53 protein-coding genes, 1 tRNA gene and 4 pseudogenes (2 of these 58 running past the window's edge) are annotated in these 57256 nt (G+C 63.3%); 37 read left to right on the plus strand and 21 right to left on the minus strand.

Going from position 1 to position 57256, the window contains the following annotated elements; genetic code table 11:
- The 3 genes from J4G43_RS47655 to J4G43_RS47665 all read right to left on the minus strand — a co-directional run.
- Nucleotides 1–551: the 5' portion of a helix-turn-helix transcriptional regulator gene (locus tag J4G43_RS47655; RefSeq protein ID WP_208088998.1), read on the minus strand. Its footprint begins 382 nt before the window's first position; 551 of the gene's 933 nt are visible here — the first part of the coding sequence; its start codon is at nt 549–551; the stop codon falls past the left edge of the window.
- Between the two features lie 340 nt (nt 552–891).
- On the minus strand, nt 892–1506 hold the full coding sequence (locus J4G43_RS47660) for a response regulator transcription factor (protein ID WP_208088999.1): 615 nt from the start codon (nt 1504–1506) through the stop codon (nt 892–894).
- Between the two features lie 2 nt (nt 1507–1508).
- Nucleotides 1509–2990 (minus strand): ATP-binding protein, encoded by a 1482-nt coding sequence (locus J4G43_RS47665; RefSeq protein WP_208089000.1) that lies wholly within the window; start codon nt 2988–2990, stop codon nt 1509–1511.
- Nucleotides 2991–3522: 532 nt separating this feature from the next.
- On the opposite strand from J4G43_RS47665, the pseudogene J4G43_RS47670 reads away from it, so the two are divergent.
- A pseudogene (locus tag J4G43_RS47670) lies at nt 3523–3744 on the plus strand (TMEM175 family protein); the annotation flags it as partial.
- Nucleotides 3745–4075: 331 nt separating this feature from the next.
- Here J4G43_RS47670 and J4G43_RS47675 read toward each other — a convergent pair.
- From J4G43_RS47675 to J4G43_RS47700, 6 genes are all read right to left on the minus strand, one after another.
- Nucleotides 4076–4588, minus strand: a complete 513-nt coding sequence (locus J4G43_RS47675) for a YkgB family protein (RefSeq protein ID WP_208089001.1) — start codon at nt 4586–4588, stop codon at nt 4076–4078.
- Nucleotides 4589–4607: 19 nt separating this feature from the next.
- Nucleotides 4608–5294, minus strand: coding sequence for a sensor histidine kinase (locus J4G43_RS47680; protein WP_208089002.1), 687 nt, complete (start codon nt 5292–5294; stop codon nt 4608–4610).
- 37 nt (nt 5295–5331) lie between these two features.
- Nucleotides 5332–5586 carry a hypothetical protein gene (locus J4G43_RS47685; RefSeq protein WP_063980878.1) on the minus strand — a complete coding sequence of 85 codons (255 nt, stop codon included), beginning with the start codon at nt 5584–5586 and terminating at the stop codon, nt 5332–5334.
- A 134-nt stretch (nt 5587–5720) separates the two neighbouring features.
- The gene (gene egtD, locus J4G43_RS47690; RefSeq protein ID WP_225005565.1) at nt 5721–6668 is read right to left on the minus strand and encodes an L-histidine N(alpha)-methyltransferase; all 948 of its coding nucleotides are present in this window, start codon (nt 6666–6668) and stop codon (nt 5721–5723) included.
- Nucleotides 6669–6757: 89 nt separating this feature from the next.
- Nucleotides 6758–7201, minus strand: coding sequence for a sigma-70 family RNA polymerase sigma factor (locus J4G43_RS47695; protein WP_223153778.1), 444 nt, complete (start codon nt 7199–7201; stop codon nt 6758–6760).
- A 212-nt stretch (nt 7202–7413) separates the two neighbouring features.
- Complete coding sequence (locus J4G43_RS47700) at nt 7414–7779, minus strand: response regulator transcription factor (protein WP_063980875.1); 366 nt, start codon at nt 7777–7779, stop codon at nt 7414–7416.
- Nucleotides 7780–8255: 476 nt separating this feature from the next.
- Here J4G43_RS47700 and J4G43_RS47705 point away from each other — a divergent pair, with 476 nt between their 5' ends.
- The 6 genes and pseudogenes from J4G43_RS47705 to J4G43_RS47720 all read left to right on the plus strand — a co-directional run bounded on the left by J4G43_RS47705 (nt 8256) and on the right by J4G43_RS47720 (nt 16330).
- Complete coding sequence (locus J4G43_RS47705; RefSeq protein WP_208089005.1) at nt 8256–8783, plus strand: YkgB family protein; 528 nt, start codon at nt 8256–8258, stop codon at nt 8781–8783.
- Nucleotides 8784–9295: 512 nt separating this feature from the next.
- Nucleotides 9296–10291 (plus strand): serine/threonine protein kinase, encoded by a 996-nt coding sequence (locus J4G43_RS55790; protein ID WP_321576305.1) that lies wholly within the window; start codon nt 9296–9298, stop codon nt 10289–10291.
- Nucleotides 10285–14003: pseudogene (locus J4G43_RS47710) on the plus strand (AAA family ATPase); the annotation flags it as partial. The gene J4G43_RS55790 and the pseudogene J4G43_RS47710, both read left to right, overlap by 7 nt.
- Before the next feature lie 129 nt (nt 14004–14132).
- The gene (locus J4G43_RS56275; RefSeq protein ID WP_408581452.1) at nt 14133–14819 is read left to right on the plus strand and encodes a sensor histidine kinase; all 687 of its coding nucleotides are present in this window, start codon (nt 14133–14135) and stop codon (nt 14817–14819) included.
- A gap of 161 nt (nt 14820–14980) precedes the next feature.
- Nucleotides 14981–15901, plus strand: a complete 921-nt coding sequence (locus tag J4G43_RS47715; RefSeq protein WP_208089006.1) for a DUF427 domain-containing protein — start codon at nt 14981–14983, stop codon at nt 15899–15901.
- Nucleotides 15902–16012: 111 nt separating this feature from the next.
- Nucleotides 16013–16330 (plus strand): hypothetical protein, encoded by a 318-nt coding sequence (locus tag J4G43_RS47720; protein ID WP_071916798.1) that lies wholly within the window; start codon nt 16013–16015, stop codon nt 16328–16330.
- Nucleotides 16331–16359: 29 nt separating this feature from the next.
- On the opposite strand, the gene J4G43_RS47725 is transcribed toward J4G43_RS47720, so the two are convergent.
- Nucleotides 16360–17355 (minus strand): AraC family transcriptional regulator, encoded by a 996-nt coding sequence (locus J4G43_RS47725; RefSeq protein ID WP_210387416.1) that lies wholly within the window; start codon nt 17353–17355, stop codon nt 16360–16362.
- Nucleotides 17356–17484: 129 nt separating this feature from the next.
- Here J4G43_RS47725 and J4G43_RS47730 point away from each other — a divergent pair, with 129 nt between their 5' ends.
- The gene (locus J4G43_RS47730; protein WP_208089008.1) at nt 17485–18021 is read left to right on the plus strand and encodes a carboxymuconolactone decarboxylase family protein; all 537 of its coding nucleotides are present in this window, start codon (nt 17485–17487) and stop codon (nt 18019–18021) included.
- A 45-nt stretch (nt 18022–18066) separates the two neighbouring features.
- Nucleotides 18067–18576, plus strand: coding sequence for a YkgB family protein (locus J4G43_RS47735; protein WP_208089009.1), 510 nt, complete (start codon nt 18067–18069; stop codon nt 18574–18576).
- Nucleotides 18577–18650: 74 nt separating this feature from the next.
- Here J4G43_RS47735 and J4G43_RS47740 read toward each other — a convergent pair whose 3' ends face one another.
- Nucleotides 18651–19784: a LysR family transcriptional regulator gene (locus J4G43_RS47740; protein ID WP_225005847.1), complete on the minus strand. Its 1134-nt coding sequence runs from the start codon at nt 19782–19784 to the stop codon at nt 18651–18653.
- Here J4G43_RS47740 and J4G43_RS47745 point away from each other — a divergent pair.
- The 5 genes from J4G43_RS47745 (at nt 19666) to J4G43_RS47765 (ending at nt 24169) form a co-directional block, all read left to right on the plus strand.
- The gene (locus tag J4G43_RS47745) at nt 19666–20769 is read left to right on the plus strand and encodes an NADH:flavin oxidoreductase (protein ID WP_225005567.1); all 1104 of its coding nucleotides are present in this window, start codon (nt 19666–19668) and stop codon (nt 20767–20769) included. The genes J4G43_RS47740 and J4G43_RS47745 overlap by 119 nt on opposite strands.
- 593 nt (nt 20770–21362) lie before the next feature.
- Entirely contained in the window at nt 21363–21659 is a 297-nt protein-coding gene (locus J4G43_RS47750; RefSeq protein WP_208089012.1) for a putative quinol monooxygenase, read from the plus strand.
- Nucleotides 21660–21771: 112 nt separating this feature from the next.
- Nucleotides 21772–22497: an alpha/beta fold hydrolase gene (locus J4G43_RS47755; protein WP_208089013.1), complete on the plus strand. Its 726-nt coding sequence runs from the start codon at nt 21772–21774 to the stop codon at nt 22495–22497.
- 55 nt (nt 22498–22552) lie between these two features.
- Complete coding sequence (locus J4G43_RS47760; RefSeq protein WP_208089014.1) at nt 22553–23479, plus strand: MBL fold metallo-hydrolase; 927 nt, start codon at nt 22553–22555, stop codon at nt 23477–23479.
- A 408-nt stretch (nt 23480–23887) separates the two neighbouring features.
- Entirely contained in the window at nt 23888–24169 is a 282-nt protein-coding gene (locus tag J4G43_RS47765) for a hypothetical protein (protein WP_208089015.1), read from the plus strand.
- 206 nt (nt 24170–24375) lie between these two features.
- On the opposite strand, the gene J4G43_RS47770 is transcribed toward J4G43_RS47765, so the two are convergent.
- Nucleotides 24376–25122, minus strand: a complete 747-nt coding sequence (locus J4G43_RS47770; protein ID WP_208089016.1) for an SDR family NAD(P)-dependent oxidoreductase — start codon at nt 25120–25122, stop codon at nt 24376–24378.
- A gap of 95 nt (nt 25123–25217) precedes the next feature.
- Here J4G43_RS47770 and J4G43_RS47775 point away from each other — a divergent pair, with 95 nt between their 5' ends.
- Nucleotides 25218–25529, plus strand: a complete 312-nt coding sequence (locus J4G43_RS47775) for an ArsR/SmtB family transcription factor (RefSeq protein ID WP_028148917.1) — start codon at nt 25218–25220, stop codon at nt 25527–25529.
- 192 nt (nt 25530–25721) lie between these two features.
- Here the strand turns inward: J4G43_RS47775 and J4G43_RS47780 are convergent, their stop codons facing one another.
- Nucleotides 25722–26603, minus strand: a complete 882-nt coding sequence (locus J4G43_RS47780) for a PhzF family phenazine biosynthesis protein (protein ID WP_208089017.1) — start codon at nt 26601–26603, stop codon at nt 25722–25724.
- A gap of 263 nt (nt 26604–26866) precedes the next feature.
- Between J4G43_RS47780 and J4G43_RS47785 the strand changes: the two genes are divergently transcribed.
- From J4G43_RS47785 to J4G43_RS47795, 3 genes are read left to right on the plus strand one after another with little or no spacing between them, the layout of a single operon-like run.
- Nucleotides 26867–27916, plus strand: coding sequence for a type III polyketide synthase (locus J4G43_RS47785; RefSeq protein ID WP_208089018.1), 1050 nt, complete (start codon nt 26867–26869; stop codon nt 27914–27916).
- Complete coding sequence (locus J4G43_RS47790) at nt 27913–28431, plus strand: isoprenylcysteine carboxyl methyltransferase family protein (RefSeq protein ID WP_208089019.1); 519 nt, start codon at nt 27913–27915, stop codon at nt 28429–28431. Before J4G43_RS47785 ends, J4G43_RS47790 begins: the two co-directional genes overlap by 4 nt.
- Nucleotides 28424–29986, plus strand: coding sequence for a DHA2 family efflux MFS transporter permease subunit (locus J4G43_RS47795; RefSeq protein WP_208089020.1), 1563 nt, complete (start codon nt 28424–28426; stop codon nt 29984–29986). The genes J4G43_RS47790 and J4G43_RS47795 overlap by 8 nt, the downstream gene beginning before the upstream one ends.
- A gap of 199 nt (nt 29987–30185) precedes the next feature.
- On the opposite strand, the gene J4G43_RS47800 is transcribed toward J4G43_RS47795, so the two are convergent.
- Nucleotides 30186–30262 (minus strand) — tRNA-Met (locus J4G43_RS47800).
- Nucleotides 30263–30577: 315 nt separating this feature from the next.
- Between J4G43_RS47800 and J4G43_RS47805 the strand changes: the two genes are divergently transcribed.
- Together J4G43_RS47805 and J4G43_RS47810 are read left to right on the plus strand one after the other, a co-directional pair.
- On the plus strand, nt 30578–32023 hold the full coding sequence (locus tag J4G43_RS47805) for a coniferyl aldehyde dehydrogenase (protein WP_208089021.1): 1446 nt from the start codon (nt 30578–30580) through the stop codon (nt 32021–32023).
- Nucleotides 32024–32173: 150 nt separating this feature from the next.
- Nucleotides 32174–33766: a GMC family oxidoreductase gene (locus J4G43_RS47810; protein ID WP_208089022.1), complete on the plus strand. Its 1593-nt coding sequence runs from the start codon at nt 32174–32176 to the stop codon at nt 33764–33766.
- Between the two features lie 167 nt (nt 33767–33933).
- On the opposite strand, the pseudogene J4G43_RS47815 reads toward J4G43_RS47810, so the two are convergent.
- A pseudogene (locus J4G43_RS47815) lies at nt 33934–34695 on the minus strand (SDR family oxidoreductase).
- A 138-nt stretch (nt 34696–34833) separates the two neighbouring features.
- Here J4G43_RS47815 and J4G43_RS47820 point away from each other — a divergent pair.
- The 3 genes from J4G43_RS47820 (at nt 34834) to J4G43_RS47830 (ending at nt 37299) form a co-directional block, all read left to right on the plus strand.
- A complete protein-coding gene (locus tag J4G43_RS47820; RefSeq protein WP_208089023.1) occupies nt 34834–35346 on the plus strand; it encodes a CvpA family protein in 513 nt (170 codons plus the stop codon).
- Between the two features lie 184 nt (nt 35347–35530).
- Nucleotides 35531–36313: an SDR family oxidoreductase gene (locus tag J4G43_RS47825; protein WP_208089024.1), complete on the plus strand. Its 783-nt coding sequence runs from the start codon at nt 35531–35533 to the stop codon at nt 36311–36313.
- Entirely contained in the window at nt 36310–37299 is a 990-nt protein-coding gene (locus J4G43_RS47830) for an NADPH:quinone reductase (RefSeq protein WP_208089025.1), read from the plus strand. Before J4G43_RS47825 ends, J4G43_RS47830 begins: the two co-directional genes overlap by 4 nt.
- Nucleotides 37300–37303: 4 nt before the next feature.
- Here the strand turns inward: J4G43_RS47830 and J4G43_RS47835 are convergent, their stop codons facing one another.
- The gene (locus tag J4G43_RS47835; protein ID WP_028149244.1) at nt 37304–37735 is read right to left on the minus strand and encodes a DUF3775 domain-containing protein; all 432 of its coding nucleotides are present in this window, start codon (nt 37733–37735) and stop codon (nt 37304–37306) included.
- A 121-nt stretch (nt 37736–37856) separates the two neighbouring features.
- On the opposite strand from J4G43_RS47835, the gene J4G43_RS47840 reads away from it, so the two are divergent.
- From J4G43_RS47840 to J4G43_RS47880, 9 genes and pseudogenes are all read left to right on the plus strand, one after another.
- Nucleotides 37857–38708 carry an MBL fold metallo-hydrolase gene (locus J4G43_RS47840; RefSeq protein ID WP_208089026.1) on the plus strand — a complete coding sequence of 284 codons (852 nt, stop codon included), beginning with the start codon at nt 37857–37859 and terminating at the stop codon, nt 38706–38708.
- 224 nt (nt 38709–38932) lie between these two features.
- Entirely contained in the window at nt 38933–39775 is an 843-nt protein-coding gene (locus tag J4G43_RS47845) for a fumarylacetoacetate hydrolase family protein (RefSeq protein WP_071916817.1), read from the plus strand.
- A gap of 140 nt (nt 39776–39915) precedes the next feature.
- On the plus strand, nt 39916–40527 hold the full coding sequence (locus J4G43_RS47850; RefSeq protein ID WP_208089027.1) for a glutathione S-transferase family protein: 612 nt from the start codon (nt 39916–39918) through the stop codon (nt 40525–40527).
- 23 nt (nt 40528–40550) lie between these two features.
- Nucleotides 40551–41741, plus strand: coding sequence for a serine hydrolase domain-containing protein (locus J4G43_RS47855; protein WP_208089028.1), 1191 nt, complete (start codon nt 40551–40553; stop codon nt 41739–41741).
- Nucleotides 41742–41758: 17 nt separating this feature from the next.
- Nucleotides 41759–42627: pseudogene (locus J4G43_RS47860) on the plus strand (MBL fold metallo-hydrolase).
- A gap of 123 nt (nt 42628–42750) precedes the next feature.
- Nucleotides 42751–43893 carry an alpha/beta fold hydrolase gene (locus J4G43_RS47865; RefSeq protein WP_208089029.1) on the plus strand — a complete coding sequence of 381 codons (1143 nt, stop codon included), beginning with the start codon at nt 42751–42753 and terminating at the stop codon, nt 43891–43893.
- Nucleotides 43894–43959: 66 nt separating this feature from the next.
- Nucleotides 43960–44931: an iron exporter MbfA gene (gene mbfA, locus J4G43_RS47870; protein ID WP_085403465.1), complete on the plus strand. Its 972-nt coding sequence runs from the start codon at nt 43960–43962 to the stop codon at nt 44929–44931.
- A 235-nt stretch (nt 44932–45166) separates the two neighbouring features.
- Entirely contained in the window at nt 45167–46639 is a 1473-nt protein-coding gene (locus J4G43_RS47875; RefSeq protein ID WP_208089030.1) for an amidase, read from the plus strand.
- A 126-nt stretch (nt 46640–46765) separates the two neighbouring features.
- Nucleotides 46766–47119 carry a nuclear transport factor 2 family protein gene (locus J4G43_RS47880; protein ID WP_085403464.1) on the plus strand — a complete coding sequence of 118 codons (354 nt, stop codon included), beginning with the start codon at nt 46766–46768 and terminating at the stop codon, nt 47117–47119.
- Nucleotides 47120–47269: 150 nt separating this feature from the next.
- On the opposite strand, the gene J4G43_RS47885 is transcribed toward J4G43_RS47880, so the two are convergent.
- Nucleotides 47270–48358 (minus strand): Zn-dependent alcohol dehydrogenase, encoded by a 1089-nt coding sequence (locus J4G43_RS47885; RefSeq protein ID WP_208089031.1) that lies wholly within the window; start codon nt 48356–48358, stop codon nt 47270–47272.
- 45 nt (nt 48359–48403) lie between these two features.
- Nucleotides 48404–50188 (minus strand): acyl-CoA dehydrogenase family protein, encoded by a 1785-nt coding sequence (locus tag J4G43_RS47890; protein WP_208089032.1) that lies wholly within the window; start codon nt 50186–50188, stop codon nt 48404–48406.
- 222 nt (nt 50189–50410) lie between these two features.
- On the opposite strand from J4G43_RS47890, the gene J4G43_RS47895 reads away from it, so the two are divergent.
- On the plus strand, nt 50411–51112 hold the full coding sequence (locus J4G43_RS47895) for an SDR family NAD(P)-dependent oxidoreductase (RefSeq protein WP_208089033.1): 702 nt from the start codon (nt 50411–50413) through the stop codon (nt 51110–51112).
- Between the two features lie 147 nt (nt 51113–51259).
- Nucleotides 51260–52090 carry an enoyl-CoA hydratase gene (locus J4G43_RS47900; protein ID WP_208089034.1) on the plus strand — a complete coding sequence of 277 codons (831 nt, stop codon included), beginning with the start codon at nt 51260–51262 and terminating at the stop codon, nt 52088–52090.
- Here the strand turns inward: J4G43_RS47900 and J4G43_RS47905 are convergent.
- Complete coding sequence (locus J4G43_RS47905) at nt 52077–52982, minus strand: LysR family transcriptional regulator (protein ID WP_208089035.1); 906 nt, start codon at nt 52980–52982, stop codon at nt 52077–52079. The two genes, J4G43_RS47900 and J4G43_RS47905, sit on opposite strands and share 14 nt — an antisense overlap.
- Before the next feature lie 120 nt (nt 52983–53102).
- On the opposite strand from J4G43_RS47905, the gene J4G43_RS47910 reads away from it, so the two are divergent.
- Complete coding sequence (locus J4G43_RS47910; RefSeq protein WP_208089589.1) at nt 53103–53942, plus strand: oxidoreductase; 840 nt, start codon at nt 53103–53105, stop codon at nt 53940–53942.
- Nucleotides 53943–53996: 54 nt separating this feature from the next.
- Here J4G43_RS47910 and J4G43_RS47915 read toward each other — a convergent pair whose 3' ends face one another.
- Both J4G43_RS47915 and J4G43_RS47920 read right to left on the minus strand, forming a co-directional pair.
- Nucleotides 53997–54620, minus strand: a complete 624-nt coding sequence (locus J4G43_RS47915; RefSeq protein ID WP_208089036.1) for a GNAT family N-acetyltransferase — start codon at nt 54618–54620, stop codon at nt 53997–53999.
- Nucleotides 54621–54689: 69 nt separating this feature from the next.
- Nucleotides 54690–54893, minus strand: coding sequence for a DUF1127 domain-containing protein (locus J4G43_RS47920; protein ID WP_063980835.1), 204 nt, complete (start codon nt 54891–54893; stop codon nt 54690–54692).
- Between the two features lie 110 nt (nt 54894–55003).
- Here J4G43_RS47920 and J4G43_RS47925 point away from each other — a divergent pair, with 110 nt between their 5' ends.
- Nucleotides 55004–55903 (plus strand): transcriptional regulator GcvA, encoded by a 900-nt coding sequence (locus J4G43_RS47925; RefSeq protein WP_063980834.1) that lies wholly within the window; start codon nt 55004–55006, stop codon nt 55901–55903.
- 143 nt (nt 55904–56046) lie between these two features.
- On the plus strand, nt 56047–57256 hold the 5' portion of the coding sequence (gene tcuC, locus J4G43_RS47930; protein WP_063980833.1) for an MFS transporter. 122 nt of this gene lie beyond the right edge of the window; the window shows 1210 of its 1332 coding nt (coding positions 1–1210); the start codon lies at nt 56047–56049; the stop codon falls past the right edge of the window.

Below are 57256 nucleotides of genomic sequence, written 5' to 3' on the forward strand. Positions count from 1 at the left end.
TCGTGGGCGAGCACGCCGCAGAGCGCCTCGAGGTAAGGCGCGCAATTCGTCTCCGCGCTCTCGATCGCCTTCTTCAACTTGGAGGCGGTCTCCCAGACCAGCGGATCCTCGAAGTATATTCTTGGCGCGAGCCCGGCCGCGCCGCCGTCGGACTTATAAAACGCGGCGGGATCGAAATAGAGGAAGGTCACCTGCGCCGACGAGGCAGTCTCATGCCATTCGCGATAGGCGCGTCCCGCCGGGACAAAGGTCAGCCTGTGCTCAGAACCGCGCAGCTTCGACGAGCAGAAGCCATCGATGGAGGTCTCACCGCTTTTCCGCGCTCCCTCGTTGTACAACGCCAGGAGATGTCTCGATCCCTGAAAGCGAAATTCGATCCTGTTGCCGACCGGGAGGTGAACGCTCTCCGAAAACCACCAACGCCAGCCTATCCCAAGGCGCTTCACCGGCTCGGAAGGCGTTATGCTGACCGTCGGATGAAGCGCCGCGTCGGACGACCTGGAAGACAGCGTCTCGTCCACCGGCCGGATTGGCGAAGCGGAGACGACCATCCTTGGCGTGCTCTCACTCGAATTTGATACGTACATCCCCATCGTCGTCGCCCTGTTCTGTGCTCCGGATGGCCGCGTCCAATCGTCAACGAATTTCTGCACGGAGGAGATGCCCTGATCGCCTGGATACGGGCGTTGAAGCCGCAAGCTGCACGTGGCGTTACCTCTCCGGTCAAGGCGCGCTGCCAACGCCGGCTGGCAGCACCGCACAGGGGCAACATGCTTTTCATCACGCTGGCGGGCAATCTCACGCTTGTGCTGTTCCGGCCCATACTTAGGTATGGGTCGCATGCAGGGACGGTGCTGAGATGATTCAGCACGAGATGCCAGTCCCGAAGCTTCAGCCCTGGAGTTGGAGCGCTTCTGCCATTCGAACGAGCATTGCCGCGGTCTTTGCCCCGAGCTTCCGCATCACGCTGCCACGATGCATCTTGACCGTCGCTTCGCTGATCGAGAGCTCGCTGGCGACCTGCTTGTTCATCAGACCGGATGCCACCAGCGTCATCACTTGCCGCTCGCGCGTGGTCAGGAGTGCAAACTTCTCCTGCAACTGCGCCAGGTGCGCGCTGTCGTCGCGCCGATCGATGTCCTTTCGGATCGCGGCGGTGATCGCATCGAGAAGATCCTGACCCCGTATCGGCTTGGTGAGAAAATCGACCGCCCCCAGCTTCATGCCTCTTACCGACATGGGAATGTCGCCAAAGGCGGTCATCAGGATCACCGGGATTCCGACATTGATTTTCGTCAGGTACTCCTGCAGCTCCAAGCCACTCGTGCCCGGCAATCTGACATCCAGCACCAGACACGCAGGGGCGTCCGACAGCTCAACCTTCAGGAAGTCCGAAGCAGATCCGTACAGGGCGACCTTGTAGTGCAGGGACTCGAGCAGGTCGCCAAGGGACTCGCGAACCGCGCGGTCATCGTCGACGATATGAACAACGCCGGAAGGAGGCATGTCTACCGGCTTTCCGACGTCTGAACCGCCTGGCGAAGCGGGAGAGCGAAGGTGAACTTCGCTCCGCACCTCCCGTTTTCTTCCACCCATAGCTGTCCTCCGTGGAGTTTCACTATCTTGCGGCAGATCGACAGTCCCAGACCGAGTCCCGCTCCCTTCGTCGTATAGAGCGTCTCGAAGACCCGCTCTCTATCAGCCGGGCTGATGCCGCCCCCAGTATCCGCGATTGCCACGGAAATCATACCATCGGCGACCCCCGAAGAGAGGGCCAAAATGCGGTTCCCGTCCTCGACCCCGGTCATGGCCTCGATCGCATTGCGCACGAGATTGAGCGCGACCTGCTGGACCTGAACACGGTCTGCTTCGACACGCGGCGATGATCGATCGAAGTCGGTACGGACGATGACCCCGGCCCGCTCGATTTCCCTGTTCGACAGAAGCAGAACCTCCGCAACCGCATCGTTGATATCGAACTCGGCAAAATGGACCTGCGTGCCCCTCACGAGAGAGCGGACCCCGGTCACAACCTCCGCAGCTCGACGTGCCTGCCTGATAATGCGTGCGACCGATTTCCGGGCCTCCGCGGCTTGAACGGGATCCCGGGCGAGCCACCGGAGGCAAGCTTCCGCACTCATGATCATCCCCGTCAGCGGCTGATCGATCTCGTGAATGATCGAGCCGGCGAGTTCGCCAAGGGACGTCAGACCCGTCGCCCGCGCAAGCTCGTTTCGCGCGTCGGCGAGAGCCTGCTCCGCCGCCTTCCGTTGCGAGACGTCCGTGATGATGCCTTCCAGCTCGAGGTCTCCCGTGGGGCCCTCATCGAATTGCCCAACGGCCACGACATGCAACGTCTTGCCGTCCCGGTGGACCACGCGGTACTCGTGGGTGAAGGGCGACTTCGTGCTGATCGCCTCGGTGAGGTCCTGCTCCAGCGCGGGATAATCCTCGGGATGGACCCGGCTCCTGAACACCTCGAATGGGACGGGGTTCACGTCCAGGTCGATATCCAGGATGCGGTAACATTCGCGCGATCCGCGCGAGAGCAGGGTGCGCGTGTTCCAGCGATAGCTGCCCATCCCGCCGATCTGCTGACCTCTGACCATCCACATATTGGTCTCGCGCAGCGCCTCGAACAGGCGGACGGATTCGAATGAGACGGCGGCCTGATTGGCCAGCATGGATGTCACCCAGACGCATCGCGGCGTGAAGATCTCCGCATCTCCATCCGCTTCGAGATAGAGAACGCCAATCGCCCAGTGCTGGTGAATCAACGGCAGGCACAGCTGCGCTATCTTTCCAGACGGCGGGTTTGCGGGATCGATCAGTGCCGAGCTCTCCGCGCCGGCTTGCCTCACGACCGTTTGCTTTCGATCGAGCACCTGTTCGGCAAGGTCGCTCGGCAAGCGGAATTCGGCGTGCGGCGGGAAGGAGGCAAGGAAGTTCGCCCTCTCGCGCGGGAAGCTCGCATCGGCCTTGGCAAGCAACTCTCTTTGTCCGCTGAGCAGGATCGCCCCCCCGACTGGCCCCGGAGTAACTCAGCGCCTCCATGAGAAGAGCCTTGGCCAATCCCTGACAGCTGATTTCTCTCGAGATAATCTGAAACGCCTTTGCGACCAGATCCAGTTCGTGCGTCTCGTTATCAAGCCTCATACCGAGATGTCTCGTCGTGAAAATCATTTCCAGACGTCTCGACGCATCACCCCGCCGCTTGCGTATCGAGGGGTGGGACGAGAGCGCGTCAGTACGCCGCAACATGTAACGGGACTTGCGAACGTTGCCAAGTTTGGTCGCGAGAGCCGCGGTTCACGAGCCCGCGCCATGCACGTCGTTGCGCATTCGCCCCGATTCTTTTCGAAGCAGGTGTAACCGATGCGACGTTTGCTCCGAATGTCCACGAAAGTGCGGAGCAACGGCATTGCGCCCCGCTCGCCGTCGGCATGACTCGCCTGCTGTTCAGGCCCGATCGGGGCGTCGAGACACTGCCGGGCAGGCCTGCATCGGCAAAGGACGAGAATGATGACCGCGGACTCTCCGAAGACAGAACGCCTGAATGCCCTCTCGGATGCGGTTTTTGCAGTCGTTATTACAATTCTCGCCCTGGACCTGCGCCCGCCACACGCTCCGAGCCTCGATGCTCTATTCGAACTCTGGCCGACCGTCATCGGCTACGCAGTCAGCTATCTCTTCATCGCCATCGTCTGGGTGAACCATCACCATCTTCTGCACTATGCCAGCGCGGCGACACCCCGACTGATCTGGGGAAACTTCGCTCATCTGTTTTCCGTATCGCTGCTGCCGTTCTCGACAGCCTGGATCGCGAGCTCAAAGCTGGCGCCGCTGCCCGTCACCGTCTATGCCGGCGTATTCGCCCTGGTGAACGCGACCTATCTGTTGCTGTGCTGGGAAGCCGTCGACCGGCCGGCGATCGAGGAGATCCCGAGCCAGGCGCGCATGGTGATGCGCATGCGATCCTTGACCACCCTGTTCGGCTTCCTCGCCGCGGCGGCCGTCTCGTTGCACTATCCCATGTTCGCGCTGGCCATGATCTGCATCTGCCTTGCCGTGTATCTCAAGCCTCAAGTCGCAGGACACGGGCCGCATCCTGCTTCAGCAGATACAACGATACCGCAAGCAGCACGACATCCTTCATCAGGAACGGAACGTTGCCAGTCATCGCCGGAAAGCCGCCTGCAGCAGCGTCCCAACCGTCCGGCATAAACGGAATGATCGTGACTGTTGCGATGAAGGTGCCGGTCGACCCTAGGGCGCCCAGAATCCCGAGGCGCTTGCTCCAGAAGCCCGCGAATATCAAAGCACCAAAGGTCCATTCGGCGACGCCGAGGAACCAACTGGCACCTTGATGGCCGAAAGCGGGATAGAGCCACCAGATCAGCGGACCGTTGCTGATGAAGGGGTCCAGGCGATCCGCCTCGTACGCCCACCATTTCTGGTAGCCGAAGAAGAAGAACAGGATCACCATCGACGCCCGGACAATGTGGTAATCCAGGTCTCCCGCAAGCAGCCCCGATATCGGCAGCCTGCTTGCGAACGATTTGCGCGGGGCACTCGCCAATGTACTCATGGTGTCGATCCTCCTGATCCTAACTGACAGGCCCTTGCGTGGTCAGCGTCTGACCGAGATCGATCAGAAGCCGGCAGACAAGACCGTCGGGTGCGAAGTCGAGATCGACCTGCGCGCCCGGCAGGGCCCTTGCGATCAGTTGCGTGCCAAAGCCTCTGCGTTCTGGCTTGGTCACAATCGGTCCGCCGCGCTCGCGCCACTGGATCGCAAGACCTTGTCCGCCGAGATAGGGCGGACTCTCCCAGATCACCTCGACGGCTCCTGCCGTCGATGTCAGCGCGCCGTACTTGCTCGCGTTGGTAGCCAGCTCGTGAATGATGACGTGCAGCGCCAAGGCGATGTGCGGCTCCAGCGTGAGGTCCGGCCCCGCGAGCAGAATGCGGCCTCTGTGAAACATCGCGTGCGGTTTGAGCGTTCGCTCCAGCATCGCCGCGAGAGACACGCGCTGCTCTCCCGCGGATTCGATCATCCTGTAGGCGTCGGACAGGGTCGCGATCCGTGCCGAGAGCGCCTCGCGAAAATCGGCGGTCGTATTCGCATCAGTGTTGTTCACGAAGCACAGAACGATGCTGAGGATATTGCGCATGCGATGCTGCAATTCCCTGACGACAAGCTCGAGCTCGTCATCCCGGATCGGAGCGATCCGCTCAAAGTGCGCGCACCCGCTTCCGCCGTCGTGGAACGAACCGGTGACAGTGTGCCTCATGTGCAGACCTATCGCTGTTTGCTGAACCGGATTTCGATCAACACCCGCGGCAGATTTTCAGCTTCTTGTCGAGATCTGCGTCCAGACCTTCCAGTTTCCGGTTGAAGTCGGTAATGCGCTTCTGCAACGCATCCTCGGCGACTGAATTCGGCATGAATTCATTTCCGCGCGGCTGCACCTGGACGGTCTCAGCCGGGCTCGGCGCTTTCGGCGACGGCGCCGGGAGTGGATCTGCCAGGGCGGTTAGAGGTATGGCGGCGAAGCTCAGGATGAGGGATGAACGGAGTTGCATGGTCGCGCCTCAACGCAGTTGATTGCCATGATGACGCGCACATTATGCAGCATGTGTACGAGCCTCGCTGTTCGTGGATTGCGCCGATTGAGGCGATATTGTTGGAAATGATTCCGTCTGCGCCCCGATTCATCCTAGGGCGCCGCCGGCGCGGGCCTTTGCTCCGCGAGAATGACCGAGAAGAGCCCGCTGTCGTCACTCCAATCGGCGACGGGATGCCATCCGCCGGCCTGCAGCAGGACGAAGGCATCCCTCCGCCCGTATTTGAGGCTGTTCTCCGTGTGGATGGTCTCGCCCTTCGACAACGAGAAGACGCGACCGTCGACCTCGAAGCGGACGTCGCGCGTGGCTTCCAGATGCATCTCGATACGCGCCTCCGCATCATTCCAGCGTGCCAAATGGCGAAAGGCGCCCAGGGGAATCGAGCCGCCCAGCTCGCGATTGATCCGATGCAAGAGGTTGAGATTGAATGCGGCCGTCAACCCTTGCGTGTCGTCATATGCCGGCAGCAGAACATCCTGATGCTTGATACGATCGATGCCGATCAGCAGCATCGATCCGGCACCCAGGGTCACCGCCATCGCCCGCAACAGATCGACCGCCGCAGGCACAGTGAGGTTTCCGATCGTCGACCCCGGAAAGAAGCCGAGGCGCGCGGTCGCCCCAATCTCTTCCGGCAAAGAAAAGGGATAAGTGAAGTCGGCCTCGGTTGGATAGATCGGCAGCCCCGGGAATGCATGGGTCAGGCCTGCCGCAACCTCCCGGAGGAATTCGCCCGAGATGTCGATCGGCACATAGGCAGAAGGCTCCGTCTCTGCCAGCAACAGTCGCGTCTTTGCCGACGAGCCTGAGCCGAATTCTATGACTGCGCGGCCCGGCCCCGCGAGCGCGGCGATTTCCGATGCTGCGGACGCAAGGATCGATCGCTCGGTTCGAGTCGGGTAGTATTCGGGCAGCAGCGTGATGGCTTCAAACAGAGCCGATCCGCGGCGGTCATAAAGCCATCTCGCCGGAATTGCCTTTGGCGCGAGGCTCAGCCCTTCCATGATGTCATAGCGGAACGCCGCCGTCAGGTCGGCCACCGTAGATCGCATTTCGTTCTGGAGTTGAAGCAATTTCGGCTTTCCTTCGCACGACGTCTCGGTCGGCCCGGCCCGCGGCCGCAATGACGTCAGGAGACCAATGTGGACAATTTCTTCAGGCCGCGATGGATATTGATCTTGACCAGGGCCGCCGACTGTCCGGTCGCACCGGCCGCTCGCGCGATACTCAGACCATTGAGCTTCACGAGGCGGATCACGCTCTCTTGCGCAGGCTTCAACCGCCCAAGCAGCTGGTCCAGCGCGGCAGCGCTGATCGCGGCACCTTCGTGATCCTCGATTGCGATGTCTTCGTCGAGCGCGAGCGCGCTGTAGCGAGACGCATCGCGCACACGATCGACCCATTTATAGCGGGCAATCGCCGTGACCCAGGCGCCGAAGGGCTTCGAGGCCGCAAACGTGTGGCGTTTCGCGTGAATGGCCAGGAGCACCTCCTGCCTCGCATCGTCGGCGGCGGGATAGGGAAGCCGGCGCGCGTAGTAGGCCCGAAGCCACAGATCCAGCTCCCGCAGCAATCGCTCATATGCGTCTCCATCCCCTGCTCGCGCCGCAAGCAAGAGCCGGCCCCATCGCTCCGAACAATCGTTCCATCTCTCCCAACGGGCCGCCTTCCGGCGATCATGACGCGGCGGATCCGTATCCCCCCGGGGTCGTGCACGCCCGGGATCGTCGCCGCAGGACGATGGCGTCGCCATAGAGGACGTGATGTCGTCACCCGAGAGCGCTTTCATCTTCGAAGGCTCCTGTCGAGACACTCAAGCAGCGCGCTCGTTTCGAACGGCTTTCTGAGAAGGCAGAATGCGCCGATCGAGGCCGCTTCGGCGTCCAGCTGCTTGTGAGGAAGCGCGGTAATGAGAATCACCGGCGCTCCGACCTTCTGCTGCTGGAGCTCGCGAACGAGGTTGAGCCCACCCATTCCAGGCATGTGAACGTCGGCAATGATGCAGTCGAAGCTGAACCGGCCGGCGTAGCTCAGCAGCGCTTCGGCCCTGTCAAACGGCTCGGAGCGGTAGCCGATCGATCGCATCAGATCCACCAAAGACAGGCACAGGGCCTCGTCGTCATCGACGACACCTACGTAAGGGACCTTCACCTGACTTACCCTCGCAAGACGCGATCATCATCGAAACGCGATCGCAACACGGGCGATTGAAGCGCAAGCCGCTCTCCAGTTGACCAGGCGGCTGCTGTCGTGGCGTTCGATGCTTGTTCGCGAGAGGCACATGTTCGGTCTCCCCAACAGAGGAAAATCCAGTAGCTGCGCCATGATCGGTTGCGCATGTCGGCCTCGAGCATGCGTTCGGTGGGTGCCTCCGACAATCTCGCGATTGTGATGCACAGACCCATACTTTGGTATGGGTTTGCGGCGCCAAGGGCGAGCCACCGAGGGCGACGCGATGTCAGGCCACGCCGATCCCGGCCGCCTGCGGCCGAACAGCGCAAGTTTGAAAAAAGCACGATAATCCGCGCACAGCGCGTCCTTCGAAGCTTGGCTACCGTTCGGATAACGACAGACGTCGACGCCGCCCTTGCCGCCAATCCGCGACCTCGAGGATGAGACGACATCAGATGGACCATCTCATAAAGAAACTGTCCGAGCTCGATCTGGTCAGAGGTGATTTTGACTACCATGCCACGCGTGTGGCGATGATCATCGTCTTCTTCGTCTTCAGCTGCCAGAAATGGTTCGACTACGAAGCGCACGCGTTGATTCCGTTCATCAGCAATGGTCCGCTGATCTTCTGGCTGTATCCGGTGTTTGGCGTGCGCGGCGCGGCCTACTTCCTGGGTTCAGCGGAATTGCTGTTTGGATTGCTTCTTCTGCTCGGCTTCTGGAACAGAAGACTGGCGGTCCTGGGGTCGCTGGGTTCATGCGCGACCTATGTCGCCACCGTCACGATCATTCCGTTTTTCCCCGACGCCTGGGCCGCGCCGGCCGGCGGCTTTCCTGCGGCCACGTTGCCGTTCCTCTTCCTCATGAAGGACGTCGTACTGCTTGCGGCTTCCGTCTATCTGCTCAAGCGGGACCTCCTCCGGGCAGCAGCCGACGTATCGCCGGCTCAGAACGGGATTGTTCGACAGGAAGCGATGCAATAGCGCCGGGCAGCACTGGAAGAGCAGGATCAGCGTGCCGGGCCGCCTGATGAACGCAGCTTCCCAGCCGGCCGCCACGGCGTTGCGCGTATCCCAGGCGTGGCAGGCGATCATGCAGAGCTGCGAGGGACGGACGCCAAGTTCATTCTCCATTCGAGCGTAGGTTTGCGGCGACGGCTTACAGATCTTGACACTGTCCTCGCTGAATGACCTTTCGAAGAATCCCGCAATTCCCCCACGCTCAAAGCTGGAGGGTCTGGAACTTCAGCCAGGTTGTTCGCAGAGTGAACAGCCTGAAGCCAGCAGCGCGGAGCCGTCTTCCAGTTCACTATTCCGATCGATGACGGCTTTGCAGTTGGTTGAGCCACGCCCCGAAATCGGAATGTGGCCCATACCGCGGCTCCGATCCCGGCTATTGTTGGGGATTGGCGTTGGGAGTACGTTCCCGAACGGGACAGGTGAACACCTTTCCCTCCTTTTCAATCGACTGGCCGGCTAGTTCCGGAGTCCGGCAGATGGACGTATCCTCGCGGGTATCCACGAATGGCAATGCCGGTCTCAAGGCGTCATGGGACGACGGCGAGCGCGTCTTTTGCCGTGAATGGCGCCGGGGCGCCGATGGAGACGTCAACAGCGTCCTGACCGTAAGGGCGGCGACGGAACATCCGCCGGCCGCGGTCCTCGACCGGCTCGCCCATGAATACGCCTTGCGCGACGAACTCGATGGGACCTGGGCCGTACGGCCGCTGGAGCTGATCCGCGACGGTGGTCGAATCTTGCTGATACTGGAAGATCCCGGCAGCGAGCCGCTCGAACAACTGCTCGGCGCGCCGATGAAGCTGACCCGGTTTCTGCGATTGGCTCTCGGCATCACCACCGCCGTCGATCAGCTGCATCGGCAGGGCCTGGTCCACAAGGATTTGAAGCCGGCCAATCTTCTGGTGACCGGGGCAGACGAGGTCAGGATCACCGGATTTGGCCTCGCATCTCGCTTGCCGCGCGAGCGACAGCAGCTCGAACCACCGGAGACCATGGCGGGCACGCTGGCCTACATGGCGCCCGAGCAGACCGGCCGCATGAACCGGTCCGTCGATTCCCGCAGCGATCTGTACGCAATCGGCGTGACGTACTACCGGATGCTGACGGGCGCACTGCCGTTCACCGCGGCCAGTCCGATGGAATGGGTGCACAGCCACATCGCGAGACGTGCCGTTCCGCCCGCCGAACGAGTCAATGGCGTGCCTTATGCCGTGTCGGCGATCATCATGAAGCTCCTCGCCAAGACGGCCGAGGACCGCTACCAGACCGCAGCCGGTCTCAAGAGCGACCTCGAACGGTCACTCGCCGAATGGGAAGCGCAGGGACGAATCGATGATTTCGTCCTGGCCCAAACCGATACACCGGACCGCCTGCTGATTCCCGAACGGCTCTACGGCAGGGAGCACGAGATCGAGGCGTTGCTCACCTCGTTCGATCGCGTCACCCGGAGCGGCACGCCCGAGTTGAGTTGATCCTGGTGTCCGGCCCCTCCGGTATCGGCAAGTCCGCTTTCGTCGACGAAATGCACAAGGCCTTGATCCCGTTAGGAGGGTTCTTCGCCTCCGGCAAGTTCGATCAGCACAAGCGCGATATGCCTTACGCGACGCTCGCGCATGCGCTTCAAGGCCTTATCCGAGGCCTCCTCGCCAAGAGCGATGCCGATCTGGCACCCTGGCGTAGCGCACTGCACGAAGCGCTGGGCAATCTCGGTCAACTGATGGTGGATCTCGTACCGGAGCTGCGGCTGGTGATCGGGGATCAGCCACCTGTCCCGGATGCCCCCCGCAAGACGCACAGCGACGCTTCCAACTCGTCGTTCGACGCTTCATTGGCATCTTCGCCAAGCCTCACCATCCACTCGTGCTTTTCTTCGACGACCTGCAGTGGCTCGACGTGGCCACACTGGATCTGATCGCGTTTCTTCTGAACAGATCCGACCTGCAAAATCTGCTTCTCATTGCCGCCTATCGACGCAAGGATGTCGACGTCAAACATCCGCTGGCACAACGGCTCGTCGAAATTCGGGCCTCCCGTAAACGGGTGCGGGAAATCGACCTGGCACCCCTCACCAGCGCTGCCGTCGAGGAATTCACCGCGGATGCACTTCACTGCGAGCCGGCATACGCCATGCCCCTGGCGCAGCTGATATACGAGAAGACGAACGGGAATCCGTTCTTTCTCACGCAGTTTCTGCGGGCACTGGCCGAAGAAGAACTACTGGCCTTCGATCATGACAGGCGACAGTGGCACTGGGATCTCGAACGCATCAAGGAAAAGAGCTACGCCGAAAACGTCGCGCGTCTCATGGTCGGCAAGCTGAGCGGTTTGCGCGACGAGACACGTCGGGCCCTGCTGGAGCTGGCCTGCCTGGGCAACAGCGCCGAGATCGCAATGCTCTGCCTCGTGCACGGAGCATCGGAGCAGACGCTGCACGCTGATTTGCGAGACGCGACGCGTCTCGAGCTGGTCCGACGCCTCAAGAGCTCTTACGCGTTCGTGCACGATCGCGTGCAAGAGGCCGCTTATGCGCTTCAACCGGACCAGGACAGGCGAACGACCCTGCACCTTCGGATCGGTCTGGTCCTGGCAGCGCAGCTGACGCCCGACGAAACCAACGAGCGCGTCTATATCGTCGCCAACCAGCTGAACCGCGGCATCGCCGCTTTGACGAACGGCGCTGAACGCGAACAGGTCATTGCCGTCAATCTCGCCGCGGGCCGGCGCGCCCGAAATGCAACGGCTTACCACGCGGCGGCAACCTACCTTGAAATCGCCCGCGAACTGCTCGGAGAGGAAGGGCATCCGCGGTGCAGCCGGGACGCCTTCGCGATCGGCCTGCTCCACGCCGAATGCAAATTCCTACTCGGCGAGCTGAACACGGCGGAAGCGGAATTGACGGTCCTGTCGCAGAGCTGTTCGGACATTCAGGCGAGCGCCGAGGTCGCCAGACTCCAGGCGCAGCTATACACCACCGCGGGACAGCTCGAGCGCGCGGTCGACGTTTGCCTCGCATTTTTGCGCAGAACCGGGATTGACTGGTCTCCTCATCCCAGCCGCAGCGAGGTGGACGAGGATCGGCGACGCCTGCGGAGCTTGACCGAAAAGCTGTCCGACGAGCAGCTTCATGCGCTACCGCCGATGACCGATCCGGATCATCGTGCGACCATGGGCGTCCTGGCCGACCTCCTCACGCCTGCGTTTCTCACCGATCGCAACCTCTCCGACACCATGCTCTTGGAGGCCACTCGACTGACGCTCCAGCACGGGACCAGCCCTGAAGCGTGCTACCCGCTGACCGCCATATTCGGCGTGCTCGCGAGCAATTCAACCGATGCTGAACTTGGATTCCGGCTATCACAATTTGGCGCAGCCCTTGCTGACAGGCAGCCGCAGACAGGGCTGAGCGGCCGGGCGCTTTTGGTATTCGGCCTTCACGTGACCCCATGGATTCTCCCGATCCGATCGGGACGGCCGTTCATTCGGCGCGCACTCGCAATCTGCTTGACGACCGGAGATCTGGCATTCGCGGCGTATTCGCATCGCGGACTGATATCGGTGGATCTCTTCTGCGGCGATCCGCTCATGGACGTCTGCTCGCGCGCCGAGCGGTCTCTGGCATTCGCCGAGGGTCTGGGCGTCCGATTGGCTGCGGAGGGCCTCATCAGGCAACGAGATCTGGCGCAGAGCCTTATGGGGCGCAATGGCCGGAATGACTTCGAGAGCCCCGCGGCGCTTCAGCCCTCGGATGCGAGCGAACCGATAAGCGCCTTCTTCTACTACGCGACGCAAATTCAGATCGAAGTCATTGCCGGACGTGACGATGTCGCGATTGCCCTCGCCGCACGCGCAGAAGCGCTCTCATGGTGCGCCCGCTCTTATTCGGATTTCACCGAATACCGGTTCTACACGGCGCTCGCTCATGCCGGGGCTTATCACGCATCGCGCCCCGAGGATCGCGAGCGACGCCTCAACGACCTCCGCGAACACCACCGCAAGCTGACAGTCTGGTCCAACCGTTGCCCCGCGAATTACGCTGCCCGGCAGAAGCTCGTCGCGGCGGAGCTTGCGCGCATCGAAGGTCGCGAACTCGAGGCGGAACAACTGTACGAGGAATCGATCCGATTGGCGCAAGAATCCGGCTGCGCCCAGATCGAAGCGATCGCTGCGGAACGCGCAGCAGGGTTCTACGAGGCGCGCGGCATTCGAACGGTAGTTCTGTCCTACCTGACAAAAGCGCGCGATTGTTACGCGCGCTGGGGCGCCGAGGCGAAGGTGAGCCAGCTCGAGAAACTCCATCCGGGCCTGCGGGAGCGAGGATCCGCGCTCAGCGCCGCAGGGACGATCGGTGCACCTGTCGAACAGCTGGACCTTGCGACGGTTCTCAAGGTGTCGGAGGCTGTTTCAGGCGAGATCGTGCTGGAGAAGCTCACGGAGACCCTGCTTCGTTCGGCCATTGAGCATGCGGGTGCGGAACGCGGAGTGCTGATTCTACCGAGGGGTTCCGAGCTGAGAATTCGGGCGGACGCGGTGACTGGCGGCGGTTCGATCACTCTCGATCTCGCCGATTCACCGATCTCCGCCGCCGAAGTCCCGATGTCGATCGTGCTTTACACGGCTCGCACCCAGGAAAGCGTCGTGCTCGACGATGCCTCGACGAGCAGCGCGTTCGGCGGCGACGAGTACATCCAGAAGAAGCACGTCCGATCAGCCTTGTGCGTGCCGCTCGTCAAGCAAGGCAGGGCGGTGGCATTTCTGTATCTCGAGAACAATCTCGCCTCGCGCGTCTTCACACCCGCCCGGATCGCGATTCTCAAGTTTCTCGCATCCGAGGCCGCGACCTCGCTCGACAATGCCCGTCTGTACCGGGAGCTTCAGGAGCGGGAGTCGCGGATCCGCCGGCTGGTCGAGGCCAACATCATCGGGATCTTCATCTTCGATCACACCCCCGACATTCTCGATGCCAACGACGCGTTCCTGAAGACCATGGGATATGATCGCGAGGATCTCGCCGCAGGCCGGTTGCGCTGGGCAGATCTGACGCCGCCCGAATGGCAGGAGCGCACCGACCGCGCCCGGGCCGAATTGAAGGCGACGCGGGTTGTCCACCCGTTCGAAAAGGCGTTCTTCCGCAAGGACGGCAGCCGGGTGCCGGTGCTGACCGGCGGAGCCTTGTTCGACGACGAGCAGGAGCAAGGCGTTGCCTTCGTGCTGGATCTCAGCGAGCGCAAGCGCGCCGAAACCGAGGCACGCGAGAACGAGCAGCGTTACCGCGAGGCTCAGATGGAGCTGGCCCACGCCAACCGCGTGGCGGTGATGGGACAGCTGACGGCGTCGATCGCCCACGAGGTCAATCAGCCGAACACCGCCGTCATCGCCAGCGCACAAGCGGCCTTGAGCTGGCTCGATCACCAACCACCGGCACTGGAGCAGACGCGCAGGGCGCTGACACGCGCCATCGAGAACGGCATTCGCTCCAGCGAGGTCATTGAGCGAATCCGGGATCTCGTCAAAAAATCACCGCCCAAACGGGATGCCCTGGCGATCAACAACGTCATCGGCCAAGTCATCGAACTCACGCAGGCCGAAGCAGCGCGGCACGATGTGTCGATCCAGACGGTATTCGCCGATCGTCTGCCCAAGGTCATCGGGGATCGCGTCGAGCTGCAGCAGGTCACGCTCAACCTGATCCTGAACGCCATCGAGGCCATGAGCGAGACAACGGGGGGCAAGCGCGAGCTGTTGATCCAGACCGCGAGAGCGGATGCCGAGAGCATACGCGTATCGATCACGGATTCGGGACCGGGCTTGTCGACGGAGGGCCTCGCGCGGCTGTTCGAACCCTTCTACACGACCAAGTCGGGCGGCCTCGGTGTCGGACTGTCGATATGCCGCTCGATCATCATTGCGCATGGCGGCAGGCTCTGGGCGACTGCAAACGAACCGCGCGGAGCCGTCTTCCAGTTCACTGTTCCGATCGATGACGGCTTTACGGTTGGTTGAATCATCTCGGCTGGCGTCATCACACCACAAAATTGGTGGGATGACCTGTAACCAAGGCCGGGCCGCGGACGAAATATAGCCATCGGATCGCGCCGGCGAAGCCAAGCACGGGCCGGAACAGGTCCGCCACCGACCGACGGTGCGCTGCAAGGAGAGATCAGTTGGGACTGTCCTGGCAACAAGGCCCGCTTTCAACGGGAGCAATCGGCCGCTTTCTCGTCCCCGAGCCGCTGCCCAAGCGAATCTTGTACGTCGAACCATTACGCCGCCGCCTCCGCGTGCGCTTTGGGGGAAGCTGGATCGCCGATAGCGAACGGGTGCTCCTGCTTTTCGAACCGGGCCGTTATCCCGTGGCCTATTTCGCGGAGGCCGATGTTTCCCCACATGTGCTGGAACGCACCGAGCACATCACTCAACACGCCGATCTTGGGCCGACGTCTTGGTACAGCGTTCGAGTCGACGAGCAACGCATCACGGCGCGCGGAGCATGGCGGCACACCAACCTGCCCGCCCATGCAGGCGATCTGCAGGGTCTGATCGCTTTTGCCTGGCGGGCCATGGATGCCTTCTACGAGGAAGACGAACGCATCGTGGGCCATGCCGCCGATCCCTATCACCGCATCGACATCCGCCAGACCTCTCGTAACCTCGTGGTCAACCACCAGGGCCGGGTCATCGCCGATACAAAGCAGCCGCTGGTCCTTTACGAGTCCGGCTTTGCACCCCGTTGGTATGTTCCACGTGCCGACATCGATGAGTCTGCCCTCACTCCGGTAAAGCTCCAGACCTTCTGCCCGTACAAGGGCCTCTGCAGCTATTATTCCATCGGAGACGCGCGCCAGGCGGCATGGTCGTATCCCGACGCCTATCCCGAAGTCCGCCGCATCTCCAATTTTGTATCGTTCGAGCCGGACATCGTGACGGTCCATCTCGATGGCACGCAGCTTCGTCTCGAACCCGGCCAATTGGTGGTTCCACACGGCCCCGATCGTAATCTTGACATCGCCGAGGTGGTCGCCGAGCCAACGCCTGGTGGCCGGCCCGCTGAAGCTGCAACCAGTCCCCTCCATCGACGCTCGTGAGACGAACGAGCATATCTTCGAGATCGCACAGCATTCAGCGTTTCGCGTCCACGATTATTGTGGCCCTCAACGGAGCCGCTCATCCCGAGCCTCCACTACGGGAGCGCCACAATGTCCCATCGTTCGAACCAGACACGCTCGATCCGCTCCGCTTTTGCGGGCCTTCTCCTGATCGGCTTGCTGTCGCCCGCACATGCCTCCGACCGGAACAGCTCTCTCGACGCCCTCCCCGATCTGCCGTCGCGGGCCGCCGCGCGTTTCGCCTCGGCCGAGCCGACGTCGCGCCTGCCCTGGCTCGCTCCGGTCGGCCACCGTCAGCCGAGCCGGGCCGATGCGCCTCAATCGGATGCTCTGTCGGCCTGGGAGCGCGAGCAGCAGCAGCGCGATCAGATGCTGGATCGCAAGCTCATCATCTGCCGCGGATGCTGAGCTAGCCCGGCCACCTTACGCTCGCCTGCCTAGGCATTCTCACCAGCCGATGCCGTCTCTGCGCTCTTCGCCAGCTCCAGCTCGTCAATCGTCGCAGGCGTCTGCGCAGCCTTTCGCCATTGCGCGGGCGTGATGCCCATGTGGCTCTTGAACGCCCGCTGGAACGCCGCCTCGGACAGATATCCGACCGCTTCAGCCACCGCTCCGGTCGAGAGCGAGGATTTCCTCAGTTCGTTCGTTGCCAGCGTCATGCGGATGTCGGTCAGCAGTTCGCTGGGCGAACGTCCGACCTTCTCCTGGAATTGACGAGCGAGTGTCGCACGCGACATGTTGGCGAGCTGCGCGAGCTCGGGCAGCGTCCATGCGCGCGCGGGCGCATTGAACATGGCCGCAACGACCGGCGCGAGGCGTGGGTGACCTGCGAGCGCAAGCAGCCCGCGTGGCGCGTCCCCGGTCTCGCTGGCGAGGCGCAGCACGAGCGCGAACATCGCCATCGACAACGCGTTCAGCATCGCGCGGCCACCCAGCTGATCGTCTGCGGTCTCGCCGCGCATCAAGGCAACGAGACCCGCGAGCTGCCCCGCCGTGTCCCGCTCTCCGGCCTGCGCGCCGGCCCTCACGATCAGCACCGGCGGCAGATAGTTGCGCAGCAGCCGGTCGTGCGGCGGGGCGATCGAAAAATGTCCGCACAGCAGATCGAGCCGGGCGTCCGAGCCGGGATTCTCGCTGATCGTGAAGTTGAGTGACGCGCGGTTGCGGGCCTTCAGCGGCGCGGCTCCGCTGCCGTCGTGCATGACGTGCCGGGGGTTGCGCGGCAGCAGCAGAATGTCGCCGGCCTCCAGTAGCAACGGCCGGCCTCCCGCCGGATCGTCCAGCACCGCCGAGCCTGCGAGCACCGCATGGTACGGGATCTCGTTGACCTCGCCCGGCCCCAGCTCGATCCGCCAGGGCGCGCCGTAGGAGCAGCGCAGGTCCAGACGGCCGCGCACCGGCATCATCTCAAACAGCCGGCTCAGCCAATCCATCGTATTCACCTCTCAGCACGTCATTTGAGACGATTGAGCATATATACAAGCCTATCAAGCATTCAACATCTCACGTCGCGACCCTACTGTCACTCCGCAATCGTTCACCACCCAACACGGAGTGCCACCATGTCCCGACTTTCCGTCCCGAACCTCGAAACTGACGCCGGCCCCTCCGGCCAGGTCTATGCCCAGATCAAGAAGGCCATCGGCAGCGTGCCGAACACCTTTGCGGCCATCGCCGCCCATGGCCCCGCTGCGCTCAAGGCCGTGCTCGCTGCCGACACTGTGCTCGCCTCCGGCGGACTGACCAAGTCCGACAAGGAGATCATCAAGCTCGTCATCAGCGAAGCCGCCGGCTGTGACTATTGTGTCGCCGCCCACAGCCATCTCGCAAAGCTCGTCGGGCTGGCGCCGGAGATCCTGAAGCAGATCCGCGATGGTCGGCCCACCGGTGATGCCCAGCGCGATGCGCTGGTCGCTTTTGTCGACAAGCTTGCGCGCACCAGCGGCACCGTCAGCCACAAGGATTTCGTCGCGATCAAGGCCGCCGGCTACAGCGACGCGCAGCTCGTCGACATCAGCCTCGCCTTTGCCACCACCGTGTTCACCAACGTCTTCAACCGCATCAACGACACCGAGATCGACTTCCCGGCGATCGCCTAACGCGACGGCCGCCACGTCGATCATCTCACATCAGGGATCACGACCATGACCATACTTGCCAACACCCACACCGCCCAAAATCCTCTCCTCAGCGCCCTGCAGGGATCCGGCCTGCTCGCGGAAGATCTCGACTACCATGTCGTCCGCGCCTCGATGGTGATCATGTTCTTCTTCTTCGGCTACCAGAAGTGGTTTCCGTACGAATTCGAACGGCTGGTCCCGTTCATCAGCAACGGCCCATTGATCTGGTGGCTCTATCCCGTGTTCGGCCATGCCGGCGCCAGCTATTTCCTCGGCGTCTCCGAATGGACCTTCGGCACGCTGCTGCTCGCGGGCTTCTGGAGCCACCGGCTTGGCGTGCTCGGCGCCCTCGGCTCGACCGGCACCTTCATCGCGACCGTCACCATCCTTCCCTTCATGCCGGAGGGTTGGGACCTCGCCGCGGGAGGCTTCCCCGCGATGACGGGCAACGTGCCCTTCCTGATGAAGGACGTCGTGCTGCTCGCAGTCTCCTTCTATCTGCTAAGGCAGGATCTGGTTCGTCTGACGCGGTAACAGCTTGCATTCTGCCCAAGACGACGCCTCGCCGGCGAGCTTTCCTGCTCGCCGGCGATGGCACGTCGCGACGATCACGGCAGTGTGCCCGCAAGCAGCCGTTTTCGCAGAGCATCAATGAACGCTCTTACACGGACAGGCATTTGCGCGCGAGTCAGGAAAACCGCCCATATCCCAAGCTCAACCGGCGCGGCATCCGCCAGAACGATGCGCTTCAACTCTCCGCGTTCAATCTGCTCGTACACATCCCAATAGGTCATCATGGCGACCCCCACGCCCGCAAGACAAGCCGCTCGAACAGCGTCGACTGTGCTGGCCGACAGCGGGCCGGCGATCCGGATCTGCTCCAATTCGCCTCCACGTACGAACGGCCAGGTCTCCATCGCATGAAGCTTGATGCAGGGGTGGCTCACCAGATCGCCCAGCGTTGCCGGTTCTCCGAAGCGAGCGGTATAGGCTGGTGATGCGCAGAGGATGTAGGGATTGTCGGCGAGCCTTGTCGCGATCATGTCGGAAGGCTTCATCGGCGCAACGCGGATCGCGACGTCGAGACCCATCGAAGCGATGTCGACGCGATCGTCGCTCAGGACAAGATTGACCCGAAGCGCCGGGTTGTCCGCGATCAGCCCGGCCACGACGGGTACGATGACCGCATGGCCGATGACGTTCGGTGCGGTGACCTTGAGCACACCTGAGAGGCCCGAGCCGGCGGACGACACGGACTCGAATGCTGAATCGCGGGCGGCTATCAGGGCGGCGGCGTGAGGCAAGAAGGCCTCGCCCTCAGGGGTGAGCGACAGTGAGCGCGTGGTCCGATGAAACAGGCGCGCGCCGAGCTCAGCTTCAAGCGCTGCGAGCCTTCGACTGACCAACATTGGCGTGGTGCCCATCTCTCGCGCCGCAGCGGACAGGCTGCCGGCGGTCACGATGCTGCGAAACAGGGCTACATCCGCGAAATCCATTTTATAACGATAATCGATAAAGTGCTTAGCTTCCAGCCGGACTTCTGTCGGGTCACGGCAAGCTCTAAATCGCTCTCCAGCAAGGGAGGCCACTCCCGAAGGTAAAGACTCTGGAGATTTAATAATGATGGACAGCGAAGCGAAGGCGCTTTTCACGCCAATCGATATAAACGGCCGTGCCGCGAAGAACCGTCTTGCTGTTGCGCCAATGACGCGCATCACGGCGACCCAGGACGGCCGGGCCACCGAAACCATGACGCGATACTACGAGCGGTTCGCGCGAGGCGGGTTTGGAACGGTCATCACCGAAGGCATCTACACAGACCAGGCGTTCTCGCAGGGCTACGTCCATCAACCCGGCATGACCGACGAAGTGCAGGCCATGGCCTGGAAGCCGGTCGTCAACGGCATCAAGTCGCACGGAGCGGTGGCCATCGCCCAGATGATGCATGCCGGAGCGATCAGTCAAGGCAATCGCTTTCGCGACAGCACGGTGGGGCCGTCTGCCATTCAGCCCAAGGGCGAGCAGATGACATTCTATCACGGAAAGGACCGCTACGTGCTGCCGGCAGCCATCACGGAAGAGCAGATCGCCGACGCCATCGCCGGCTTCGCGGGCTCGGCTGCGCGAGCGATCCAGGTCGCCGGGTTCGACGCCATCGAGATTCACGGCGCCAACGGCTACTTGCTCGACCAGTTCCTGACCGACTACGCCAACAGCAGAACCGATCGCTGGGGCGGCGCCACGGAGAACCGCGTGCGGCTAATCGTGGAAACCTTCAAGGCGGTGCGCGCGAAGGTCGGGAGCGCGGTGCCGGTCGGCGTCCGCATCTCGCAAGGCAAGGTGAACGACTATCATCACAAATGGGCGGGTGCGGAGCGTGACGCCGAAATCATCTTCGGCAGCCTCGGCGATGCCGGCGCCGACTTCGTCCATGTGACCGAGTTTGAGGCGTGGAAGCCCGCTTTCGCCAAGGACGGCCCGTCATTGATGCGCCTCGCCAAGCGCTACGCCCCCAAAGCGACGATTTTCGCCAATGGCAGCCTGCATAACATCGAGCAGGCGGTGGCTGCGCTCGACGATGGCGCCGATGTCGTCACGATAGGCCGTGGGGCCTTGGCGAACCCCGACCTGCCCAAGCGTCTGTTGGACCGCAGCTCTCTGGATGAATTTGACCCTGCGATCCTCGGCCCCATCGCCGACATCAAGGACACGGAACTGATGATGTGAGCGCGTCCCGCGACGTCGATGCCGAGGGCCGATGCACTGAAGATGGTGCACGCATCGAAAGGAACGATCATGACGGACGCGATCTCCGATGCCTCGGTGGCGTTGTCGCTCATGCTGGAAGCATTGCGCATGCTCGATGGGCCCGAGCATTCGAAGGCTGCGGCCCACCTTCGAGCGGCCATCGAGGAGCTATCGCCTCACACCGCGCAACAGTTGCTTCCACCTCTCGGTAAGGCTCCGAGCAGGTCCTAAGTCGTCGTCGGGGGTGTGACCGCAACGATCTCATCATCGTTTCGGCACCGCTCATCTCACCGCACGACCCGTGAAGACGGCAAGGCCGTGATGGTCGAGACCACCGGTGATTTCATAAAAAGACTTCTGATATAGTTCTAATGAATTTTAAAATTCGTTCTGGATGACGACTCGCTATCGAAGATATGACTTGCAACAAATATCTGCAATTACACAGTTATATTATTTTCTTCGATCACGACAAAGCGAACCAATCCCACGCGTTCTTTGATGTGTTTTTATAAAAACGCATTTTATATAGAGACGCACAATAGTCGGATGCAACCGAAAGGATCAATGGCATGGCCAAGTTCGCCTTCTTCGTCGAGTTGAAAGCCAATCGGGGCAAGGAAGCGGAAGTCGAAGCTTTCCTGAAGCAGGGCGCCGCGATGGCGAAGGCAGAGGCCGGAATAGCGGCGTGGTACGGGCTCAAGGAAGAGGAGCCGGGACGCTACGGAATCATCGACACGTTCAATGACGAAGTTGGACGAGACGCGCATTTGAACGGCGAACTTGCAAAGGTGCTGTTCGCGAAGGCAGACGAGCTGTTTTCCGAAGCTCCCAAGGTGCACCGGCTTCACGTCATCGCCCAGAAATAGAGCGCCTTACCGAGGCTCTTCGCTGCAAGGCAGATGATGAGCTTGGGCGGCGCGACTTAACGAACACTTCAGCGAAGCGACCTCCTCCGAATTCTCCCGAAAAGGACTCACGATGAACCAGGAATCGCCCAAGCCCACTGTCGTCCTTGTGCACGGGGCCTTCGAAGACGCGTCGATCTGGAATGGAGTGATTGAGAGGCTGCAGCGCGACGGCTACCCGGTCGTCGCCTTCGGCAATCCGCTGCTGGGCCCGGCAATCGACACCGCGTACCTGCGCAGCCTGTTGGACAAGATCCAGGGGCCCGTGATCCTGGCGGCCCACTCCTATGGCGGGGCCGTCATCACGCAGGCCGGGGACGACCCCAAGGTCAAGGGCCTTGTCTACGCGGCCTCCATCATGCCCGCGGTCGGAGAGGCCGCAACCCATTTGCTCGAACGGTACCCCGGCAGCACATTCCCCACGTCCGTCGAGCCGACCACTTACACCCTGCCCGACGGTACCAAAGGCACGTATCTCCTCTACCAGCCCGACAAGTTCCACAGCAACGTTGCCGCCGACGTGCCCGCGAGCGTGGCCGCCCTGATGCTCGCCGGCCAACGCCCCATGAACTTGGCGGCCCTGACCGAACCGCTGACATCCGCGGCATGGACGAGCAAGCCGAGCTGGCAAGTCAGGCCGCTGCAGGATCGCGCCATTCCGGTCGACGAATACAAGTTCGAAGCCGATCGCGCCCACGCTACCGTCATCGAGGTGAATGCTTCGCACGCCGTCCCCGTCTCCAACCCTGAAGTCGTGGCCGACGCAATCGAACAGGCCGCCCGCGCAGCAGCGAAGTAACGGCGTCCGCAAAGCGTGGTCGCTTGGCATCATTCAAACAGGGAGGACCCATCCGATGACGCAGGACGGTGAGCAAGAAGCAACGCCGCCCTGGGATGCGGCTCGGGTCAACCTCACATCGAACGAACTGGCTCCCGGCGTTTTCGCGGTCATGCCTGACGACGTGTTCGAGAAAGACCACGTCGCCACCACGGCCGGCTTCGTGATCGGCGAACGCAGCGTACTCGTCGTCGAGTCAATGCTGAATGGCGATCTCGCCGCGCAGCTTATCGGGCTCGTACGTCAAGTGACGTCGAAGCCGATCCGCTTCCTCGTCAACACCAGCTATCACGGCGACCATGCATACGGGAATTACCTGTTTCCCGACAGCACTGTCGTTATTCAGCATCCGGCGACCAAGCGCTACATGGAAGGAAGCTTCGAGGACGATCGCCGTTTCATGATCAGCCTCATGGGTAAGGGGAAGGGCATTGAACGCGTGCAGGCACGAGCCGCTGACATCACCGTCCCCGACATGATCAGCGTCGATCTTGGCAGCCGCATCGTCGAGGTCCGTCACTTTGGGTTCGCGCAGACGCCAGGCGATTTGGTCATATGGGCGCCGGACGCGAAGGTGCTTTGGGTCGGTAACATGATCCAAGCACCGTCTCCGGCGCTTCCATGGCTCCTCGAAGGGCGGCACAAGGAGACGATTACGACCCTTGCCCGCGTGCGCGACTTCCTGCCGGAAGACGCAACCATCATTCCAGGCCACGGCCGGCCGATGCGTCCCGCGGACATCGAATTCCCGCTTCGCTATCTTCGCGAGCTCGACAGCGCCGTGCGCACGGCGATCGCAGAAGGTCGATCGATCGAGGCCACGCTCGAGGCGGTCGCCATGGCGCACTACGGCGAGTACAGCCTGTTCGATTGGGCGCACAACTCCGTCAACGTGCCCGCCGCCTTCCGCCACCTGCAAGAGCCGGACGGCGGATTGGCCTAGGGGAACACGCATCGGAGTCGACCGCGAGCCTGGAGCATCTCGCCGTGTTCTCAACTCTATCGATGTAGCTGATATTACGTCGATTTTCCTTTGCATCGCCGGGAGAACGTCGATGCCGCCGACGTGTGAACGCAGCAGCGATCGAAGCGCTTGCTGTGTGCATCACCTCATTGTCGGCTCGCAAGGCAACCCCTTTCGCTGATAGACACAGGATCGGAGGCAGCTTTCGCCATGGAGCAGTTCGACTCGCTCCGAATCTTCCGGACCGCAGGTCAGAAAGCGACTGCGGATTGGTCGGCGCAAGGAAGTCTGCCCCCGTTGTGGTCTTCGCCCCTTGGGCGATCAATTTGCGGGAGCAACCCTTGGCGAAAGGGTTACAGGAAGGGGAAATCAAACAGGAGCTGCAAAATGGCGGGGCACCTGCGCAATGTCCTCATCATCACCAAGACCATTGAGGGTATGGCCGAACACCTGGCCTATGTTCGGCCGAGCTGGCGACGCGAATTCCTGCCGCTGCGAACCTGGGGCGACAAGGAAGATCGTACCTACAAGGATCTGGACCGGCTGCTCGTGCTTCTCCGCGACGACTTCGGCTATCGGGGCTTCATTGGGCTCTACATGGATGGTGATCCCGATCTCGTGCGCTATCGCGCGCTTTCGGAAAGCGAAGAGGCCGACGACAAGCCATAAAGTTCGGATCCGACGGTGCCGCTGCCTCACTGCGAGGCTCGCGGTGACATCAGGACTCTCACCCGCAGAATAAAAATGGCTCGCTTGATGCGAGCCATTTTCTCATCGGGACCGGTGAAGTCCGAACGTGGCGGCAGGATACACTACCGCGACCATGCTGGGACGACGCCGTTCAGCGATTTCGGGCCGCCAGGGCACGTCGCGCGTCAGCGAAGGCCGCCGGTGACGTGAAGTGTCTCGCCCGTGACGTAGGAGGCTTCGTCCGAAGCGAAGAAGGCCACCGCGGCAGCGATCTCCTCAACCTTGCCGATGCGGCCAAGCGGGGTGGTGGATTCGATCCAGTTGCGCATGTCGCCCTCATGCAGGCCGGCAGACACGACGCCTTCGGTGGCGATCATGCCCGGATTGACGGCGTTGACGCGGATCTTGCGCGGCGCGAGCTCCAGCACGGAGCAGATCGCATCCACCGATGCCTTCGTCGCAGTGTAAACGGCGGTGTTCGCCGGCGCGATGGTCGATACGCCGGAGCTGATGTTGATGATGCTGCCCCCATTGGGATTGAAGTGCTGCACCGCTTCCCCTGAGATCAAGAGAAGCCCGAGCACATTGAGGTCGAAATGCTTGTGGAAATGCTCAGGCGTGATGGCCTCAAGCGCCGCGAACTCGTAAATGCCGGCGTTGTTGACGAGGATGTCGATCGCACCGAACGCCTTCACGGTCTCCGCGACGACGCTTTTCACGTTTTTGGCATCGGCCAGGTTGCCGTGCACGGCGACGGCTTTGCCACCCTTGGCGATGATGGCGGCGACCACGCGGTCGGCGGCCTCTTTGCTGGCGCTGTAATTGACGGCAACCGCCGCACCCTCAGCCGCAAGCCGGGCTGAGATTTCGGCGCCAATGCCTTTGGATGCGCCGGTCACGAGCGCAACTTTGCCTTCGAGTCTCTTGGTCATCGCATGTCTTCCGTTGTTCGGCGGGATGCCGATATTCAATAGTTCAATACTAGTGAACTATTGAATGAGTTCAAGGGACGTGCTATATTTTGGGCATGGTGCAGTTCGTTCACCCATCGCGGGACGAGATTACACTCGCCGGGGTGCTTGGAGCTCTCGCGGATCCGATGCGGCTGCGCATCGTCAAAAGCCTGGCCGCGCAAAACGACTGCATGTCGTGCACCGAGGCGGCGCCTTGCCCTGACATGGCGAAGTCGACCCTGTCGAACCATTTTCGGATCCTGCGGGAGGCCGGCCTGATCCGGACGTCAAAGCAAGGCGTCCAGCACCGCAACGTTTTGCGCGAAGAGGACATCAACGCGCGGTTTCCGAAACTGCTCAAGATGATCCTGAGCTTTCCAGACTGAGGGCATTCGCGCACGACTGATTTGTGGAGTGCGCAAGGGATCGGCTGATGTTGCCACCGGGCGTATCCCAAAACAAAAATGGCTCGAGCTTCCGTCCCGGCGCAGGGCGTTGCCCGGCGTTCGCGCCATGATCGATTTTCCGGCCACAGCGCTGAAGGCCCAGGTCTAGCGCGCCGTCTCTAAGCCGACCTGCTAGGGCTGCAAGACATGTTGCTCCGCGCGCGTGACGGAGCCTCCAAGCAGGCAACCCACAGGCCGACTGTCGGCGAAGCCGAGCCGCACCCGGATCTCGGACAACGACCCCATCGCCCGGCCCTGCATGATGGTGATCCGCGCGCTGTTGCGCTCGACCAGGCCGTTCTTGAGCAGTCCGAACGCGAGCGCCGCGGCGGCAATGCCGGTGGCAGCATCTTCCGGGTAGCCTGATGACTTCGGAAACTGTCGCGCCTCGAAGCGCCGTTCGCCCTGATGTTCGACGGCGTAGGGGTAAAGTCCGGTGGACCCGATCCGCCCGCAGCACGCCTCGATCTGCGCTGGGTCCGGCACCAGCTCGTTGAGCTCGCGGACGCCCTTGATCGGGATGAGCGTCTTCACGCGCGACGTGACGGCGTTCTGCACTGGCATATCAAGCAGATCGCGGCGCGACAGCTTGAGCGTCGACAGAACGTCCTCCTCTTCGGCACGCGAGAGATCGACGACCTTGCCGACAGGCTGGCTGATCTCGACGGACGGTTCGCCCGAGTCCACACGATCGACATAGCCCGTCACCGATCCGCTGCGTGTCTCGATGCGGACCTGTTCGCCCGGCAAGCGCCCCTTGGTCGCGAGGACCCAGAGCGCGCCGATGGTTGCGTGACCGCACATCTCCATCTCGTGTCGCGGAACCCAGAACCGGAAGGCAAAGTCGGCGTCGCCGCTGGGAGCCGGAAGGACGAAGCCCGACTCATGCCCGAAGTGCCGGGCCACCGACTGCATCCCCTCAGCAGTCAGGTTCGATGCATCGATGACAATTGGACAGGGGTTGCCGCCGCGCCCCGTGTGGGTGAACACGTTGACAAGGTCGATCTCGGTCATTGGACAGCTCACTTCTTGGAGTGCGCGACGGCGTCAACGATCGCGTTGGCAACAGTTTGATGGACCATGGTCAGATTCTGATGGCGCTCGAATGCCTCGCTGGGCGGACGCGACAACCTCTGCATGTCGAATCCAAACCTGGGAAGTCGTAACGCTATTCAAGTTTTAGTGACATGTCCGGCTAGATCATTTCTTACAAGCGTCGAAATATTTGCACCGCGCCGATGTTTCTTATGCTGATGACAGCAACACCAGGATCCCCGATGCCCCCGGCTGCGCTGGTCTCCCTGGCGACGTCGGTGCCTCCCCACGTGTTTTTGCAAGAGGACGTGCTGACGGCAGCATGGGATGTCTTCGGCGCCCGCTTTCCCGAATTCGAACGGTTCTCAAGCATTTTCTCGAATACCGGCATAGTCAAGCGTCACGGCGTCAAGCCGTTCGACTGGTATCTCGAACGACGAGGCTGGCCCGAACGCACCGAGGCCTTTCTCGAGGGAGCTGAAGCGCTATTTGTCGATGTCGCCGAGAAGGCGCTGGCGAGCGCGCAACTTGCCGGCGGCGATGTCGACACTGTCGTGACCGTCTCTTCTACGGGAATCGCGACACCAAGTCTCGAGGCGCGCGTTGCTCGCCGGATGGGCTTCCGGTCCGACATGATGCGTGTGCCGGTGTTTGGTCTTGGCTGTGCGGGCGGGGTTTCGGGTCTATCGATTGCGTCGCGCCTCGCCCAAGCGCGCCCTGGCACCAACGTGCTGCTGGTCACGATCGAGCTCTGCTCACTCGCACTTCGCCTGGACGAACTTACCAAAGCCAACATCGTCGCCGTCAGCCTGTTTGGCGACGGCGCTGCTGCAATCGTGTTGCGCGCGGGCGATGGCGGTGCGACGCAGATCGAGGCTGCCGGCGAACACCTTTGGCCGGATACGCTTGGCATCATGGGATGGAGTGTCGATCCGGAAGGATTCGGCGTCATCTTTCGCCGCACCATACCTGACTTCGTCACGAGGCATTTCAACTCCGCCGTGACCGAAATTCTCTCCAGAATGCGTCTTTCGGTGGAAGACATTGACCGGTTCATCTGCCATCCCGGCGGCGCGAAGGTTATCTGTGCATTGGAAGGCGCCCTCGCGCTCGACCAAGGAACGCTTTCCCATGAACGACAGATTATCGCCGACTTTGGTAACATGTCGTCACCCACTGTATTGTTCGTGCTTGAGCAGGCTCGCGCGAAAGGGCTGCCGGCGCGCTCACTGTTGACGGCGCTCGGACCCGGCTTCACCGCGAGCTGTGTCACGCTACGGCACACTTCGTGACGTTTGCTGAACTCATTCTCGGCGCCATCACGCTGCAGCGCGTCGGCGAGCTCGTCATTTCGCGCGCGAACACTCGAAAGCTCCTGGCCCGCGGCGCCGTCGAGGTGGCACCCCGGCATTATCCGTTGATTATCACGGTTCATGCCGCCTGGCTGTTGTCGCTGTGGGTGTTCGGCCGCGACCAACCGGTGAATGTCGTTGCCCTGGCCGGCTATCTTATCCTTCAGTGCCTTCGCTTCTGGGTCATCCGGACGCTCGGCTCACGATGGACGACGCGGATTATTGTTCTGCCCGAACAGCCGCTCGTGTCGGCGGGACCCTATCGATTTCTGTCGCATCCCAACTATGCCGTGGTTGCCGGCGAGATCGCCGTGCTCCCTTTGGTTCTGGGTCTGCCGCTGCTGGCCATCGTCTTCACCATCCTCAACGCTGCGGTTCTCGCGATCCGCATACGGGCCGAAAACCTCGCCCTCGCCGCATCCCGTGAGACATTGTGCGTGGCGCAAAATGACTGAACGGGTTATCGAGCCGAGTGCAGCTACGTGGCTTGGCTTCGTCCTGATGTGCCTCGGCATGTTCATGGCGATCCTCGACATTCAGGTCGTCGCCACTTCGCTACCCACGATCCAGAGTACACTCGCCATATCGCGAGAGGCGATGAGCTGGATTCAAACCGCGTATCTGATCGCCGAGATCATCGCCATTCCACTGACCGGGTGGCTTACGCGCGTTCTGACGCTGCGATGGCTGTTCGTTATTGCGATCAGCGTCTTTACCCTTGCCTCCATCGGCTGCGCGTTCAGCAGCAGTTTTACGATGCTTGTCAGCTTCCGCGTGCTTCAGGGTTTCGCTGGCGGCGTGCTGATTCCGGCGGTTTTTTCCGCTGTCTTTCTGCTGTTTCCGATCCGTTTGCATCCCGTTGCCACCACCATGGCCGGCATTATGGCCGTGCTGGCGCCCACGGTCGGACCGGTGGTCGGTGGCTGGATCACCGACACCTGGTCCTGGCATTGGCTGTTTCTGATCAATGTCGCTCCCGGGGTGGTCGCCGCACTCGCCACGCCAATGCTGCTGCCGCGCGAACGACCCCGGCTTTCTGATCTGGCTACACTCGACGTGCCGTCTCTCGGACTTCTTGCGGTTTCGCTTGCATGCCTGGAGATCGGTCTGAAGGAAGGCCCGCAACGCGGGTGGCTTTCTCCATTCTGCTCCATCCTGATCGTCTTGAGTGCTGCCGCGGCAACCGTCTTCGCCATCCGAACACTCAGGGCTGCGCATCCGGTGGTCGAACTGTCGACATTTAGATCGCGCTCGTTTGCGATCGGTTGCGCATTGAGCTTCTTCCTCGGAGTTGGATTGTTCGGCTCAGTCTATCTCATGCCGGTCTTCCTCGCCTATGTTCGACATCATGACGCATTTGAAATCGGCACGATCATGCTCGTCACCGGCGTTGCGCAGCTTGCCACCGCGCCGATTGCGGGCCTGCTGGAAAGCAGGTTTGATCCCCGTTGGTTGTCGGCGGCGGGGTTTGGTCTGTTCGCGATCGGGCTGGGTTGCAGTGCATTCGAGAGCCGTGTCGCCGACTTCCAAGAAATGTTCTGGCCGCAAGTCTTGCGCGGCGTTGCGATCATGTTTTGCCTGCTGCCTCCGACCCGGCTGGCGTTGGGTTCGCTGACCGCATCACGGGTACCCGACGCAAGCGGCCTGTTTAACCTGATGCGAAACCTCGGGGGCGCAATCGGCATCGCGCTGATCGATACGATCCTTTACGGACGCACCGGCGGGCATGCCGACGCTTTGCGCGAGCGCCTGATTGCGGGCGATGTGACTGCGGCTCAGGCGATCGGGCTTGACCTGACGTTGTTTACCCACCGCCCTCCGCAGGTCTCCGATGCCGCGGTTGAAGCCTATCTGCGTCCCATGGTCGAAAAGGCCGCGTTCGCGCTCAGCGCCAACGAAGCCTGGGCCCTCCTCGCTTGCGTGGCGCTGCTCGGACTGTTGCTCATTCCGTTCGCGCCCGGTCCCCTGGAAGGCACTGATGAGAATTACGGTGATGGTGCATGTAATTGAGTGGTGAATAGAGATCGCAATTGCCGCAACGCCCCGCCCAACCAGCGAAGTTCGGCGTGGTTCGCTTACCTATCTGAGGAAGGCCGCACTGACCGCGGGACTCGTCGTGACCTGAGACGGTAGGTGCGTGGCTTCTCAAAACAAAAATGGCCCGCGTGATGCGGGCCATTTTCGTATCGGGACCGGTAAAGTCCGAACTTGGTTGCGGGGATAGGATTTGAACCTATGACCTTCAGGTTATGAGCCTGACGAGCTACCGGGCTGCTCCACCCCGCGTTAAACCGTCGCTATGCCTTGGCCAAGATGCCGGGGACGGTGGATGAAGTGGCCGGCGCTGTTCGCGTGGCTTGCTTCGTCCGTCCCAAAGGCTTCCTTGGAAGGCACCCCCGGGGCAAAGCCCCTCGGGTGCGAGGCGTATGTACCAACCCGGGCTGCCTTTGGAAAGGGCCGCGGGGACGTTTTTTTCGACTTTATGACAGTGAGTTGGGCCGATTTCGGGACCGTTTGGCGTACTCTTGCCAGAAGTTCCACAAAGGGCCAGCTTGCGGCAACAAAACCGGGGGCAAACGTCGTTTTCAGGGGAGACCACCCATGGACCATACCTTGGACCGCCCCTTGGCGAGCGCGCCACTCCCGGCGCTGAAGGATGCCTTCGAGGCCATGGTTGCGCGGGCGCGCGCCGAGCCTGCACCTGACCTGGCCGAGCGGCTCGACCGGCTGGCGCGGCTGCGCACTGTCGTCGCCGACAACGAGGAGCGTTTCCGGCAGGCGATCTCGGCCGATTTCGGCCACCGCTCGGCCGTCGAGACCACCATCGCCGAGACGATGCTGGTGTTCTCCGAGATCCGGCATGCGACCAAGCACCTGAAGAGCTGGATGGCGCCGCAGCGCGTGGCCACCGCGCTGCAATTCCTGCCGGCGCGCAACCGCCTAATCCCGCAGCCGCTCGGCGTGGTCGGCATCATCGCGCCCTGGAATTATCCGCTCCAGCTCACGCTTGCGCCCGCGATCGGCGCGATCGCCGCCGGCAACCGGGTCATCATCAAGCCAAGCGAACTCTCGCCGCACTTCTCAGTGCTGCTGAAGGAGACGGTGGCGCAAAAGTTCGATGCCACCGAGCTACTCGTCACCGGCATCGAGGACGAGATCGCAAAAGCCTTCGCGAGCCTGCCGTTCGACCATCTCGTCTTCACCGGCTCGACCCGGGTCGGTCGGCTGGTCGCGGAGGCCGCCGGGCGCAATCTCACGCCCGTAACGCTCGAGCTCGGCGGCAAGTCGCCGGCGATCATCGACGCCTCCGCCGATCTCGAGGAGGCGGCCGAGCGCATCGCCTACGGAAAGCTGCTCAATGCCGGGCAGACCTGCATCGCGCCGGACTATGTGCTGGTGCCTGAGCGCTCGTTGCAGGCCTTCGCCGAAAAAGTGCGCGCGCAGATGCGGCGCATGTTCGGCACCGATCCCGCCAACAAGGACTACACCTCCGTCATCTCCGACCGGCACTATGCGCGGCTTGAAGGACTCGTGGCAGATGCTGCGCAGCGCGGCGCAAAAATCCTGCAACCGGCGAAAGCGGACGATCCGAACTGGAAAGCACACCGCAAATTCCCGCCGACACTGATCGTCGGCGCGACCGAGGCGATGGCGGCGATGCAGGAGGAGATTTTCGGCCCCGTTTTGCCGGTGCTGGGCTATCGCGATCCGGCGGAGGCGATCGCTTTCGTCAACGCCCGCGACCGGCCGCTCGCGCTCTACTGGTTCGGCAAGGATCGCGCCGCCCGCGACGAGGTGCTGTCGCGCACGATCTCCGGCGGCGTCACCGTCAACGACTGCCTGTTCCACTTCGCGCAAGCCAACCAGCCGATGGGCGGCGTCGGCGCATCCGGCACCGGCGCCTATCACGGCGAATGGGGTTTTCGCACGTTCAGCAAACTGAAGCCGGTGTTTTATCGCTCCAAGTTCAACCGCCTCGCCGACCTCTATCCGCCCTATGGCGGCAAGATCGCGCGGCTGGAGAAGTTGATGCGGTTCATGTCGTAGCTTTCAATCATTGCGAGCCAACGGGTCCGCGCGAAGCGCGGCCCGATGACAGGCTCCGCGAAGCAATCCAGACTGTCTCCGCGGCGGGCTTCTGGATTGCTTCGCTACGCTCGCAATGACGAGAAGAAAATGCAGAGGGGGGACATATCAGTGACTGACACATTCGACTTCGTCGTCGTGGGCGCGGGCTCCGGCGGCTGCGCGGTAGCGGGGCGGCTGTCGGAGGATGCGGCGACGTCCGTGGCGCTGCTCGACGCCGGCGGGCGGAACGACAATTGGCGGATCACCACGCCATTCGGGCTCGCTTTGCCATACAGCGCGGCCAACTGGGCTTTCGATACCGTGCCGCAGAAGGGATTGAACGGCCGCATCGGCTATCAACCGCGCGGCAAGGGCCTCGGCGGCTCCTCGGCGATCAACGCGATGGTCTACATCCGCGGCCACAAATGGGACTACGACCACTGGGCCTCGCTCGGCAATGCCGGCTGGTTGTACGCCGACGGGCTGCCCTATTTCAAGCGCTCGGAGAACAATTCCGATTTCGACGGCGACTATCATGGCAAGGGCGGCCCGCTGCATGTCAACGGGCTGCGCTCGCACAATCCGATCCATGACGTCTTCCACCAGGCCGCGCGCGAGGCACAGTTCCGCATCCGCGAGGACTTCAACGGCGAGGACCATGAAGGGCTCGGCAGCTACCAGGTGACGCAGCACCATGGCGAGCGCTGGAGCGCGGCACGCGCTTATCTGCATCCCCACATGGACAAGCGCGCGAATCTGCGCGTCGAGACGGGGGCGCAGGCCACGAAAATCCTGTTCGATAGCGGGCGCGCGGTCGGCATCGAATATGTGCAGGGCAAGCAGACCAAGCAGCTGCGCGCCCGCCGCGAGGTGATCCTCGCCGGCGGCGCCTTCCAGTCGCCGCAGCTATTGATGCTGTCGGGCATCGGCGATGGCGATGCGCTTCGCGCGCACGGCATTGGCGTCGTGGATCATTTGCCGGGCGTCGGGCGCAATCTGCAGGACCATCCGGATTTCGTGTTCGTCTACGCCTCCGACTATCCGCACTTCGTTCATTCGTCGCTCGGCCGGTTGCCATCCCTGCTCCGCGCCATCCAGCAGTATCGCCGCGAGCGACGCGGCCTGATGACCACCAATTTCGCCGAATGTGGCGGCTTCCTGAAGACCAGGCCCGACCTCGCGGTGCCAGACATCCAGCTGCACTTCGTCATCGCGATGCTCGACGACCACGGCCGCAAGAAGCACAAGGAGGCGGGCTTCTCGTGCCATGTCTGCCTGCTCAGACCGAAGAGCCGCGGCAGCGTCTGGCTGAAGAGCGCCGATCCGCTCGCTGCACCCATGATCGATCCGAACTTTCTGGGCGAGGCGGAAGATCTCGAGTCGATGGTCGCGGGCTTCAAGACCACGCGGCGGCTGATGGAGACGCCCGCGCTGCGCGCGTTGCGGAAGAAGGACATGTTCACGTCGGATGTGAGAACGGACGACGACATCCGCGCCATCCTGCGCAATCGCGTCGACACCGTCTATCACCCCGTCGGCAGCTGCAAGATGGGCACCGATGCGATGTCGGTGGTCGATCCGAAGCTGAAGGTGCACGGCATCGAGGGCCTGCGCGTCGTCGACGCCTCGATCATGCCGACGCTGATCGGTGGCAACACCAACGCGCCGACCATCATGATCGGGGAGAAGGCGGCGGATATGATCAGGGTGGAGGCGAGGTAGCGCGAAGCCGCCGCCTTACATTCAGCTGTCGTCCCCGCGAACGCGGGGACCCATAACCGCAGGGAGATGTTGTGGGGCGAGATAGTAACTCCGAATCTTTGCCAAACCTCTCCCTGGGGTTATGGGTCCCGGATCTGCGCTTCGCTTGTCCGGGACGACAGCGGTGGTTAGTTCAACAAGAACCCGCCATCCACCGTCACCACACTCCCCGTCATGTACCGCGACGCCCGTGACGCCAGCAGCAGGATCGCGCCATCGAGATCGGACTCGGCGCCGACGCGGCGCTGCGGGATGCGCTTGGTCAGGCGTTCGCCCGGCGGGGTGGACCAGAAGGCGTGATTCATTTCCGTGTCGATATAGCCGGGCGCCAGCGCGTTGATGCGGATGTTCTGGCCCGCGAGCTCCAGCGCCATCGCCCTGGTCGCCTGGAGGATGCCGGCCTTGGAGATCGCATAGGGCGACACCGCCTTCAGCACGCCGGTGCCGAGCACGGAAGCGATGTTGACGATGTTGCCTTCCTGCTTGCGCGCGATCATGCGGCGCGCGACTTCGGTCGCGAGGAAATAGGCGCCTTTCAAATTGGCGCCGATCACGGCGTCCCAATCGGATTCGGTCTGTTCGGTCGCGAGCTTCTCGATGGCGATGCCGGCATTGTTGATCAGCACCGTGATCGGACCGAGCGCGGCTTCCGTGGCATCCACAGCCTTGGCGATCGATGGCATGTCAGTGACGTCGAGTGCGACCGCGGCAGCGCGGCCGCCCTTGCCGCGGATCTCCTCCTCCAGGCTCTTCAGCTAGTCGGTCTGCCGCGCCGCGAGCGCGACGGCCGCGCCATGGGCCGCGAGGACCCGGGCAAATTGCCGCCCCAGCCCCTGGCTCGCGCCCGTCACAAGGATGGTTTCTTGACTGACGTCGAATAAGTCTGACATGACGCTTGCCTTGAGTGTTTTCCCTGAGCTTTGGAGCCACCAATACAGACGATTTTAACGATCTGAAACCGGAATGATCGGTCCGGCGTTCATTCGTTCCATCGACGCAAGCGTTCCATCGAGGCAGGCCTGACGCTCATGAACAGTTTCGATCTCGCGGTCTATACGGCACTCGCCGTCGCGATCGGCTTCGGTTTCAGGACTGGCCTGCTCGGCAGCGCCATGACCATCCTCGCCTATCTCCTGGCCGCTCCCATCGCCGTCGCGCTGATGCCGCTGATCGTGCCGCAGGTCGCGACCAATCCGAACGCGCCGCTGCTGCAAAACTGGATCTGGTTCTTCGGCATCTTCGTGGTCGTCGGCATGCTCCTTGGTTATATCGGCCGCCTCGCACTGAACGACACGATACGCGAAGCCGGGATCGGCGACCGGCTCGCCGGCGCCGCACTCGGCGCCGTCAGGGTCGGCCTCGTCGCCACCACGCTGGTGCTGGTGTTCGACCAGATCGTGCCGGCCAACCGGCAGCCACCGTTCCTCGCCGGTTCGCATCTGCGGCCGTTGTTCTCGGCGGCCGGCAAGATGGGCTTCAAGACATTGCCGCCGGAGGCCGCGGCCGCGATCGACCGCCTCAAGCAGGAACGGCGTATCTAGCTTATTGTCTGGGCATGATCTTTTCGGAAGACCGCGGCACACTTTTCCGGATCATGCCCGCACATTTGCATCGCCGCGCGACCGCGCCATGCATTTTGACGCGGCCCCCTCCCTTATCAGCGGCGCCATGATTGGCTAGAGTGCGGCCCGTCCAAAACCTGCCTGACATTACGGGAGTGAAACAGTGGATCTTGGGATCAAAGGTCGCCGCGCCATCGTCTGCGCATCCAGCAAGGGCCTTGGCCGCGCCTGCGCCATCTCGCTGGCGGAAGCCGGCGTTGACGTCACGCTGACCGCGCGCGGCGCCGAAGCCCTGAAGAAGACGGCCGACGACATCCGCAAAGCCTATCCGGGCGTGAAGGTCACCGAGATCGTCGGCGACATCACGACGCCTGCGGGCCGCGAGGCCGTGCTGAAGGCCTGCCCCGAGCCGGATATCCTCATCAACAATGCCGGCGGCCCGCCGCCCGGCGATTTCCGCAACTGGACCCGCGACGACTGGATCAAGGCGATCGACGCCAACATGCTCACGCCCATCGAGCTGATCAAGTCGACCGTCGACGGCATGATGGCGCGCAAGTTCGGCCGCATCGTCAACATCACCTCGGCGGCGGTGAAGGCGCCGATCGACATCCTCGGTCTCTCCAACGGCGCGCGCGCCGGCCTCACCGGCTTCATCGCCGGCCTGTCGCGCAAGACCGTGATCAACAACGTCACCATCAACGGCCTGTTGCCGGGTCCGTTCGAGACCGACCGCCTGACCGGCACCGCGAAGGCCGAGGCCGACAAGCGCGGCACGAAGCCGGAGCAGATCCTGGCCGAGCGAGCAAAACTCAACCCGGCCGGCCGCTTCGGCCAGCCTGACGAGTTCGGCTATGCCTGCGCCTTCCTCTGCGGCGCCAAGGCCGGCTTCATCACGGGCCAGAATATCTTGCTCGACGGCGGCGCCTTCCCCGGAACGCTGTGAGAGCAGTCTGGTACGAGCAAACTGGACCGGCGGCGGATGTCCTCACCTATGGTGAGATGGCGACGCCGGTCGCTGGCCCAGGCGAAGTTCGCATTCGCCTGGAGGCCTCCGGCGTCAATCCGGCCGATGTCGGCCGGCGCGGCGGCAGCTATCGCGCGATTGAATTTTCGCGCGTCATTCCGAACAGCGACGGCGCGGGTTTCGTCGACCAGATCGGCGACGGCGTAACGCGCTTCAGGGTCGGCGACCGGGTCTGGCTGTTCAACGGCCAGCGCAACGGCCGCGCCTTCGGCACGGCGGCCGAATATATCGCGCTCGCCGAGCAGCTGGTGACGCCGCTGCCGGATCATCTTTCCTTTGCGGAGGGCGCAACGCTCGGCATCCCCGCGATGACCGCATGGTGCAGCCTGTTTGCGGATGGGCCGATCGTCGGCAAGACCGTGCTCGTCACCGGCGGCGCCGGCGCGGTTGGCCATTATGCCGTGCAGCTCGCCAAATGGGGCGGCGCGCAGGTGATCGCGACAGTCAGCTCGGCGATGAAGGGCGAGCAGGCCCGGCGCGCGGGCGCCGATCTCGTGGTCAATTACAGGGACGAGGACGTCGTCGCCAAGGCGATGGCGTTCACCGGCGGACGTGGTGTCGATCGCGTGGTCGATGTCGATTTCGGCGGCAACATCGCGACGACGTTGAAGCTGATGGCGCTCAATTCGACGATCGCCGTCTACGCCACCAACGGCAACCGCACACCCACGGTGCCGATGCGCGAACTGATGGAGAAGTGCATCACGCTCCGCTCGCTCGTCTTGTTCGCGCTACCGCCCGCGCTGCTTGCGGCGGCGCAGGCCGATATCACGAAATGGCTGGCGGCAGGGCCGCGCATTCACAACGTCGCGGCGCAGTTCGCGCTATCGGATACCGCGCAGGCGCATCTCGCCGTCGAGAAGGGTGACAAGCTCGGCACCGTGATCGTCGACTGCGCGCGGTGACGACTTACGAAACCGGCGTAGTCCGCTCGTCGGTCCAGTCGATGCCAAGCTCGTCCATGCCGTCGGCAAGCAGATCGCCCAGCATCGGCTCGCCCAGCAGATATTGCACCGTTTCGCGACGCGGGTTCTTGTATTCACCGCGCGCCTCGGCGGCGCGGGCACGCAGATCGTCCCACTCCTCCACTTCGCCATCGCCGCGGCCGAGCCACATCATCGTGACGAGATCGAGCTGCTCGTCCTCGTTCAGCGCGCGGATGAAACCGGAGAGCTCGGCTGCGACCGGGTCGGAATTCGTGTCCTCGAGCACGTCGATCTCGTCATCATCAGAGGGATTGGAGCCCGAGTCAGGGTCGGACGCTGCCTCCTTGACGTCGAATTCGCGGGCCTTCTCGATGATGAAGGCGACCTTCTCGGCGGAAATAGCAAGCTCTGGCATCGTCGCTCTCTCTGGCTGTCTCGGGGTTCCCCCGATAACGCAACATCGCGACAGATGATCCATTGCGTTCGACGGCGGAAGGCCGCATCTTTCGCGAAAGCAAGAAAATTGGGATCGCCGCATGCCGTGGACCGTGGGCAAGGTCAAAATCACCAAGATCGTGGAAATGGAGACGGTCGGCTCGACCCGCTTCATCCTGCCGGCCGCGACCAATGACGAGATCCAGAAGCTGCCTTGGCTGATCCCGCATTTCGCCACCGAGGAGGGCCGGCTGAAAATGTCGATCCACTCGCTGGTGGTGGAGACGCCGACGCGCCGCATCGTGGTCGACACTGGCCTTGGCAACGACAAGCAGGGCCGCGGTGTCCCGGTCTGGAATAACCGCAGCACGCCGTTTCTGGAGACCATGACGGAAGCGGGCTTTCCCCCTGACAGCATCGACACCGTGCTGTGCACGCATTTGCATGTCGACCATGTCGGCTGGAATACAAAGCTCGTCGATGGCAAGTGGGTGCCGACTTTCGCCAGGGCGCGCTACCTGTTCGGCAAGACCGAGTATGAATATTGGCGCGACTATACGGCCGAGCCGGACAAGGTCGCGGTGTTCAACGATTCCGTGAAGCCGGTCGTCGATGCGGGCCTGGCCGAGTTGATCCCGAGCGATCACCGGCTCTGCGAGGAGATCAGCGTGATCCCGACCCCCGGCCACAGCCCCGGGCATATGAGCGTCCTGATCGAGTCCGGCGGCGAACAAGGGCTGCTCAGCGGCGACGTCGCCCATCACCCCTGCCAGATGGCGCATCTCGACTGGTGCTCGGTCGTCGACACCGATACCGCCCAATCGGCCGCGTCGCGGCACAAGGTGTTCTCGCGCTTTGCCGATACCCCGACGCTGGTGATCGGCGGCCATTTCTCGGCCGGCCACATCAAGCGGGACGGGGATGCGTTCAAATTTGTGGCGCTGCAATCGTAGGGTGGGCAAAGCCACCGGGTCGCGCGAATGCGCGCCCGATGACAGGCTCCGCGTGCCCACCATACCGGGCCATCAAAAAGAATTGGTGGGCACGGCGCTCCGCGCCTTTGCCCACCCTACAAAGGAAGGGCTGCAATGCGCCCCACTTTGAGCGGTTGAATTTCCCGCCGCCCTGTTCCATGAAGCTATTTAACCGATCGGTCCATCTCCAGGGAGAAACGAGAATGAAGCTTGTTCGTTATGGCGAAAAGGGTGCGGAAAAGCCCGGCCTGATCGACAAATCCGGCCAATTGCGCGACCTGTCGGCGCATGTGAAGGACCTGACCGGCGAGGCCTATTCGCCGGAATCCCTGAAGAAGCTGGCGGGCCTTGACCCGGCCTCCCTGCCCGCCGTCTCCGGCAAGCCGCGCTTCGGCGCGCCCGTCACCGGCATCTCGAAATTCGTCGCCATCGGCCTCAACTACAGCGACCACGCCAAGGAAACCGGCGCCGCGATCCCGACCGAGCCGATCATCTTCATGAAGGCCAACACGTCGCTGTCCGGCCCGAACGACGCGGTCGAGAAGCCGCGCGGCTCGACCAAGCTCGACTGGGAAGTCGAGATCGCCGCCATCATCGGCACCCGCGCCAAGTATGTCTCGGAAGCCGATGCGCTGAACTACGTCGCCGGCTATTGCGTCTGCAACGACGTCTCCGAGCGCGCCTTCCAGACCGAGCGCCTGGGTCAGTGGACCAAGGGCAAGTCACACGACACCTTCGGCCCGGTCGGCCCGTGGCTCGCCACCAAGGACGAGATCAAGGACGTGCAGAACCTGTCGATGTGGCTCGACGTCAACGGCCAGCGTCGCCAGACCGGCTCGACCCAGACCATGATCTTCTCCATGGCCAAATGCGTTTCGTACGTGTCGCAGTTCATGACCCTGCTGCCTGGCGACATCATCACCACCGGCACCCCGCCCGGCGTCGGTCTCGGCATGAAGCCGCCGACCTTTCTCAATGTCGGCGATGTCGTCACGCTCGGCATCGAAGGCCTCGGCGAGCAGCGCCAGGAGATCGTGGCGGCGTAAGGCCTCCGCCCTCTCCCCGTCATTGCGAGGAGCGAAGCGACGAAGCAATCCAGACTATTTCCACGGAGACAGACTGGATTGCTTCGCTTCGCTCGCAATGACGATAACCAACTGCCGGTCACCGCGTAGGACATTTCCCCATGAAACTCTCCTTCTCCGCCGCCTCGCCCTTCGCCCGGAAGGTGCGCATCGCCGCGATCGAGCTTGGGCTGATCGACAAGATCGAGCTGACGCCGGCAACCGTCGCGCCGGGCACGGTCAATGAGGATTATTCGCGCATCACGCCGCTGAAGAAGCTGCCGGTGCTGATCACCAATGACGGCGACGTCATTCTGGATTCCTACGTGATCGTCGAATATCTCAACGAGATGGCCGGCGGCAGCCTGATCCCCGATTACGGCCCGCGGCGCTGGAAGGCCAAGACCAATCACTCCCTGATCAACGGCATGCTCGATTCCATGCTGCTGTGCCGCTACGAGAAGATGGTGCGGCCGCAGGGCCTGCAATGGCAGGCATGGTCGGACGACCACTGGAACCGGGCCTGGACCGGCATGGCGCGCTTCGAGAACATGCCCGAAGTTTTGAACGGCCCGTTCGACATCTCGCAGATCGGCCTCATCTGCGTGCTCGGCTATGCCGACTTCCGCTTCGCCGATTGCGGCTGGCGCAAGGCCTATCCGAAACTCGACGCCTTCCACCAGAAGATGCTGGAGCGCCCCTCGGTCAAGATCTCGGTGCCGCCGGCGGCGTAAACTGGGCTGCGGGGAGAAGGACGATGCGCGATCGCTTCCCCCGCCTCAGCATTCTCGGCGCGAGCCTCGTGCTCGCGTTGACCGTCTCAGCCACTTCCGTGCAGGCCGACGGCATGGCGACTGGACGACAAAACCTCGCCTGTGGATCGCCGTCGTCAATCGACGACGGGTGGACGACTGCGTCGCCCGACAGCGTTGGCATGGACGGCATGCGGCTCTGCAGCATCGCTGCACGGCTCGATCAACGCGCGACCTCGGTCCATTCGGTTGTCGTCGTGCGCCACGGCAAGCTCGTCTTCGAGCAGTATTTTCCCGGCTACGACCAACCCTGGGGACAACCGGACGGCCAGCACGAATTTACCGCGACGACGAAGCATGACATGCGTTCGGCATCGAAGAGTGTCGCTTCGCTGCTCGTCGGCATCGCGATCGATCGCAAGCTGATCGAAGGCGTCGACGAGCCCGCGCTCAAATTCTTCCCCGACCATCAGGCGGCGAAGCAGGCGGGCTGGGAGGCCATCACGCTGCGCCATCTGCTAACGATGTCCTCCGGCATTGAATGGGACGAGGCACGGTCCTGGACCGATCCGAAAAACGACGAGCCGCATCTCACCTTTGAGGCCGATCCGATCGGCTATGTGCTCGCAAAGCCAGTCGCTGCGCCGCCCGACGTGCTGTGGACTTATAATGGCGGCGGGACTGAACTGCTCGGCAACATCCTCGAACGCGTCTCGGGCAGGCCGCTGGAGGCATTTGCTCGCGAGGTGCTGTTCCAGCCGCTCGGGATCAGCGATTTCGAGTGGAAAGCCTATAAGAACGGCAAGATCGCAGCGGCCGCGGGCCTTCGCTTGCGGCCGCGCGATGCGGCGAAGATCGGCCAGCTCGTGCTCAATCGCGGCCAGTGGAACGGCCGGCAGATCGTCTCGGCCGACTGGATCGCACAATCGACCACGCCGCGCTTCCAGGCGATCGGCTATTTCGGCAGCACGATGTTCTACGGCTATCAATGGTGGATGGGCCGCTCGCTCGCCGGCGACAAGGAAATCAAATGGGTTGCTGCCTTCGGCTGGGGCGGCCAGCGCATCTTCATCGTGCCCGAGCTTGATCTCGTCATGATGACCACCGCTGCCCAATACGGCCAGCCGAAGGAAGGGCTGGCCGCGATCGACATCCTCTCCAACATCGTCATTCCATCCGTGCGCGATGCACGGTGAGTGCAAGGGAAGCGAGCATGAGCCTGAAATTCACCGTCGGCGATCTCACCATCCATCGCGTCATCGAGCAGGAAACCTCGTTCGTGCCGGCGCTGGAGATGCTGCCGGGACTGACGCCTGAGGTCCTAGCCGAGAACCGGGCATGGATGCGGCAGGCCAAGGCGCTGGACGAGCAGGACGTACTGCTCCTGTGCTTCCAGTCCTATGTGGTGAAGACGCCGCACCACACCATCCTGATCGACAGCTGCATCGGCAACGACAAGCCGCGCCCGCAGCGGCCGAAATGGAACATGAAGACCGACGACACGTACTTGCGCGGACTCAACGCAGCCGGGTTCGCGGTCGACGACATCGATTTCGTGATGTGCACGCATCTGCATGTCGACCACGTCGGCTGGAACACGCGGCTCGAGAACGGCTGCTGGGTGCCGACCTTCCCCAAGGCACGCTACGTCTTCGCCAAGCAGGAATACGACCACTGGTTCGCGGAGAATGCGAAGGCGGAGATCCCGCCTTTCGCCGACAGCGTGCTGCCGGTGGTCGAGGCCAGGCGCCACGAGCTGGTCGGCAACGATCATCAGATCGGCGATCACGTCCGCATCCTGCCGACGCCGGGACATACGCCCGGCCATATCGCCATCACGATGGGCCGCGGCAAGGACGACGCCGTGTTCTCCGGCGACCTCATGCATTCGCCGCTGCAGACGCTCTATCCGGAGCTGTCGATCAAGTTCGACGTCGACCGGCCGCGGCGGCGAAAACGCGCCGCAGCTTTCTGGAGCGCTATTGCGACACCGACACGCTGTGCTGCACCGCGCATTTCCCCTCGCCGTCGGTCGGGAAGATCAGGCGCAAGGGCAGCGCGTTCGTGTGTGCGGCGGTGTAGCGCGCGGCAATCGCCCGGCTTCCGTCATGCCCGGGCTTGTCCCGCGCATCCACGTTCTTACAATCAACGGCAACAAGAACGTGGATGGCCGGGACAAGCCCGGCCATGACGAGGAAACAAAAAATGGCCGACCTCCCCGACATCCCTCTCCCCGCCGGAATCCGCTCGCGTTACGTCGACGGCATCAACGGGTTGCGCATGCATGTGCTCGAAGCCGGCTTCGAGACCAAGGGGCGGCCCTGCATCCTGCTGCTGCACGGCTTTCCCGAGCTCGCCTTCTCCTGGCGCAACGTGATGCCGGCGCTGGCCGCGGCCGGCTATCACGTAATCGCGCCGGACCAGCGCGGCTATGGCCGCACCACGGGATGGACCGCCGACTACGACGGTGATCTCACGCCGTTCTCTCTGCTCAACCTCGTGCGTGACGCCCTCGCCCTGGTGTCGGCGTTCGGCTACCGGCAGGTCGATCTCGCTGGGCATGATTTCGGCAGCCCGGTCGCGGCCTGGTGCGCCATGATCCGGCCCGACGTGTTTCGCTCGGTGACGCTGATGAGCGCGCCCTTCGGCGGAGCGCCACCGATGCCGTTTGGCACGGTCGATGTGCCGGCAAAGCCTGCAGTCGAAGACCCCGTGCATCGCGAGCTCGCCGCGCTGCCGCGCCCGCGCAAACACTATCAATGGTATTACGCGACGCGCCCGGCCAACGCCGACATGCAGCACGCGCCGCAGGGCGTGCACGATTTCCTGCGCGCCTACTATCACCAGAAGAGTGCGGACTGGACCGACAACAAGCCATATCCGCTGAAGTCGTGGTCCGCGGGCGAACTCGCAAAACTGCCGACCTACTATGTGATGGACGCCGGCGAGACGATGGCGGAGACGGTAGCGAAGGAGATGCCCTCGCCGGCCGCGATCGCCGCCAACCAATGGCTGCCGGACAGCGACCTCGCCTATTACAGCGCCGAGTACGGCCGCACCGGATTCCAGGGGGGCTTGCAATGGTACCGCTACGGCACCTCGGGCATGCTCAACAGCGAGATGCAGCTGTTTGCGGGCCGCAGCATCGACGTGCCCTCGTGCTTCATCTCGGGCAAGCAGGATTGGGGCACCTATCAGCGCCCCGGCGTGTTCGAAGCGATGCAGGGGCGCGGCTGCACGAAGATGCTCGGCTGCGATCTCGTCGACAGCGCCGGCCATTGGGTGCAGCAGGAACAGCCGGCCGAGGTGAGCCGCTTGCTGCTCAAGTTCCTCGCAAAAGCCGCCTGATTTGACCCGGGAACCCCGGCGCCTTATATAGTTTAGAATAGTTCTAAACTATCAAACAGGGCCGCCGTGAAGACTTTTGCCGAACTGACCGAGCGCGAGGTGCTTGCGGTCGCGATCTCCTCCGAGGAGGAGGATAGCCGCATTTACATGACCTTCGCCGAGGACTTGCGCGAGCGTTACCCGGACACGTCGAAGATTTTCGAGGAGATGGCCGAGGAGGAACGCGGCCACCGGCATCGGCTGCTGAAACTCTATGAGGAACGCTTCGGCCAGCACCTGCCGCCGATCCGCCGCGAGAACGTCAAAGGCTTTCTGCGCCGGCGGCCGATCTGGCTGACGAAAAACCTGCCGCTCGACACCATCCGGAAAGAGGTCGAGACCATGGAGCTCGAGGCTGAGCGCTTCTACGCGCGGGCCGCCGAGCAGGCCGAGGATGTCGGCGTGCGCCGCCTGCTCGGCGATCTCGCCGAGGAGGAAAAGCATCACGAGAACCGCGCCGTCGCGCTGACCGACGAAATCCTGAAGCCGGACGTGCGCGCCGAGGAAGATCGCACGCGACGGCGGATGTTCGTGCTGCAATATGTGCAGCCGGGCCTCGCCGGCCTGATGGACGGATCGGTCTCGACACTGGCGCCGCTGTTCGCGGCAGCTTTCGCCACGCACCAAAATTGGCAGACCTTTCTGGTCGGGCTCGCCGCCTCGATCGGCGCCGGCATCAGCATGGGCTTTGCGGAGGCGCTGTCCGACGACGGATCGCTCACGGGGCGCGGCTCGCCCTGGCTGCGCGGCATCACCTGCGGCGCGATGACGACGCTCGGCGGGCTCGGCCACACCCTTCCTTATCTCGTCCCAGACAGCTGGCCGAACGCATTCTGGATCGCAACGGGAATCGCCGGCGTCGTCGTGTTCTTCGAATTGTGGGCGATCGCCTTCATCCGCGCGCGCTACATGGACACCCCGTTCCTCCAGGCCGTGTTCCAGATCGTGCTCGGCGGCGCCATCGTGCTGGCGGTCGGGATCTTGATCGGGGCGGCGTAGGGCCACATTCTCGGTGTCATGCCCCGGCTCGACCGGGGCATCCAGTACGCCGCGGCTTCTCGGTTCTAGTCTCGCGGCCTCGGAGTACTGGATCGCTCGGTCAAGCCGGGCGATGACACCGACTTTTTGGCGTCCGCCCGACGAGCCTCACCGGCATATCAATCGCGATCAAACGGCGGTTGCGGCTTTCGGCCAAACTGCGCATCATCCTTTCAGGGAAGCGCAGGAGCATGTCGTGGCGAAATCGGAATGGAGTTACAAGAGCGCGGTCGAGCTGTCGGCCGCGTTGACCGCAAAGAAGGTCTCCGCGGTCGAGCTCACGCAGGACGCGATCGATCGCATCGAACGTCACGACGGCAAGGTCAACGCGATCTGCGTCCGGGATTTCGACCGCGCGCTGAGCGCCGCGCGGGACGCGGACGCGGCCCGGGCGCGCGGCGAGCGGAAGCCGCTGCTCGGCCTCCCAATCACCGTGAAGGAATCCTATAACATTGCCGGCCTGCCCACGACCTGGGGCATTCCCGCGCAGAAGGATTTTGTCGCAAAGGAAGACGCGCTGCCCGTCACGCGGGTGAAGGACGCCGGCACCGTCATCGTCGGCAAGACCAACATGCCGCTGGGGCTCGGCGACTGGCAGAGCTACAACGACATCTACGGCACCACCAACAACCCCTACGATCTCGGCCGCACGCCGGGCGGCTCGTCCGGCGGCTCCTCGGCTGCGCTCGCCGCGGGCTATGGCCCGCTCTCGATCGGCTCGGACATCGGCGGCTCGCTGCGTGTGCCGGCGTTCCATTGCGGCATCTATGCGCACAAGCCGACCTTCAATCTCGTCGCGATGCGCGGCCACACGCCGCCGCCGTTGCCGCCCTTGCCGTTCGAGCGCGACCTCTCGGTGATCGGCCCGATGGCGCGCAGCGCCGCCGACCTTTCGCTGGTGCTCGACGTGATGGCCGGGCCCGATCCGATCGACGCCGGCCTGGCCTACCGGCTCGAGCTGCCGGCGGCGCGACACACGGCATTCAGGGATTTCCGCGTGCTGGTGATCGACACCGATCCGGTGCTGCCGACCGACACGGCGGTGCGCGGCACCATCAACCGGCTGGCCGACAATCTCGCCAAGGCTGGCGTCAAGATCGAGCGCAGCAGTCCGCTGCTGCCGGATTTCGCGGCCTCCTCGCGGCTCTATATGCGCATGCTGATGTCGTTCCTCGGCTCGACCTTCGCGCCGGATGTCTACGCCGGCGCCAAGGCAGCCGCAGCGGCGTTGCCAGAGGGCGACAACAGCTTGGCTGCCGAACGGCTGCGCGGTATCGCGCTCAACCATCGCGACTGGCAGGCGGCAAATGCCGGACGCACGCGGCTGCGGGCGCAATGGCGCGAGCTGTTCAAGACGTACGACGCCGTGATCTGCCCGGTGATGCCGACGGCAGCCTATCCGCACGATCATTCGCCGGAGCAGGAGCAGCGGCGGATCAAGATCGACGGCAAGGAGCACGTCTATCCGGACCAGCTCGCCTGGCCGGGCATCGCGACGCTCCCCGGCCTGCCCTCGACCGCGATTCCGACGGGCTTTGCGCCCGACGGACTGCCCATCGGCGTGCAGATCGTCGGCCCGTGGCTGGAAGACCGCACGCCGCTCAAGCTCGCCGAGCTGATCGAGCGCGAATTCGGCGGGTTCGTGCCGCCCCCTTTGTTCAATGACTAGTGCCTCCCGTCATTGCGAGGAGCCCTTGCGACGAAGCAATCCAGACTGCATCCGCGGAGACATTTCTGGATTGCTTCGCTACGCTCGCAATGACGGAGTAAAATAACATAGAGGGAGAGAAACGTCATGAGCCAAGACCTCGACCAGCTCACCACGCTCAACCACGACTATGTCGCCTCCGTGCAAAACTGCGACGTTAAGCGCTTCGACGAAATCCTCGCGCCGGAGTTTTTTTGCTCCAATCCCGACAAGACATTGGTCGACCGTGCAGCCTTCCTGGAGCAGACGGCACGGCCGATCGCAATCCGCAATCTGCATGCCCATGATGTCATCATCCGCATCATGGGCGATTTTGCTATCATCCACGCCGCAACCAGCTACACCACCGCCGACGGCCAGCAGGCGACGGGGCGGTACACCGATTGCTGGACGAAGAAGAACGGGACGTGGCTCGCGGTATCAGCGCACGTGTCGCGGTGAGGCGAGGTCAGCCATCCTCACACTCCGCTGTCATGCCCCGGCCTTGACCGGGGCATCCAGTACGCCGCGGCAATAGTCGGTTCACACAGCTTCCGCCGCGGAGTACTGGATCGCCCGCTTTCGCGGGCGATGACACCGTCATTGCGGTTGCTAGCTGTCAAACACAATCACGCTGCGCAGCGTCTTGCCGGCCTTCATGTTGGCAAAACCCTCGTTGATCTCCGACAGTTTCAGCTTGGCCGAGATCCAGTCTTCGAGGTGCAGCCGGCCGCGCAGGTAGAAATCAACCAGCCTCGGCATGTCCACGCGAAAATGGTTGGAGCCCATCGACGAGCCCTGGATCCTGCGCTCGCGCAGGAAGTCGAAGCCGTGCAGCTCGATCTTCTGACCGAACGGGATCATGCCGACGATGGTGGCCGTGCCGCCGGACGCCAGCATGCCAAAAGCCTGCTCCGCGGTCTCCTTGCGGCCGAGCACCTCGAAGGAATGATGCACGCCGCCATTGGTGAGGTCGCGCACCCGCTTCACGACGTCGCCGTCGGTGGGATTGATGATGTCGGTCGCGCCCAGCTTGGTCGCAAGCTGCAGCTTTGCCGGATTGGTGTCGATGGCGATGATGCGCCCGGCGCCGGCGATCTGCGCGCCGTTGATCGCGGCCATGCCGACACCGCCACAGCCGATCACGGCCACGGTCTCGCCGGCCGTCACCTTCGCCGTGTTCACGACCGCGCCGTAGCCGGTGATGACGCCGCAGCCGATCAGCGCGGCGAGATCGAGCGGCATCTCCTTGCGGATTTTGACGATGGCGTTCTCGTGCACCAGCATCTGCTCGGCGAAGGACGAGAGGTTGAGGAACTGGTGCAACTTCTCGGGCTTCGACCATTGCATCCGGTTGGAGGCGCCCGGCAACAGCTTTACGGTGGTGTCGGTGCAGAGCACGGTGCGGCCCGTGGTACAGTTGTCGCAGGTGCCGCAGAACACCGACAGGCACGTCACGACGTGATCGCCCGGCTTCACATAGGTGACGTCGGAGCCGACCTGCTCGACGATGCCGGCGGACTCGTGCCCGAGCACCGCGGGCAGCGGATGCGGATACAGGCCTTCCATGAAGTGCAGATCGGAGTGACAGAGGCCGGCGACCGCCGTGCGGATCAAAACCTCGCGTGGGCCCGGCTTCGGCAGGCTGACATCCTCGATGACCAGCGGCTGATTGACTTCATAAAGGACGGCGGCCTTCATCGAGCACTCCCTATCGTTTCTTTTGGTTTGAGCGTGGAGTGCAGCCTACGCTGCCAGAACCAGTTCGCCAACCTCGCTCATGCCGGCGTCGCGATCGCCGAGCAGCAGCGCTGCGATCTTCGCTTGCGCGGCATTTTCCGTCAGCCGGAACGGATCGCTCGGCGCAACGCGATGGTCGATCACCAGCCGCGACAGCAGGAGCCGGCGCGCATCGCCGCGCATTTCGTTGATGCGATGCGCTTCCCAGGCGAGCGCGACTGCGCTTGCGACGTGATAGAGCAGGCTGGTCGCGCGGCGCGCATCGGCCTCGTTCTCGGAATTGCCAGCGACCTCGCGCGCGAAGCCGACGGCGCGATCGACGAGACCGCGCAAATTGTCGCGCCAGGCCTGCGGGACCGACGCGCTATCATCGAGCCGCGCATGCAGATCGGCTGATAGCGCGGATTCAGCACCGTGGCGGCCGACCGCGCGCCGGAGCGCATCGATCGCGACGATGTTGCCGGTGCCCTCCCAGACCGAGCCGAGATGCGCATCGCGCAGCAGGCGGGGCGTGGCGAATTCCTCGATATAACCAATGCCGCCGCGCATCTCGAGCGCGTCGCCGCAAACCTTGCGCGCATCGCGCGTCGCACGGAATTTCAGCGTCGGCGTGAGGATGCGCAGCAGCGCCGCAGCATCCTGACTGCCAGCCTCGGCGCGGTCGAGCGCGTCGGCGGTCAGAAAACTCATCGACAGCGCCTGCTCGACCGGCAGCATGATCTTCAACATCTGCCGGCGCCCGAGCGGCAGATCGATGATGCGCTTGCCGAACACCACGCGGTTCTTGGCAACCGTCATCGCATCATGATAGGCGCGGCGCATCAGAGCGGTGGACTTGACGCCGTTGGAGAGCCGCGACGAATTGACCATCTCGGCCATCTGCACGAAGCCGCGGTCGAGCTTGCCGACCGCATAGGCGATCGCGCCTTCGAGCTTGATCTCGCCCGAGGCCATCGAGCGGGTGCCGAGCTTGTCCTTGAGGCGCACGATCCGGTAGTGGTTCTGCGAACCGTCGTCGAGGAAGCGCGGCATCAGGAACAGGCCGACGCCGCGCGTGCCGGGGCCGGCGCCTTCAGGACGCGCCAGCAGCATCACGACCTTGGCATCTGCATTCGAGCAGAACCATTTCTCGCCATGGAGGCGCCAATGGTCGCCCTCCTGCACGGCGCGCGTGGTCAGCGTACCGACATCGGAGCCACCCTCCTTCTCGGTCATGAACTGGCCGCCCTGGGTCAGCTTGCTCATGTCGGTCTGGGTCAGGCCGGCGAGATATTTCGCCTTCAGCGCCTCGCTGCCGAAATTCGCCAGGAGCTTGGCGCAGCCGTCGGTGACGTTGATCGGGCAGCCCATGCCGAATTCGGTCTGGTTGAACAGGAAGGTGAAGGCGTGCTTGGCCACGACGGGATATTTGTCCGGCCAGCCCATGATGCCCTTGCGGATCGAGAGCGCATGGATGCCGAACTCGCCGAACGCGGCGTTCTCCAGTTCGCGATAGGCCGGGTGATATTCGATCCACTGCACGTCGCGGCCGAACTTGTCGCGCTGGTGCAGCACCGGCGTGTGCCGGTCGGCGAGCCGCGCGCAATCGTCGAGATGGCCACCGGCGAGTTCGCCGAGGCGATCGAGATGCGGCTCGATGTGGCGGAACAGCGGGTCCGGCAGATGGATACGCAACAGATCCGTCAGCGCCGGATCGGCGCGATAGAAATTCATGCCTGATGTATCGGGCGCCAGCAGACCGGATGGTGCGGCCGCGACACTTTTTGGCTCACCTGTGACCGGCTTGTGCATGATCGTCCTCTTCGTTCCCGCCCGACGGCAATTCTTATCGCTTGCCGCTTGGGATGATGTCGATCATGCTCCAGTCGCAAAGGCGGATAAAGCCGCAAATTGTCAGGGAGGCATGATCGCCGTGAAGGAGCAATTCGCTCTGCGGAATTATGATCGACCTGGCTGGTCGTCCGCACGGCGGATGCATAGATCAGCGGCTTCCCGTCTCCGAGAGATCACGCTATGGAACATCCGAAATACAAGATCGCCCTCATCGTCGGCGCCGGCGAAGGCCTGAGCGCCTCGCTTGCTCGGCTGCTGTCTGCGCAAGGCATCCGCGTCGCGCTGGCCGCGCGCAAGATCGAGAAATTAGGCGCGCTCTGTCGCGAGACCGGCGCCAAGGCCTATGCCTGCAACGCCACCGAGCCTGAGGAGGTCGAGCGGCTGTTCGGCCTGGTCGAACGCGAGCTCGGCACGCCCGACCTCGTCGTCTACAACGCCAGCGGCCGCACGCGCGGGCCGTTCATCGATCTCGTCCCGGCCGATGTCGCGCAGGCGATCGCGATCAGCGCCTATGGCGGCTTCCTGGTGGCGCAGCAGGCGGCCAAGCGCATGCTGCCGAACAAGCACGGCGCGATCCTGTTCACCGGCGCGTCCGCCAGCGTCAAGGGCTATGCTCAGTCGGCCTCATTCGCGATGGGCAAGTTCGCGCTGCGAGGGCTGGCGCAGAGCCTGGCGCGCGAGCTCTCGCCGCAGGGCATCCACATCGCGCATTTCGTGATCGACGGCGGCATCCGCAGCGCGGCGCGCGCGGAGCCCGCCGACAAGCCGGATTCGATGCTCGATCCCGACGCGATCGCACAGAGCTACTGGAACGTGTTGCAGCAACCGCGCAGCGCCTGGAGCTGGGAGCTGGAGCTGCGGCCGTGGGTGGAGAAGTTTTAGACGCGCTGCCGTAGGGTGGGCAAAGGCGCGCAGCGCTGTGCCCACTATCACGACGAAACAACAAATGGTGGGCACGCTTCCGCCTTCGCTCTACGAGCTACGGCGGACAAGTCGCTCTGGCCCACCCCACGAAAGCAGGGAGAAACAATGACCACGGAAACCACTGTCGATACCGGCACCAACGAACTCCTCTGCGTCATCCGCGACCGCGTCGCGGTGATCACGCTGAACCGGCCGGAGGCGCGCAACGCGCTGTCGGACACCTTGACTCCGGCGCTGCGGACGATGATCCGCACCTGCGGCGAGAGCCCCGAAGTCGGCGCGCTTCTGATCACCGGCGCGGGCGCGGCCTTCTGTGCCGGCGGCAACGTCAAGGGCATGGGCGCGCATCGCGACCAAGCCAAGCTCGACATGTCCTTTGACGACAAGGTCGCCGATCTCCAGGAACGGCAGCGGCTGCTCACCGGCGCGCTGGTGTCGGTGCGCAAGCCGACCATCACCGCCCTGCCCGGTCCCGCGGTCGGCGCCGGGCTCGCCATCGCCATGGCCTGCGACATCCGCATCGCCGCGCAATCGGCCCTCGTCGCCACCGGCTACGCCCGCATCGCGCTCTCCGGCGACTACGGCATCGCCTGGCTGCTCACCCGGCTGGTCGGCACCGCGCGGGCCCGCGAGCTGCTGTTCACCGGCGATCGCGTCGACGCCGCGCGTGCAGAGGCCATCGGCCTCGTCAACTGCGTCGTACCCGACGAAGAATTGCAGGCTGAAGCCTTTGCACTGGCCAAGTCGCTCGCCGAAGGCCCGCGTCAGGCGCTGCGCTACATGAAGGACAGTCTCGACGAGGCCCTGCTGTTCGATTTCGAGACCGCCCGCGACCACGAAGCTGGACGGCTGATCCGCCTGACCACGACCGCTGATCACAAGGAAGCCGTGCTGGCCTTCATCGAGAAGCGGAAAGCGGTGTTCACGGGGAAGTAGGGGCCGCGGCGGGCGCCCTCGCAAAATCCACGAACGCGCGCAGCGCTGCGGGCAATTGGCGGCGGCTTGGATAGTACAGGAAGAAGCCGGGGTAAGCCGGGCACCAGTCGGCGAGCACGCGCACCAGCTTGCGCCTGGCGAGCAGCGCTTCCACCTGGGCTTCGAACACATAGGCGAGGCCAGCACCATCCAGCGCGGCATCGACCATCAGATCCTGGTCGTTCATCGTCAGCGGTCCCGCGACGTCGATCGCGAGCTCGACGCCGCCGCGCTCGAATTCCCAATGATAGAGCGCGCCTGAGGTGAAGCGATAGCGGATGCAGGGCAGGCCTTTCAGGTCGCGCGGCGTGGTGGGCGGCTTGTGCGATTTGAAGAACGTGGGCGTGCCGACCACGGCAAATCGGTGCCGCGGGCCGATCGGCACCGCGATCATGTCGGCGGCAATGGTCTCGCCGAAGCGGACGCCGGCATCGAAGCCGGCCGCGACCATGTCGATCAGGGCGTCGTTGATGACGATCTCGACGCTGACATCGGGGAACGATTTCAAGAAGCGCGTCACGATCGGCAACAGCACCAGCTGCGCGGACTGGCGCGCGGCGGTGAAGCGCAGCGTGCCGGCGGGCTTGCCGCGGAAATTGTTGAGGTCCTCGAGCGCGTCGTCGATGTCGCGGAAGGCCGGCGTGATGCGGACAAACAGCCGCTCGCCGGCCTCGGTGAGCGCGACGCTGCGGGTGGTGCGGTTGACGAGGCGCAGGCCGAGCCGCTCTTCGACATTGCGCAAAGCGTGGGACAGCGCCGATGGCGTGACGCCGAGCTCGGTCGCCGCCGCGCGAAAACTGCGGTGGCGGGCGATGGCGAGGAAGGTCGCGAGGTCGGACGGGTCGATCCGCATTGATGAATTTTTCTCAGTAGCTTGCAAAGCATATACCGGATTACCTCAGCTATGGCGAGCCGCTACACCTTGCCCATCGGCTTCGGCACATCGCCGGGCCAAAATGGAAAGGGCAACGTTATGCGTGTCTGGTTCATCACAGGAGCATCCCGCGGATTTGGCGCTTTGATCGCCGAAGCCGCCTTGAAGGCCGGCGATGCCGTAGTCGCGACCGCGCGCGATCCGTCCACTGTCACCGCGCGCCTCGGCACGCACGAGCGCCTGCTGGCCACCCGGCTCGACGTCACAAGTGAGACCGAGGCGCATGAGGCCGCAGGTCAGGCCGTGAAGAAGTTCGGCCGCATCGATATCCTGGTCAACAATGCCGGCTACGGCCTGCTCGGCGCGATCGAGGAGGCCAGCGGCGCGGAGACGCAAAAGCTGTTCGGCACGAATGTGTTCGGCCTGCTCGGCGTCACCCGCGCGGTGCTGCCGCATATGCGCCGCCAGCGTTCCGGCCACGTCATCAACATCTCGTCGGTCGGCGGCTACACCGGTTATCCCGGCTGGGGCGTCTATGGCGCGACCAAGTTCGCGGTCGAGGGAATCAGCGAAGCGCTGGCCGGCGAAGTCGCGCCGCTCGGCATCAAGGTCACCGTGGTCGAGCCGGGCTTCTTCCGCACCGACTTCCTCGACGACACCTCGCTGTCGCGCACCGCGCAGGTGATCGACGACTATCACGAGAGTGTCGGCAAGACCCGCGCTCACGCCGCCGAATTCAACCACGGCCAGCGCGGCGATCCGCGCAAGCTGGCGCAGGCCTTCCTGACGCTGGTCGATGCCAAGAACCCGCCGCTGCGCCTGCCGCTCGGCAGCGACACCGTGGAGCGGATCGAGGCGAAGAACGCTTTCGTTGCGCGGGAGCTGGCGGGATGGCGATCGGTCGCGACCTCGACCGACTTCACCAATGACGGCGCTTGAGCGAAGGCAAAAAAAGGCCCGGCTCTGGATGACCAGGCCGGGCTCGCAGTGGTGTCAGGCCGAGGCTGAGGGGCTGTCGGCCTGACGGGAAAGGGCGGCGAGGCGCCAGCTCGCGCAGGGAATGTCTTTCGGTGCGACGGCGATCTCCTTGTCGAAGAGCACCAGCTTCCAGTCGTCGGGATGATTGACGAAAGCGAAGCCGGATTTGCGGGCGAGCGAGATCATGGTCTCGTTGGAGCGCAGCGTGTCGCCGAACATGTGCTCGGCACCAAGAGCTGCCGCGCGGCATTCGAGATTCTTCATCAGCGCGGTGGCGATGCCGTGGCCCTGCCAGCGGTCGTCGACCGATAGGCCGAACTCGAGTGTCGAGGTTTCGGCATGGAAGGCGTAGCGCGCCTCGGCGACGATGGTCTCGAAGCCGTCGACCATCTTGGTCGCCACAACGGTAAAGCGCTCGCGCGCTCCGACATCGAGGAATTCGCTCAGCAGGCCCTTCGGCAATTCGCTGATCGCTCCGAAGAAGCGGTTGTAGCGGGAGCGGGTCGAGAGCGAGCGGAAATAGTGCTGAAGCTCCTCGGTGTCGCGCGGCTCGACGAAGCGAACGTTGATCGCCTCACCCTGCCGGGTGCGCAGCACGTCCAAATATTGCTTCAGATCTTCCAGGCCAAGAGTGCTCATGACACGAGCCCTGCGGAAAGAGGGACCGCCGGCGCCCCTGTGATCAGGCGGCGCCGGCCTGGCGGCCAATCAGGCCCGCCAGAAGGGTTTGTCAGCCTCGTAGGCGATGTCGGTCCAGGACAGGCCGACGTCGTGGAGATCGCGGGCCGTCCAGTGGGTCAGTTCGCGGCGGGTCCGGTAGCGCTCGTGCCAGACGTGAAGCGTCTCGCCGATCTGCTGGATCAGGCCGGGTGCATGATGATTTGTCATCGAATTGTGGGTCAAAGTAGACATTTTCAGCTCCTTGAGCTAACTTGACCGCTAATATCTGCTTGCTACCGCGCTGCGACAAACGACAATTTGTACCCCTTCGCATGAAATAACGTCATGCATCCTGCTGCCAGATGACTGCCAGATTGCCCTCCCTGAACGGATTGCGGGCCTTTGAGGCCGCCGCGCGCCATCTCAGCTTCACGCTGGCCGCGTCCGAGCTGAACGTGACCCAGACCGCGATCAGCCATCAGATCCGGCGGCTCGAGGAGGAGCTCGGCATCCGCCTGTTCGTCCGGCAGAACCGCGCGCTGGCGCTGACGCCGGAAGCGCGCGACTATTTGCCGGGCGTCCGCGCCGCCTTCAACGACCTCCGCCTTGCGACCGACCGGCTGCTGCGCAAGGACGACGACAAGGTGCTGACCGTCTCGACGCTGGCATCGCTCGCCGCGAAATGGCTGCTGCCGCGGCTGACCGATTTCCAGGAGCAGCACCCCGGCATCGACGTCCGCATCACCACCTCGACCAGCCTCGTCGATTTCCAGCGCGACAATGTCGATGCCGCGATTCGCTATGGCCGCGGTCAATGGCCGGGCCTGCGCGCCGACTGGCTGATGGCGGACGAGCTGTTTCCGGTGTGCAGTCCGTCGCTGCTGCGCGGCGACAAGCCGCTGCGCCAGCCTGAGGATCTCAAAGGCTATCCGCTGCTGCACACCTCCAATGCCAACAGCGATGACTGGCGGCTGTGGCTGACGGCGGCCGGCCTTCCGGGCGACATCGCCAGGCAGCCCGGCATCACCTTCGACATGATCTTCATGACCATCCAGGCCGCAATCGACGGCATCGGCGTGGCAATGGGGCGAACCTCCTACGTTCAGGACGACATCGCCAAGGGCCGGCTCGTGGTGCCCTTCAAGATCGCGCTGCCGGCCGATGCCGGCTTCTACCTGGTCGCGCCGGAGGGCCGGCGCGAGGCGCCGAAGCTCGCCGCGTTCCGCGAGTGGATGATCGCTGCAACGCAGAATAAAGCGTGAAAAATCATCAGCTTCCCCGGTGAAATCGATTGACTCGCCGCCCCCCGCGCGAGAGGGGTAGGACAGATTGTCGCAGCCGACAATCTGATGCCTTGCCGTGAAATGAGTTCCGGTCCGGCCGCGCCTTCCAGGGGAGAAACGTCATGGCTGGACCAGCAACCAATCCGCCCGAGATCAAGTCGCGCATCGGCGCGATCCTCCGCGCCACCTCCGGCAATTTTCTCGAGCAGTTCGATTTCTTCCTGTTCGGCTTCTATGCCGCCGCGATCGGCAAGGCGTTCTTCCCCTCCACCAACGAGACGGCGTCGCTGCTCAACACTTTCGGCGTGTTCTGGCTCGGCGCCTTGATGCGCCCCGTCGGCGCGATCGTGCTCGGCGCCTACATCGACCGCATCGGCCGCCGCCAGGGCCTGATCGTCACGCTCGGCATCATGGCCATCGGCACCGTCGTGATCGCGTTCTGCCCGAGCTATGCGACCATCGGCATCGCGGCGCCCGTCATCGTGCTGATCGGCCGCCTGCTGCAGGGCTTCTCCGCCGGCGTCGAGCTCGGCGGCGTCTCGGTCTATCTCGCGGAAATCTCCACGCCCGGCAATCGCGGCTTCTACACCTCGTTCCAGTCGTCGAGCCAGCAGGTCGCGATCTTCGTGGCCTCGATCCTCGGCTTCATCCTGTCCGAGGTGATGCCGGCGGACGTCGTGACCGCCTGGGGCTGGCGCATTCCCTTCTTCGTCGGTTGCCTCATCATTCCCCTGATCTTCATGCTGCGGCGGACGCTCGAGGAAACGCCGGCCTTCCTCGCCATGAAGAAGCACCCGACGGCAAACGAGGTGTTCGCCTCCGCGCTCGCCAACTGGCGCATCGTCATCCTCGGCATGATGATCGCGGTCCTGACCACGACGACATTCTACTTCGTCACCGTGTACACGCCGACCTTCGGCAAGACGGTGCTGAAGCTCTCGACGCAGGACGCACTGCTCGTGACGCTGCTCGTCGCCGTGACCAACTTCTTCTGGAATCCCGTCGGCGGCGCGCTGTCCGATCGCATCGGCCGCAAGCCGGTACTGCTCGCCATCGCCGGCCTGGCGCTCGTCACCGCCTACCCGGCACTGTCCTGGCTGGTCGCCGCGCCGACTTTCGGCAAACTGCTCGCGGTCGAGATGTTGTTCTCGTTCTATTTCGGCATGTACAGCGGCACCATGCTCGGTGCTCTCGTCGAGATCGTGCCGGCGCATGTCCGCACCACCTGCTTCTCGCTGGCCTTCGCGCTCGCCGCTGCGCTGTTCGGCACGTTCACGCCATTCGCCTCGACCTTGCTGATCGACTACACCGGCAACAAAGCCTCACCCGGCT

It is taken from the genome of Bradyrhizobium barranii subsp. barranii, assembly GCF_017565645.3.
GTDB lineage: Bacteria > Pseudomonadota > Alphaproteobacteria > Rhizobiales > Xanthobacteraceae > Bradyrhizobium > Bradyrhizobium barranii.

Bases quoted from the DNA above. Each gene is read 5' to 3' on its own strand.
- J4G43_RS47660 (WP_208088999.1), bottom strand. From the start codon at position 1,506: ATGCCTCCTTCCGGCGTTGTTCATATCGTCGACGATGACCGCGCGGTT.
- J4G43_RS47675 (WP_208089001.1), bottom strand. From the start codon at position 4,588: ATGAGTACATTGGCGAGTGCCCCGCGCAAATCGTTCGCAAGCAGGCTG.
- J4G43_RS47680 (WP_208089002.1), bottom strand. From the start codon at position 5,294: ATGAGGCACACTGTCACCGGTTCGTTCCACGACGGCGGAAGCGGGTGC.
- J4G43_RS47685 (WP_063980878.1), bottom strand. From the start codon at position 5,586: ATGCAACTCCGTTCATCCCTCATCCTGAGCTTCGCCGCCATACCTCTA.
- J4G43_RS47705 (WP_208089005.1), top strand. From the start codon at position 8,256: ATGGACCATCTCATAAAGAAACTGTCCGAGCTCGATCTGGTCAGAGGT.
- J4G43_RS55790 (WP_321576305.1), top strand. From the start codon at position 9,296: ATGGACGTATCCTCGCGGGTATCCACGAATGGCAATGCCGGTCTCAAG.
- J4G43_RS56275 (WP_408581452.1), top strand. From the start codon at position 14,133: ATGGGACAGCTGACGGCGTCGATCGCCCACGAGGTCAATCAGCCGAAC.
- J4G43_RS47720 (WP_071916798.1), top strand. From the start codon at position 16,013: ATGTCCCATCGTTCGAACCAGACACGCTCGATCCGCTCCGCTTTTGCG.
- J4G43_RS47725 (WP_210387416.1), bottom strand. From the start codon at position 17,355: ATGGATTGGCTGAGCCGGCTGTTTGAGATGATGCCGGTGCGCGGCCGT.
- J4G43_RS47730 (WP_208089008.1), top strand. From the start codon at position 17,485: ATGTCCCGACTTTCCGTCCCGAACCTCGAAACTGACGCCGGCCCCTCC.
- J4G43_RS47735 (WP_208089009.1), top strand. From the start codon at position 18,067: ATGACCATACTTGCCAACACCCACACCGCCCAAAATCCTCTCCTCAGC.
- J4G43_RS47745 (WP_225005567.1), top strand. From the start codon at position 19,666: ATGGACAGCGAAGCGAAGGCGCTTTTCACGCCAATCGATATAAACGGC.
- J4G43_RS47750 (WP_208089012.1), top strand. From the start codon at position 21,363: ATGGCCAAGTTCGCCTTCTTCGTCGAGTTGAAAGCCAATCGGGGCAAG.
- J4G43_RS47755 (WP_208089013.1), top strand. From the start codon at position 21,772: ATGAACCAGGAATCGCCCAAGCCCACTGTCGTCCTTGTGCACGGGGCC.
- J4G43_RS47760 (WP_208089014.1), top strand. From the start codon at position 22,553: ATGACGCAGGACGGTGAGCAAGAAGCAACGCCGCCCTGGGATGCGGCT.
- J4G43_RS47765 (WP_208089015.1), top strand. From the start codon at position 23,888: ATGGCGGGGCACCTGCGCAATGTCCTCATCATCACCAAGACCATTGAG.
- J4G43_RS47770 (WP_208089016.1), bottom strand. From the start codon at position 25,122: ATGACCAAGAGACTCGAAGGCAAAGTTGCGCTCGTGACCGGCGCATCC.
- J4G43_RS47775 (WP_028148917.1), top strand. From the start codon at position 25,218: ATGGTGCAGTTCGTTCACCCATCGCGGGACGAGATTACACTCGCCGGG.
- J4G43_RS47780 (WP_208089017.1), bottom strand. From the start codon at position 26,603: ATGACCGAGATCGACCTTGTCAACGTGTTCACCCACACGGGGCGCGGC.
- J4G43_RS47785 (WP_208089018.1), top strand. From the start codon at position 26,867: ATGCCCCCGGCTGCGCTGGTCTCCCTGGCGACGTCGGTGCCTCCCCAC.
- J4G43_RS47795 (WP_208089020.1), top strand. From the start codon at position 28,424: ATGACTGAACGGGTTATCGAGCCGAGTGCAGCTACGTGGCTTGGCTTC.
- J4G43_RS47805 (WP_208089021.1), top strand. From the start codon at position 30,578: ATGGACCATACCTTGGACCGCCCCTTGGCGAGCGCGCCACTCCCGGCG.
- J4G43_RS47820 (WP_208089023.1), top strand. From the start codon at position 34,834: ATGAACAGTTTCGATCTCGCGGTCTATACGGCACTCGCCGTCGCGATC.
- J4G43_RS47835 (WP_028149244.1), bottom strand. From the start codon at position 37,735: ATGCCAGAGCTTGCTATTTCCGCCGAGAAGGTCGCCTTCATCATCGAG.
- J4G43_RS47840 (WP_208089026.1), top strand. From the start codon at position 37,857: ATGCCGTGGACCGTGGGCAAGGTCAAAATCACCAAGATCGTGGAAATG.
- J4G43_RS47845 (WP_071916817.1), top strand. From the start codon at position 38,933: ATGAAGCTTGTTCGTTATGGCGAAAAGGGTGCGGAAAAGCCCGGCCTG.
- J4G43_RS47850 (WP_208089027.1), top strand. From the start codon at position 39,916: ATGAAACTCTCCTTCTCCGCCGCCTCGCCCTTCGCCCGGAAGGTGCGC.
- J4G43_RS47855 (WP_208089028.1), top strand. From the start codon at position 40,551: ATGCGCGATCGCTTCCCCCGCCTCAGCATTCTCGGCGCGAGCCTCGTG.
- J4G43_RS47865 (WP_208089029.1), top strand. From the start codon at position 42,751: ATGGCCGACCTCCCCGACATCCCTCTCCCCGCCGGAATCCGCTCGCGT.
- J4G43_RS47880 (WP_085403464.1), top strand. From the start codon at position 46,766: ATGAGCCAAGACCTCGACCAGCTCACCACGCTCAACCACGACTATGTC.
- J4G43_RS47885 (WP_208089031.1), bottom strand. From the start codon at position 48,358: ATGAAGGCCGCCGTCCTTTATGAAGTCAATCAGCCGCTGGTCATCGAG.
- J4G43_RS47890 (WP_208089032.1), bottom strand. From the start codon at position 50,188: ATGCACAAGCCGGTCACAGGTGAGCCAAAAAGTGTCGCGGCCGCACCA.
- J4G43_RS47895 (WP_208089033.1), top strand. From the start codon at position 50,411: ATGGAACATCCGAAATACAAGATCGCCCTCATCGTCGGCGCCGGCGAA.
- J4G43_RS47900 (WP_208089034.1), top strand. From the start codon at position 51,260: ATGACCACGGAAACCACTGTCGATACCGGCACCAACGAACTCCTCTGC.
- J4G43_RS47905 (WP_208089035.1), bottom strand. From the start codon at position 52,982: ATGCGGATCGACCCGTCCGACCTCGCGACCTTCCTCGCCATCGCCCGC.
- J4G43_RS47910 (WP_208089589.1), top strand. From the start codon at position 53,103: ATGCGTGTCTGGTTCATCACAGGAGCATCCCGCGGATTTGGCGCTTTG.
- J4G43_RS47915 (WP_208089036.1), bottom strand. From the start codon at position 54,620: ATGAGCACTCTTGGCCTGGAAGATCTGAAGCAATATTTGGACGTGCTG.
- J4G43_RS47920 (WP_063980835.1), bottom strand. From the start codon at position 54,893: ATGTCTACTTTGACCCACAATTCGATGACAAATCATCATGCACCCGGC.
- J4G43_RS47925 (WP_063980834.1), top strand. From the start codon at position 55,004: ATGACTGCCAGATTGCCCTCCCTGAACGGATTGCGGGCCTTTGAGGCC.